General features: G+C 63.6%; 53 protein-coding genes and 2 pseudogenes (1 of these 55 running past the window's edge). 26 read left to right on the top strand and 29 right to left on the bottom strand.

Annotated elements, in window-relative coordinates; all coding sequences use genetic code 11:
- Window positions 1-255 carry the 3' portion of a sensor histidine kinase gene (locus NKJ67_RS17985; RefSeq protein ID WP_127331926.1) on the top strand. It extends 1,140 nt beyond the left edge of the window, so 255 of the gene's 1,395 nt are visible here — the last part of the coding sequence; the start codon falls outside the window, past its left edge; it ends in the stop codon at window positions 253-255.
- On the top strand, window positions 252-911 hold the full coding sequence (locus NKJ67_RS17980; RefSeq protein WP_023813468.1) for a response regulator: 660 nt from the start codon (window positions 252-254) through the stop codon (window positions 909-911). Before NKJ67_RS17985 ends, NKJ67_RS17980 begins: the two co-directional genes overlap by 4 nt.
- A gap of 280 nt (window positions 912-1,191) precedes the next feature.
- Here NKJ67_RS17980 and NKJ67_RS17975 read toward each other — a convergent pair whose 3' ends face one another.
- A complete protein-coding gene (locus NKJ67_RS17975) occupies window positions 1,192-1,662 on the bottom strand; it encodes a hypothetical protein (RefSeq protein WP_352582307.1) in 471 nt (156 codons plus the stop codon).
- 560 nt (window positions 1,663-2,222) lie between these two features.
- On the opposite strand from NKJ67_RS17975, the gene NKJ67_RS17970 reads away from it, so the two are divergent.
- Together NKJ67_RS17970 and NKJ67_RS17965 are read left to right on the top strand one after the other, a co-directional pair.
- Entirely contained in the window at window positions 2,223-4,226 is a 2,004-nt protein-coding gene (locus tag NKJ67_RS17970) for a PhoX family protein (protein WP_256748336.1), read from the top strand.
- Window positions 4,227-4,365: 139 nt separating this feature from the next.
- Window positions 4,366-4,590 carry a hypothetical protein gene (locus NKJ67_RS17965; RefSeq protein WP_013528677.1) on the top strand — a complete coding sequence of 75 codons (225 nt, stop codon included), beginning with the start codon at window positions 4,366-4,368 and terminating at the stop codon, window positions 4,588-4,590.
- Here the strand turns inward: NKJ67_RS17965 and NKJ67_RS17960 are convergent.
- A complete protein-coding gene (locus NKJ67_RS17960; RefSeq protein ID WP_352582118.1) occupies window positions 4,582-5,772 on the bottom strand; it encodes a flavin-containing monooxygenase in 1,191 nt (396 codons plus the stop codon). The genes NKJ67_RS17965 and NKJ67_RS17960 overlap by 9 nt on opposite strands.
- 352 nt (window positions 5,773-6,124) lie before the next feature.
- Between NKJ67_RS17960 and NKJ67_RS17955 the strand changes: the two genes are divergently transcribed.
- Window positions 6,125-7,162 carry a phosphatidylglycerol lysyltransferase domain-containing protein gene (locus NKJ67_RS17955; RefSeq protein ID WP_352582116.1) on the top strand — a complete coding sequence of 346 codons (1,038 nt, stop codon included), beginning with the start codon at window positions 6,125-6,127 and terminating at the stop codon, window positions 7,160-7,162.
- A 192-nt stretch (window positions 7,163-7,354) separates the two neighbouring features.
- On the opposite strand, the gene NKJ67_RS17950 is transcribed toward NKJ67_RS17955, so the two are convergent.
- Window positions 7,355-8,116, bottom strand: a complete 762-nt coding sequence (locus NKJ67_RS17950) for an ABC transporter permease (protein ID WP_127268577.1) — start codon at window positions 8,114-8,116, stop codon at window positions 7,355-7,357.
- A complete protein-coding gene (locus NKJ67_RS17945; RefSeq protein WP_127268578.1) occupies window positions 8,113-9,039 on the bottom strand; it encodes an ABC transporter ATP-binding protein in 927 nt (308 codons plus the stop codon). Before NKJ67_RS17945 ends, NKJ67_RS17950 begins: the two co-directional genes overlap by 4 nt.
- Before the next feature lie 260 nt (window positions 9,040-9,299).
- On the opposite strand from NKJ67_RS17945, the gene NKJ67_RS17940 reads away from it, so the two are divergent.
- Window positions 9,300-10,661: a cytochrome ubiquinol oxidase subunit I gene (locus NKJ67_RS17940; RefSeq protein WP_352582113.1), complete on the top strand. Its 1,362-nt coding sequence runs from the start codon at window positions 9,300-9,302 to the stop codon at window positions 10,659-10,661.
- Between the two features lie 295 nt (window positions 10,662-10,956).
- A complete protein-coding gene (locus NKJ67_RS17935; protein WP_352582111.1) occupies window positions 10,957-11,961 on the top strand; it encodes a cytochrome d ubiquinol oxidase subunit II in 1,005 nt (334 codons plus the stop codon).
- Window positions 11,962-12,145: 184 nt separating this feature from the next.
- Here the strand turns inward: NKJ67_RS17935 and msrA are convergent, their stop codons facing one another.
- From msrA to NKJ67_RS17915, 4 genes are all read right to left on the bottom strand, one after another.
- On the bottom strand, window positions 12,146-12,877 hold the full coding sequence (msrA, locus tag NKJ67_RS17930; protein WP_128362703.1) for a peptide-methionine (S)-S-oxide reductase MsrA: 732 nt from the start codon (window positions 12,875-12,877) through the stop codon (window positions 12,146-12,148).
- A gap of 318 nt (window positions 12,878-13,195) precedes the next feature.
- Window positions 13,196-13,474 carry a hypothetical protein gene (locus NKJ67_RS17925; protein ID WP_127269733.1) on the bottom strand — a complete coding sequence of 93 codons (279 nt, stop codon included), beginning with the start codon at window positions 13,472-13,474 and terminating at the stop codon, window positions 13,196-13,198.
- 101 nt (window positions 13,475-13,575) lie between these two features.
- On the bottom strand, window positions 13,576-14,268 hold the full coding sequence (locus NKJ67_RS17920) for a DUF1223 domain-containing protein (protein WP_352582109.1): 693 nt from the start codon (window positions 14,266-14,268) through the stop codon (window positions 13,576-13,578).
- A 147-nt stretch (window positions 14,269-14,415) separates the two neighbouring features.
- On the bottom strand, window positions 14,416-15,501 hold the full coding sequence (locus NKJ67_RS17915) for a TadE/TadG family type IV pilus assembly protein (protein WP_352582107.1): 1,086 nt from the start codon (window positions 15,499-15,501) through the stop codon (window positions 14,416-14,418).
- A gap of 259 nt (window positions 15,502-15,760) precedes the next feature.
- Between NKJ67_RS17915 and lepA the strand changes: the two genes are divergently transcribed.
- On the top strand, window positions 15,761-17,566 hold the full coding sequence (lepA, locus tag NKJ67_RS17910; RefSeq protein WP_128289831.1) for a translation elongation factor 4: 1,806 nt from the start codon (window positions 15,761-15,763) through the stop codon (window positions 17,564-17,566).
- A 601-nt stretch (window positions 17,567-18,167) separates the two neighbouring features.
- Here lepA and NKJ67_RS17905 read toward each other — a convergent pair.
- The 10 genes from NKJ67_RS17905 to NKJ67_RS17860 all read right to left on the bottom strand — a co-directional run bounded on the left by NKJ67_RS17905 (window position 18,168) and on the right by NKJ67_RS17860 (window position 30,189).
- Window positions 18,168-19,808, bottom strand: a complete 1,641-nt coding sequence (locus NKJ67_RS17905) for an ABC transporter substrate-binding protein (protein ID WP_352582104.1) — start codon at window positions 19,806-19,808, stop codon at window positions 18,168-18,170.
- Between the two features lie 425 nt (window positions 19,809-20,233).
- The gene (locus tag NKJ67_RS17900; RefSeq protein ID WP_352582102.1) at window positions 20,234-21,190 is read right to left on the bottom strand and encodes an alpha/beta hydrolase; all 957 of its coding nucleotides are present in this window, start codon (window positions 21,188-21,190) and stop codon (window positions 20,234-20,236) included.
- The gene (locus NKJ67_RS17895; protein ID WP_352582100.1) at window positions 21,187-21,867 is read right to left on the bottom strand and encodes an isochorismatase family protein; all 681 of its coding nucleotides are present in this window, start codon (window positions 21,865-21,867) and stop codon (window positions 21,187-21,189) included. The genes NKJ67_RS17900 and NKJ67_RS17895 overlap by 4 nt, the downstream gene beginning before the upstream one ends.
- A 253-nt stretch (window positions 21,868-22,120) precedes the next feature.
- Window positions 22,121-23,425, bottom strand: a complete 1,305-nt coding sequence (locus NKJ67_RS17890; RefSeq protein WP_352582098.1) for a M24 family metallopeptidase — start codon at window positions 23,423-23,425, stop codon at window positions 22,121-22,123.
- 320 nt (window positions 23,426-23,745) lie between these two features.
- Entirely contained in the window at window positions 23,746-24,714 is a 969-nt protein-coding gene (locus tag NKJ67_RS17885; protein WP_352582096.1) for a GlxA family transcriptional regulator, read from the bottom strand.
- A 245-nt stretch (window positions 24,715-24,959) separates the two neighbouring features.
- Window positions 24,960-26,141, bottom strand: coding sequence for a trans-sulfuration enzyme family protein (locus tag NKJ67_RS17880; protein ID WP_352582094.1), 1,182 nt, complete (start codon window positions 26,139-26,141; stop codon window positions 24,960-24,962).
- Window positions 26,138-27,559, bottom strand: a complete 1,422-nt coding sequence (locus NKJ67_RS17875) for a pyridoxal-phosphate dependent enzyme (protein ID WP_352582092.1) — start codon at window positions 27,557-27,559, stop codon at window positions 26,138-26,140. The genes NKJ67_RS17880 and NKJ67_RS17875 overlap by 4 nt, the downstream gene beginning before the upstream one ends.
- Before the next feature lie 412 nt (window positions 27,560-27,971).
- Window positions 27,972-29,306, bottom strand: coding sequence for an FAD/NAD(P)-binding protein (locus tag NKJ67_RS17870; protein ID WP_127808551.1), 1,335 nt, complete (start codon window positions 29,304-29,306; stop codon window positions 27,972-27,974).
- A gap of 31 nt (window positions 29,307-29,337) precedes the next feature.
- A complete protein-coding gene (locus NKJ67_RS17865) occupies window positions 29,338-29,814 on the bottom strand; it encodes an RrF2 family transcriptional regulator (protein ID WP_127382947.1) in 477 nt (158 codons plus the stop codon).
- Between the two features lie 147 nt (window positions 29,815-29,961).
- Complete coding sequence (locus tag NKJ67_RS17860; RefSeq protein WP_352582090.1) at window positions 29,962-30,189, bottom strand: hypothetical protein; 228 nt, start codon at window positions 30,187-30,189, stop codon at window positions 29,962-29,964.
- Between the two features lie 495 nt (window positions 30,190-30,684).
- Here NKJ67_RS17860 and tauA point away from each other — a divergent pair, with 495 nt between their 5' ends.
- The 4 genes from tauA (at window position 30,685) to NKJ67_RS17840 (ending at window position 33,729) form a co-directional block, all read left to right on the top strand.
- Window positions 30,685-31,698: a taurine ABC transporter substrate-binding protein gene (gene tauA / locus NKJ67_RS17855; protein WP_127269224.1), complete on the top strand. Its 1,014-nt coding sequence runs from the start codon at window positions 30,685-30,687 to the stop codon at window positions 31,696-31,698.
- 167 nt (window positions 31,699-31,865) lie between these two features.
- Complete coding sequence (locus tag NKJ67_RS17850) at window positions 31,866-32,657, top strand: taurine ABC transporter ATP-binding protein (RefSeq protein ID WP_352582088.1); 792 nt, start codon at window positions 31,866-31,868, stop codon at window positions 32,655-32,657.
- Entirely contained in the window at window positions 32,654-33,514 is an 861-nt protein-coding gene (locus NKJ67_RS17845; RefSeq protein ID WP_352582086.1) for an ABC transporter permease subunit, read from the top strand. The genes NKJ67_RS17850 and NKJ67_RS17845 overlap by 4 nt, the downstream gene beginning before the upstream one ends.
- A gap of 29 nt (window positions 33,515-33,543) precedes the next feature.
- Entirely contained in the window at window positions 33,544-33,729 is a 186-nt protein-coding gene (locus NKJ67_RS17840; protein ID WP_013528709.1) for a hypothetical protein, read from the top strand.
- Window positions 33,730-33,882: 153 nt separating this feature from the next.
- On the opposite strand, the pseudogene NKJ67_RS35150 reads toward NKJ67_RS17840, so the two are convergent.
- A pseudogene (locus NKJ67_RS35150) lies at window positions 33,883-33,993 on the bottom strand (GIY-YIG nuclease family protein); the annotation flags it as partial.
- A gap of 328 nt (window positions 33,994-34,321) precedes the next feature.
- Between NKJ67_RS35150 and NKJ67_RS17835 the strand changes: the two are divergent.
- From NKJ67_RS17835 to NKJ67_RS17820, 4 genes are all read left to right on the top strand, one after another.
- Window positions 34,322-35,275, top strand: coding sequence for a sulfonate ABC transporter substrate-binding protein (locus tag NKJ67_RS17835; RefSeq protein ID WP_352582084.1), 954 nt, complete (start codon window positions 34,322-34,324; stop codon window positions 35,273-35,275).
- A 91-nt stretch (window positions 35,276-35,366) separates the two neighbouring features.
- A complete protein-coding gene (ssuD, locus tag NKJ67_RS17830) occupies window positions 35,367-36,530 on the top strand; it encodes an FMNH2-dependent alkanesulfonate monooxygenase (RefSeq protein ID WP_352582305.1) in 1,164 nt (387 codons plus the stop codon).
- On the top strand, window positions 36,527-37,303 hold the full coding sequence (locus NKJ67_RS17825; protein ID WP_352582082.1) for an ABC transporter permease subunit: 777 nt from the start codon (window positions 36,527-36,529) through the stop codon (window positions 37,301-37,303). The genes ssuD and NKJ67_RS17825 overlap by 4 nt, the downstream gene beginning before the upstream one ends.
- 10 nt (window positions 37,304-37,313) lie before the next feature.
- On the top strand, window positions 37,314-38,105 hold the full coding sequence (locus NKJ67_RS17820; protein ID WP_127268050.1) for an ATP-binding cassette domain-containing protein: 792 nt from the start codon (window positions 37,314-37,316) through the stop codon (window positions 38,103-38,105).
- 63 nt (window positions 38,106-38,168) lie between these two features.
- On the opposite strand, the gene NKJ67_RS17815 is transcribed toward NKJ67_RS17820, so the two are convergent.
- Window positions 38,169-38,345, bottom strand: coding sequence for a hypothetical protein (locus NKJ67_RS17815; RefSeq protein WP_352582081.1), 177 nt, complete (start codon window positions 38,343-38,345; stop codon window positions 38,169-38,171).
- A 309-nt stretch (window positions 38,346-38,654) separates the two neighbouring features.
- On the opposite strand from NKJ67_RS17815, the gene NKJ67_RS17810 reads away from it, so the two are divergent.
- The 4 genes from NKJ67_RS17810 (at window position 38,655) to NKJ67_RS17795 (ending at window position 42,039) form a co-directional block, all read left to right on the top strand.
- On the top strand, window positions 38,655-39,014 hold the full coding sequence (locus NKJ67_RS17810) for a septal ring lytic transglycosylase RlpA family protein (RefSeq protein ID WP_127382889.1): 360 nt from the start codon (window positions 38,655-38,657) through the stop codon (window positions 39,012-39,014).
- Between the two features lie 309 nt (window positions 39,015-39,323).
- On the top strand, window positions 39,324-40,601 hold the full coding sequence (locus NKJ67_RS17805) for a polyhydroxyalkanoate depolymerase (protein WP_292565094.1): 1,278 nt from the start codon (window positions 39,324-39,326) through the stop codon (window positions 40,599-40,601).
- A gap of 231 nt (window positions 40,602-40,832) precedes the next feature.
- Window positions 40,833-41,450, top strand: a complete 618-nt coding sequence (locus NKJ67_RS17800) for a transglutaminase-like cysteine peptidase (RefSeq protein ID WP_027040328.1) — start codon at window positions 40,833-40,835, stop codon at window positions 41,448-41,450.
- 352 nt (window positions 41,451-41,802) lie between these two features.
- Window positions 41,803-42,039, top strand: coding sequence for a hypothetical protein (locus tag NKJ67_RS17795; protein WP_128308821.1), 237 nt, complete (start codon window positions 41,803-41,805; stop codon window positions 42,037-42,039).
- A gap of 84 nt (window positions 42,040-42,123) precedes the next feature.
- On the opposite strand, the gene NKJ67_RS17790 is transcribed toward NKJ67_RS17795, so the two are convergent.
- From NKJ67_RS17790 to NKJ67_RS17775, 4 genes are read right to left on the bottom strand one after another with little or no spacing between them, the layout of a single operon-like run.
- Window positions 42,124-42,492 (bottom strand): helix-turn-helix domain-containing protein, encoded by a 369-nt coding sequence (locus NKJ67_RS17790; RefSeq protein ID WP_127331956.1) that lies wholly within the window; start codon window positions 42,490-42,492, stop codon window positions 42,124-42,126.
- A gap of 25 nt (window positions 42,493-42,517) precedes the next feature.
- Window positions 42,518-43,048: a Smr/MutS family protein gene (locus NKJ67_RS17785; protein ID WP_127321405.1), complete on the bottom strand. Its 531-nt coding sequence runs from the start codon at window positions 43,046-43,048 to the stop codon at window positions 42,518-42,520.
- Window positions 43,045-44,169: a murein transglycosylase A gene (gene mltA / locus NKJ67_RS17780; RefSeq protein ID WP_352582080.1), complete on the bottom strand. Its 1,125-nt coding sequence runs from the start codon at window positions 44,167-44,169 to the stop codon at window positions 43,045-43,047. Before mltA ends, NKJ67_RS17785 begins: the two co-directional genes overlap by 4 nt.
- A 25-nt stretch (window positions 44,170-44,194) precedes the next feature.
- Window positions 44,195-44,902: a Tim44/TimA family putative adaptor protein gene (locus NKJ67_RS17775; protein ID WP_127398597.1), complete on the bottom strand. Its 708-nt coding sequence runs from the start codon at window positions 44,900-44,902 to the stop codon at window positions 44,195-44,197.
- A gap of 216 nt (window positions 44,903-45,118) precedes the next feature.
- On the opposite strand from NKJ67_RS17775, the gene NKJ67_RS17770 reads away from it, so the two are divergent.
- The 3 genes and pseudogenes from NKJ67_RS17770 (at window position 45,119) to NKJ67_RS17760 (ending at window position 46,785) form a co-directional block, all read left to right on the top strand.
- The gene (locus NKJ67_RS17770; protein WP_352582079.1) at window positions 45,119-45,616 is read left to right on the top strand and encodes an FxsA family protein; all 498 of its coding nucleotides are present in this window, start codon (window positions 45,119-45,121) and stop codon (window positions 45,614-45,616) included.
- 130 nt (window positions 45,617-45,746) lie between these two features.
- Window positions 45,747-46,244: a protein-export chaperone SecB gene (gene secB, locus NKJ67_RS17765; protein ID WP_352582078.1), complete on the top strand. Its 498-nt coding sequence runs from the start codon at window positions 45,747-45,749 to the stop codon at window positions 46,242-46,244.
- A 253-nt stretch (window positions 46,245-46,497) separates the two neighbouring features.
- Window positions 46,498-46,785: pseudogene (locus NKJ67_RS17760) on the top strand (GIY-YIG nuclease family protein).
- Between the two features lie 131 nt (window positions 46,786-46,916).
- Here the strand turns inward: NKJ67_RS17760 and dnaQ are convergent.
- The 5 genes from dnaQ to NKJ67_RS17735 all read right to left on the bottom strand — a co-directional run bounded on the left by dnaQ (window position 46,917) and on the right by NKJ67_RS17735 (window position 51,048).
- Window positions 46,917-47,618: a DNA polymerase III subunit epsilon gene (dnaQ, locus tag NKJ67_RS17755; RefSeq protein ID WP_352582077.1), complete on the bottom strand. Its 702-nt coding sequence runs from the start codon at window positions 47,616-47,618 to the stop codon at window positions 46,917-46,919.
- 289 nt (window positions 47,619-47,907) lie between these two features.
- Window positions 47,908-48,507, bottom strand: coding sequence for a dephospho-CoA kinase (gene coaE / locus NKJ67_RS17750; RefSeq protein ID WP_128310038.1), 600 nt, complete (start codon window positions 48,505-48,507; stop codon window positions 47,908-47,910).
- On the bottom strand, window positions 48,504-49,346 hold the full coding sequence (locus NKJ67_RS17745; RefSeq protein WP_352582076.1) for a shikimate dehydrogenase: 843 nt from the start codon (window positions 49,344-49,346) through the stop codon (window positions 48,504-48,506). The genes coaE and NKJ67_RS17745 overlap by 4 nt, the downstream gene beginning before the upstream one ends.
- Window positions 49,339-49,938, bottom strand: a complete 600-nt coding sequence (locus NKJ67_RS17740; RefSeq protein ID WP_352582075.1) for a Maf-like protein — start codon at window positions 49,936-49,938, stop codon at window positions 49,339-49,341. The genes NKJ67_RS17745 and NKJ67_RS17740 overlap by 8 nt, the downstream gene beginning before the upstream one ends.
- A gap of 288 nt (window positions 49,939-50,226) precedes the next feature.
- Window positions 50,227-51,048: a pyruvate, water dikinase regulatory protein gene (locus NKJ67_RS17735; protein ID WP_352582074.1), complete on the bottom strand. Its 822-nt coding sequence runs from the start codon at window positions 51,046-51,048 to the stop codon at window positions 50,227-50,229.
- 405 nt (window positions 51,049-51,453) lie between these two features.
- Here NKJ67_RS17735 and hemE point away from each other — a divergent pair, with 405 nt between their 5' ends.
- The 3 genes from hemE to rho all read left to right on the top strand — a co-directional run bounded on the left by hemE (window position 51,454) and on the right by rho (window position 54,709).
- Window positions 51,454-52,485, top strand: a complete 1,032-nt coding sequence (gene hemE, locus NKJ67_RS17730; RefSeq protein ID WP_127320736.1) for a uroporphyrinogen decarboxylase — start codon at window positions 51,454-51,456, stop codon at window positions 52,483-52,485.
- Window positions 52,485-53,021 (top strand): protoporphyrinogen oxidase HemJ, encoded by a 537-nt coding sequence (hemJ, locus tag NKJ67_RS17725; protein WP_127268018.1) that lies wholly within the window; start codon window positions 52,485-52,487, stop codon window positions 53,019-53,021. Before hemE ends, hemJ begins: the two co-directional genes overlap by 1 nt.
- Window positions 53,022-53,443: 422 nt before the next feature.
- The gene (gene rho, locus NKJ67_RS17720) at window positions 53,444-54,709 is read left to right on the top strand and encodes a transcription termination factor Rho (RefSeq protein ID WP_127268017.1); all 1,266 of its coding nucleotides are present in this window, start codon (window positions 53,444-53,446) and stop codon (window positions 54,707-54,709) included.
- The last annotated feature ends 256 nt before the right edge of the window (window positions 54,710-54,965 follow it).

Here is a 54,965-nt window from a genome sequence, read left to right as displayed (position 1 = left end):
CAGGAAGGGCTGAACAATGCCTATCGCCACGGGTTGGGCAAGGATCAGGCGGTGAGTGCGGGGATGAAAGGTGGCCGGCTTTTTGTCGAAGTGTCGGACGGCGGGCCCGGTTTCGATCCGGCGGCACGGGTCGAGGGTCTCGGCCTCGCCGGCCTCAGGGAGCGGGTCGAAAGCATTGGCGGACAGTTCGAAACCTTGACCGGGCCGCAAGGTACGCGTTTGGTGATCCGTCTATCGGTCGAGGAGCAAGCATGACTGGGACCATTCGCATCGCCATTGTCGACGATCACCCCCTCTTTCGCGAAGGTGTGACGCGCAGCCTGTCGGAGATCGGAGGCTTCGAGATGGTTGGCGAGGGCGCCACGGCGCAGGATGCCGAACGCCTCGCCACGACGGTGCGGCCCGACATCTTGCTGCTCGATATCTCCATGCCGGGCGGCGGGCTGACCGCCGTCGCAAGCATCCTCGCCAGCCATCCGGCCCAGAAGATCGTCATGCTGACCGTTTCGGAGGCCAACGCCGATGTGACAAAGGCGCTGAACGCAGGGGTGAATGGCTATGTCCTCAAAGGCGTCGGGTCGCGCGGGCTCGCCGACATCCTGCGCAATGTTGCAGCCGGCGAAAGCTATCTGTCGCCGACGCTGTCGGCCCGGCTGCTTTCGGATCTCCAGTCCCAGCAGCCGACCGACGGCATTGCGGAACGGCTGCGGCAGCTCACCGATCGGCAGACGGAAATCCTGCGGCTGGTGGCGGAGGGGCTGAGCAACAAGGAAGTCGCCTTGCGGCTTGAGCTGCAGGAGAAGACCGTCAAGCATCACATGACCGGGGTGCTGTCGAAGCTCAATGTGCGAAACCGCACCGAAGCGGCCTTGATGATGCGTGAGTTGCGCGACCGCGACAGGCCTTCCTAGAGCAACGAGAGCATGATGCCGAAAGGTGTGAAGCGGTTTTCGGAAGACATCATGCTCTATCTCTTTGATTTAGAGGCGGATTCAGTTTTCAGGCCGCTTCGACCTGAAATCATCCGGATTGCGAAAAACAATAATTGAACGGTTGCGTGCCTCCGCAAGGTGCGGACCGCGCAAAGCGCGTCGCGCCTCGGGACCGGCGTGGCACCGCCAAAACGATGTCACCTCCGCCGGGGGGCGGCGGAGGTGACGTGCAAAGCTGACCGTTGCCTGTTGGCCAGCTTCACAAGGCCTTGAGACGATCGGCATCGGCCGGCGTGGCCTGGCGGTCGATGATCGTGCGACCGAGCGCGTCCTTCATGCTGAAACGTCCGTTCTCGAGCTTTTCCGTTATGCCGTCGGGATGCCGGACCGTGATCTTGTTACCGGTCACGTCGATCTTGTCACCGGTCTTTGCATTGACATGGCTTCCGCTCTTACCCTGATTGGATCCCGATTTGCCGCTGTTGCCGCTATTGCCGCTGTTGCCATTCCCGCTATTCCCGCCGCTGTTCCCTCCATTGCCGCCGCCGGAATTGCCGCCGTTGCCGCCGCCACCACCGCTGTTACCGCCACCCTTGGCGTATGCGCTGGCGGTGTGAATGCCGGGAACGGAGCCGTCCAGGACAATTTGGTAGGGAGCAATCGTCAACGCCAGCGCCGCTGCCGATTTGAGCGCCAGCCGGCAACAACGGGTCGTGACCGATCTGTGCATTTTGATCTCCGACGACTGAGCCCGGCGCGCTCCACCCCAACGTTGCAGTGCAACAACATTGCCGAAAGACGCGGCGCCCGGAAGCGACCTCCGACCGTTGCGGTTGTCAACTAGGACCATTGCAAGCGCAAGATTGGACTAAAGTCCCAAGCGTATGCTACATTAGCTTCGCATGAACGGCGCCGCGACCGCCATCGCTAAATGGGAGACTCGCTTTCCCTACGCCTGACGACGGCAGACGCCGAACATCAAGTCACCTCCGCCGGGGGCGGCGGAGGTGACTTTGTCGAGCCGGCTTTGTCCGTTGATCCGTTTGCAAGACTGACGTCATGCGCCGTTGCAGGATGCCCGGCGAAACATGCCGCCGAAGGTCTCCTTCCTCTCGAAAAGACGATTCCGGAGCAGTTCACAACCTTCGGGAAGGCTGAGCCAGCGCTGCGCGTACTGCCTGTCGCGTCTGAAAGGTCTCCCGATGTCACGAAAATGTGACCCGGCGATTATAAGGGGGGTCAAACAGGTACCCCACGCTCCAGCCACCCAACAGCCAGAGGCAAGCCACCATGACTGACCTTCGCTCCCCCGACACCCGATTCCGCACCAGCCTGCTCGAGGAAAACGACGGCCCGGCCATCAACGCCTCCGACAACCGCACCATGGGCGAGATCATCGCCGCGCGGTTCTCGCGCCGCGGCTTCCTCAAGGGCTCGCTGGCCGTCTCGGCCATCGCCGCCACCGTCAGCCCGCTGGCGCTGATCAGCGCCGACGAGGCCCGGGCAGCGGAAGGCTCGGTCTTCGCGTTCGACGAACTCGAGGCCGGCATCGACGACAAGCACCATGTCGCGCCGGGGTACGATGCCGATGTCCTGCTGCGCTGGGGCGATCCGCTTTTTGCCGATTCGCCCGACTTCGACCCGACGAAACAGTCGGCCGAGGCCCAGGCGAAACAGTTCGGCTACAACAATGACTATGTCGGCTACATTCCGATCGACGGCTCGGCCGAACATGGCCTGCTGGTGGTCAACCACGAATACACCAATCCGCATCTGATGTTCCCGGGCATCGTGAAGATCGTCGAAAAGGACGGCAAGAAGTCGGCCGAAGTCGCACCCCTCTCGAAGGAGCAGGTCGATGTCGAGATGGCCGCCCATGGCGGCACCATCGTCGAGATCCGCAAGGACGGTGGCAAATGGCAGGTGGTGCGCGACGGCAAGCTCAATCGCCGCATCACCGCCAACACCGAAATGGCGCTGTCCGGCCCCGTCGCCGGCCATGACCGCGTCAAGACCAAAGCCGATCCGTCCGGCACCAAGGTTTTCGGCACCGTCAACAATTGCGCCGGCGGCGTCACGCCCTGGGGCACCTATGTGATGGCCGAGGAGAACATCCATGGCTATTTTTCCGGCGAGCTGCCGGAAGACCACAAGGAAGCCGCGAACTACAAGCGTCTCGGCATTCCCGAAGGCGCCTATGAATGGGCGGCGCATTACGAGCGTTTCGACCTCGCCAAGGAACCCAACGAAGCCAACCGCTTCGGCTGGATCGTCGAGGTCGATGTCAACGACCCGACCTCGACGCCGAGGAAGCGCACCGCCATGGGCCGCTTCAAGCATGAGGGCGCCGAATCGATCGTCGCCAAGGACGGCCGCGTCGTCTTCTATCTCGGTGACGACGAGCGCTTCGACTATGTCTACAAGTTCGTGACCAGGGCCGCGTTCAATCCGAACGACCGTGCCGCCAACAAGGACCTGCTCGACGATGGCACGCTGCATGTCGCCAGGTTCGCCGAAGACGGCACGGTCGAATGGCTGCCGATCGTGTTCGGCCAGGGGCCGCTGACGGCTGAAAACGGTTTCACTGGCCAGGCCGACGTGCTGATCGAGACGCGCCGCGCCGCCGACCTGCTCGGCGCCACCAAGATGGACCGCCCGGAAGACATTCAGCCCAATGGCGTCAACGGCAAGGTCTATGTCATGCTGACCAACAATTCGAAGCGCAAGGCCGACCAGGTCGACGCCGCCAACCCGCGCGCCGAAAACGCCTTCGGCCACATCATCGAGATCGCCGAGGACGGCGGTGATTTCACGGCCGCCAAGGGCAAGTGGGAAGTGCTGCTGAAATGCGGCGATCCCTCGGTTGCCGATGTCGGTGCCACCTTCTCGACGGCAACGACGGCCAATGGCTGGTTCGGCATGCCCGACAATTGCGCGGTCGATTCGGCCGGGCGTCTCTGGGTCGCGACCGACGGCCAGGGTCCGAAAGCCACCGGCCGCACCGATGGCTTATGGGCGGTGGACACGGAGGGGGCCGCGCGGGCGACCTCGAAACTGTTCTTCCGCGTGCCGATCGGCGCCGAAATGTGCGGTCCGCTGTTTGCGCCCGACGACCAGACCGCCTTCGTCGCCGTCCAGCATCCGGGCGACGGCGGAGAGGACTGGGAAGCGTTCGGGCGCCCGTCCTACTATGAGGACCTGTCGACGCGCTGGCCCGACTTCAAGCCCGACATGCCGGTGCGGCCGTCGGTCGTCGCCATCACCAAACAGGGCGGCGGCAAGATCGCGGTCTGATATCAGGTACTCGTTTGCAATCTCAAGGGAGGGACTTCGGCGACCCGAAGTCCCTCCCTTTTTTGCGTGAAATCCGTCAAGCCTCGGGAAAGATTGGCAATTTAAACATGGCGCTCTAGGTCTTTATCAGGAGATCGCCATGTCGAAGTCCGTCTATGACCGTGGCTTGCTCAAGCCAGCCGATATCGCCAAGCTGCAGCGCGTGTTCGACGAGGCCTGCCGGCGGCGCGAGGCACATCCCGATTCCGCCGACGCGCGGGAAATCGCGCTTAACCTGCTCGCCTTGCACAATGCCGGCATGGTGGAAGAAGACATGCTGATGGAAGCCGTCGGTTTCCGGCGGCTGGAACCGAAATCAGCGTGATGCGCTGGATTGGTGCGAGGCCGACCTTGCAATTCGTTTGGCGATCGCCTTGGCCAGGATGCCGGCATTGGCGAAGCAGCCGCGAATGCTTGGCCGCATGCCGGTGAACCACAGACCGGGCAATTTTGGATCGGCTTCGCCACCGTTGAAGAGCGGAACGCCCTTGGCGTCGAGCACGCCGAGCTTGCCGATCATGGGCTCCAGCCCGGTGCGGTAGCCTGTCGCGGCAATGACGATATCGGGATGGATCAGGCTGCCATTGGCCAGGATCACGCCATCGCGGGTGAATTCCCGTATGCCCGGCACGACGGTGATCTTGCCGGCCTTGATGGCGCCGACGGCGCCGTCGTCGGCCGCGATCGCGGTGTAATCCGAGCTCAGGCGGCTGGCGCCGCCCGCAGGCGCGGGCGGCAGGCCGAATTTGGTCAGGTCGCCGAAAACCAGCCGCTGCGTTGCCGCCATCACCGCATCGGCGAGCCGCAACGGCAAGCGCGCCATGATCGGCGAAAGCCGGTGCACGGCGATCTTGCAGATGCGCTTGGGCAGCAGGGCGGGACCGTTGCGGGCCGACAGCCAGATGGCGGCCGTGTCTATGCCGGCCAGATGATTGAGCGCATCGAAGCCCGAATTGCCGGCGCCGACGACCAGCACTTTTTTGCCCGCATAGGCTTGCGCGTCACCAAAATCCGCCGAATGGATGATGCGCCCGACGAAATCCTTCATGCCTTTCCATTCGGGGGTGAACGGCTGCCTGTCGCGGCCGGTGGCGATGACGACATTGCGGGCCAAGCGCGGTCCGGCGCTGGTGCGCAATGCCCAGTGATCGCCCTTGAAGGTGATCTCTTCGACCGCGACGCCAAACTGCACCGGCAGCCGGTTCTCCTTCTGGAAATCGTTCATGTGGCGGATGACGACCATTCTTTGCGGAAAGGCGGGCGTGCCAGGGGGAAAGGCGAGACCAGGCAGCGAAGAAAGATCGCGATGGGTGTTGAGATGCAATTGCTGGTGGCGCCGGTGCCAGGGCTCGGCCAGCCGGCTTTCCTTTTCCAGGATCGCCGTCGGCACGCCGGCGTTCATCAAGGCATGCGCGGCGGCCAGCCCGGCAGCACCGGCGCCGACGACGATTGCCGGCTCGACCGTGGCCGGCAGATCCGCAACCGATCTGATTGTCGTATCAGTCATTCACTCGAATCCCATTGGCCGTCCCGCCGCAAGGCTCGCAGGACGCTGTAACCGTTTGATCGCGCGCAGGATCCCCTGCAGCAAACCGCGGCCGAATTTCGAGCGATGCGATTTAGCGCCACACGCCGGGCCGCGGTTGCGCTCTATATGGCATATGCGCGATATCAACGGTAATCAGGTCGCGGCAATGTGATTGATTCGAGGCCTTGGGTGGCTGGCGGGTCTCGGTTATCCCCCACGCGCATGCCCGAAATCGAGTCCGATTTTCGAGTCATGCGCAGAATCAAAGTGTTACAGCACCTTGGCGCGTCCTGGACGGCCGGCGCTGTAGGCGGCACGCGGAATCTCGACCATGCCCTCCTTGCGGTTCTATTTCGACAAGATCCTTGAGGCCGCCGCGCCCGAGGTCGAGCGGCAGGCGCTGACCCATATCGAACGCCTGGCACTGGTGCGCCGCTATGGCGACTTCTCGCTCGCCTATTCCACCGCCGTGCAAGGCAAGCTTTCCTATTTCGGCGATGCCGACGGCTACATCGCCTTCGGTACCAAGATGAAGCACCATTTCGCGCTCGGCGACCCGGTGGCGGCTCCGGTGCGTCGGGCCGATTACATCAAGCGTTTCGTCGAGACCGCCGGCAGCCCATGGTTCGTGCAGGTCGGCGAGGACACCGCACGCGTGCTGGCCGGCCTTGGCTACAAGGTCAATCGCCTCGGCATCGACACCCGCCTCGCCCTGCCCGAGCATGATTTTTCCGGGAAGCGCAACGAGACCGTGCGCTACTCCGAACGCTGGCTGCTGAAGAAAGGCTTTTCGTTCGAAGAGGACAAGCGCACGATCTACCTCGACGAGATCGCCCGGCTTTCGGAAAACTGGCGCGGCGACCGCATCGTCAAGCGCTGGGAGATGGGTTTTCTCAACCGCCATTTCGCCGACCATCTCGGCACCGACATGCGCCGTTTCGTCCTGCACGGTCCCGATGGCGAACTGGTCGCTTTGCTCGACTTCGACCCGTTGTTTGCCGACGGCAAGGTCATCGGCTACACCACCGCCTTCAAGCGCAAGCATCTCGACGCCTCACCGCATGCCGAGATCGGCCTGACCAAGTTCGCCGTCGACCGTTTTCGCGAAGAGGGCATCTCGGTGGTCACGCTCGGCCTGTCGCCGCTCGTCGATGTGGGCCCGAGCGGATTTGCCGAAAGCGATTTCTGGCGCAATGCCTTCCAGCGCGCCTATTCTTCGCCCTGGGTCAATCGCCGCAGGTTCAACCTGCAGGGCCAGGCGGCGTTCAAGCGCCGCTTCCACGGCGTCGAGGAGCCGGTCTACATCGCCTTCCGCCAGGGAACGTATGTCGAGATGCTGGGGCTGCTGCGGCTGATCAAGGCGATCTAGGTCTGGCGATATTCAGGTGAGGCCGGCCTGCAAATGGCGGCTTCCTGCGCTTCCCTAGTTCTACTGCCACGCAGTAGAACTGAGCTCACGTACAAAAAGTACGCTCCGCTCCGGTTCTCGGAATCCACCATTTTCGACTCGGCCTGACCTGAATCTCAACAGACCTAGCGGCGCTCAGGGCGCTTTCGCCGCTCAGTTCCTGAGCCGGTAGCCGGTCCTGAATATCCAGGCGACGATCGCTATGCAGATCAGCAGAAAGACGATCGTCATGCCGAGGCTGATACCGACCGAGACATCGGATTTGCCGTAGAAGCTCCAGCGGAAGCCGCTGATCAGATAGACGACCGGATTGAACAGCGTCACCGTGCGCCAGATCTCGGGCAGCATGTTGATCGAATAGAAGCTGCCGCCGAGGAAGGTCAGCGGCGTAATGATCAACAGCGGCACCAGCTGCAGCTGCTCGAAACTCTTCGCCCAGATGCCGATGATGAAGCCGAACAGGCTGAAGGTCACCGCCGTCAGCACCAGGAAGGCGAGCATCCAGAACGGATGCAGGATGGTCAGCGGCACGAACAGCGAGGCGGTGGCCAGGATGATCAGACCGAGAAGGATCGACTTGGTCGCGGCGCCGCCGACATAGGCGATGACGATCTCCAGATAGGAGACCGGCGCCGACAGAAGCTCGTAGATCGAGCCGACGAATTTCGGGAAATAGATGGCAAAGGAGGCGTTGGAGATCGACTGCGTCAACAGCGACAGCATGATCAGACCCGGCACGATGAAGGCGCCGTAACTGATGCCGTCGATCTCGGTGATGCGCGAGCCGATGGCCGAGCCGAAGACGACGAAATACAGCGATGTCGAGATGACCGGCGAGACGATGCTCTGCAGCACGGTGCGGAAAGCACGCGCCATTTCCATCCGATAGATCGCCCATACGGCGCGAAGGTTCATGGCTCCCTCCTCACCAGATTGACGAAGATCTCCTCGAGCGAAGAGTTTTGCGTGTCGATATCGCGGAACTGGATGCCGCCGGCCTCGAGATCGCGCATCAACGAGGCGACGCCGGGCCGCTCGGCCTGATTGTCATAGGTGTAGGTCAGCTGCCCGCCATCGGGCGACAACTCCAGCGCATAGCGCGAGAGCGCCTCGGGAATGGCCGTCAGCGGATTGCGCAGTTCCAGCACCAGCCGCTTGCGGCCGAGCTTGCGCATCAGTTCGGCCTTGTTCTCGACCAGGATGATCTCGCCGCGGTTGATGACGCCGACCCGGTCGGCCATCGCCTCGGCTTCCTCGATATAATGCGTGGTGAGGATGATGGTGACGCCGTCCTCGCGCAGCCGGCGCACCATCGCCCACATGTCCTGGCGCAGCTCGACGTCAACGCCGGCGGTCGGCTCGTCGAGGAACAGGATGCGCGGCTCATGCGACAGCGCCTTGGCGATCATCAGCCGGCGCTTCATGCCGCCCGACAGGGTGATCGCCTTGGCGTCCTTCTTGTCCCACAGCGACAGGTCGCGCAGCACCTTCTCGACAAAGCCGGGGTTGGCCGGCTTGCCGAACAGGCCACGGCTGTAATTGACCGTCGCCCAGACGCTCTCGAAGGCGTCGATGGTCAGTTCCTGCGGCACCAGCCCGATCAGACCGCGCGCGGCGCGATAATCCTTGTTGATGTCGTGGCCGTCGACGGTGACGGTGCCCGACGAACGGTTGACGATGCCGCAGACGATCGAGATCAGGGTCGTCTTGCCGGCGCCATTGGGTCCAAGCAGCGCGAAGATCTCGCCGCGCTGAATGTCGAGATTGACTTCCTTGAGCGCGGTGAAACCGGTGGCGTAGGTCTTGGAGACCCCGGAAATGGACAGGATGGAAGGCATGGATGAAAACGGCTGCTTGAAAGAGGTCCCCTGATATAGGCCGAATGTCGGTGCTTGCAACCGCAAGTCAATGCCCTGCTGACAGTTCTCGACAATCGTGCCGGCCGGCCGTTGCAGGTGCGGCGCACAGGCCCGGAGTTGCACGGCACGCAACCGGCAAAATTGTCCTGTGGCGTTCAGCCTCGCGGCAGGACGCCGCTTTGACCTGAACTCGCTTCGGGCCTATCCTTCGCGAGTATTTGCAGCAGCCGGAGCCCATCATGGACCCGCTCATACTTTCGCGTATCCAGTTCGGCGCGAATATTTCATTCCATATTCTATTTCCGACGATCACCATTGCGCTGGGTTGGGTGCTGCTGTTCTTCAAGTTGCGTTACAACGCGACCAAAGATTCAGCCTGGATGCGCGCCTATTTCACCTGGGTGAAGGTGTTCGCGCTGTCCTTTGCCATGGGCGTGGTTTCGGGCGTCACCATGAGCTTCCAGTTCGGCACCAACTGGCCGGGCTACATGGAAAAGGTCGGAAACATCGCCGGGCCGCTGCTGGCCTACGAAATCCTCACCGCCTTCTTCCTCGAAGCGGCCTTTCTCGGCATCATGCTGTTCGGCTTCCGCCGCGTCTCCAACCGCATCCACACGCTGGCGACGGTGCTGGTCGCCGGCGGCACCACCGTCTCGGCATTCTGGATCATCGCGCTCAATTCCTGGATGCAGACGCCGGCCGGATTCGAGATGCGCGACGGCGTGGCGCATGCGGTCGACTGGTGGGCAATCATCTTCAACCCGTCGATGCCCTACAGGCTGACCCATATGCTGCTGGCGTCGGGGCTGACGGTGTCGTTCCTGATATCAGGCCTGTCGGCGCTGCGCTATCTCACCGGCGACCACTCGGAATCGATGTGGAAGGCGCTGCGCACCGGCGTCTTCACCGCGGCGATCCTGATCCCGATCCAGATCTTCGCCGGCGACCAGCATGGGCTGAACACGCTGGAGCATCAGCCGCAGAAGATCGCCGCCATGGAGGCCAACTGGGACACCGGCCCCAACGTGCCGCTGGTGCTCTTCGCGCTGCCCGACGAGGCGGCGAAGGAAAACAAATTCGAGATCGCCATTCCCGATGGGGCCAGCCTGGTGCTGCGGCACTCGGCCAGCGGCGTGGTGCCGGGACTGAACGACTATCCCGGCAATCATCCGCCGGTCTTTCCGGTGTTCTGGGGTTTCCGCATCATGGTCGGCACGGGCATATTGATGCTGCTCGTCTCATGGTCGGCGGCCTTCTTCCTCAAGCGCCGGCACAGCCTGCCGAAGCCGCTGGCCATGCTGATGGTGCCGATGGGGCTGTCGGGCTGGCTGGCGACGCTGGCCGGCTGGTACACCACCGAAATCGGCCGCCAGCCCTGGCTAGTGACCGGCGTGCTGAAAACCGCCGACGCGGTCGGCCCGGTGGCCGGCAGCCATGTCGCGCTGACGCTCGCCATATACCTCGTTCTCTATGTGCTGTTGCTGATCGCCTATCTCGGCGTGCTGGTGCACCTGGCGCTGAAGGCGGCGAAGGACGGCGACAACTCGCCGTTGCCCGGCGTGCTCAACGCGCCGATGTCGCAGCCGGCTGCGGGGGAGTGATTTGATATGGCACTCCAGCCGGGCGCCGGCGCGGCCCCTCACCTGCCTGCCGGCATCCTCTCCCCGTATAGGGACGGGGAGAGGGGCGCTCGCATCGACGGTTTCGCCAATCACCAGCGTTGCAAGAAAAGCGCCGAGATTGCGGCCAGCCCCCTTCTCCCCGTCCCTATACGGGGAGAAGCGCCCGGCAGGGTGATGAGGGGCGGCGCCGACTTCGGCAATCGATCTGAAGCCTCGATAGAGCCCCATCCGATCACATCGCGATTAGCCGGCTCTGGTGAGTGAGGAGAAAAAGATGACCTTCGACTGGCCAACCGCGCTTCCGCTGATCTTCGCCGGCCTGATGGGCCTCGCCATCCTGATCTACGTCATTCTCGACGGATTCGATCTCGGCATCGGCATTCTGTTCGCCGCCGCTGAGGACGCCGAACAGGATACGATGATTGCCGCGATCGGCCCGTTCTGGGACGCCAACGAGACCTGGCTGGTGCTGGCCGTCGGCCTGCTGCTGGTCGCCTTCCCGCTGGCGCATGGCGTCATCCTGACGGCGCTCTACATTCCGGTCTTCGTGCTTTTGCTCGGGCTGATCCTGCGCGGTGTCGCCTTCGATTTCCGCGCCAAGGTGCCGACCGAGCGCAAGCACCGCTGGAACCGTACTTTCTTCCTCGGTTCGCTCATCGCCTCGCTGGCGCAGGGCTATATGCTGGGCGTCTATGTGCTCGGGCTCGATGTCGGCCTCGGCGGCACGGCGTTCGGCGTGCTGGTGGCGTTCTGCCTTGCCGCCGCCTACGCGGCGATGGGCGCCGCCTGGGTGATCTACAAGACCGAAGGCGAATTGCAGAAGAAAGCGGTGCGCTGGCTGCGCACCGCGCTGGTGCTGACCGCGCTCGGCATGGCGGCGGTGTCGCTGGCGACGCCCTTCGCCAGCCCGCGCATCTTCGACAAATGGTTCGTCTGGCCGGAGATGCTTTATCTGTCGCCGCTGCCGATCCTGTCGGCGCTTTTGTTCCTGTGGCTGTGGCGGCAGACCTTCCATCTGCCGAAGCCCGACGACCGCCATTCGCTGATGCCGTTCCTGACGCTGGCCGCCATCTTCGCGCTCGGCTTTGCCGGCCTCGCCTGGTCGTTCTACCCGTTCGTGGTGCCGGATCGCCTGACCATCTGGCAAGCGGCTTCCGCGCCGGAGAGCCTGGCCATCATCCTCGCCGGCACCGTGGTCGTGCTGCCGGTCATTATCTTCTATTCGTTCTATGCCTACCGGGTGTTCGGCGGCAAGGCGACTGATTTGACGTATGATTGAAGGGGATGGCGGGAGCTAATCTCCCCCCTCGAGGGGGAGATGTCGCCGAAGGCGACAGAGGGGGTCGCCACACGGAGAGCGCTAACCTCATTCTGTCGCAAGAGGCCGAGACCGGTCGAGCCGACCCCCTCTGGCCGCTTCGCGGCCATCTCCCCCTCAAGGGGGGAGATTAACAGCGCTCAGCTCAATTGCTCGCCGACAGCACCAGCACCGGCTTGTCGCTGTAGAGCGCCGGGAACAGCGCCTTCAAATTCGCCACCTTGGGCAGGTCGTTGTAGACGATGTAGGGATAGGTCGGGTTCAGCGTCAGGAAATCCTGATGGTAATTCTCGGCCGGATAGAAGGTCTTGCCGGTTTCCAGCGTGGTGACGATCGGCTCCGGGAACACCTTGGCCTGGTCGAGCTGGGCGATGTAGCTTTGCGCGATCTTCTTCTGTGCATCGTTTTCGGCGAAGATCGTCGAGCGGTATTGCGTGCCGGAGTCCGGACCCTGGAAATTCAGCTGGGTCGGGTTGTGGGCGACCGAGAAATAGACCTGCAGCAGCTGGCCATAGGTGATTTTCGACGGATCGTAGGTGATCTCGACGGATTCGGCATGCCCGGTGCGGCCTGAGCCGACCGTCTCGTAGACGGCGGTGTCCTTGTCGCCGCCGGAGTAGCCGGAGACGGCCCTGGTGACGCCCTTGACGTGCTGGAAGACGCCCTGCACGCCCCAGAAGCAGCCGCCGGCGAAGATTGCCTTTTCAGTGCCGGCGGCCGCCTTCTCGTCGATTGCCGGCGGCGGGATCTTCACCGCGTCCTCGGCCGAAACCGCCGGCGTCAGCCAGAAGGCGGCGCCAGCGGCGGCAAGTGCAAGCGCGGCGAGGGCGCCTTTGACAAAGCCGAGCGAACGGTTTGAAATCTTGATGTTGGTCATGGTTGCACTCCTCGTGGCTTCCATAGGGATCAGTCTATTGCATCAAATAGTGCGGCGCGACGCACATTCGCGTGCGCCGAATGCGGAATCTTACCGTCAGCGCTGCCCCTCACTGTCCTGCCGGACATCTCTCCCCGTAGAACGGGGAGAGAGCAGCTGGCCGCGACGCTGGCGTTTCTACCTGCAACACCGATGATTGGCGAAACCGTCGATGAGCGCCCCTCTCCCCGTCACTATACGGGGAGAGGGTGCCGGTAGGCAGGTGAGGGGCAGAGCCAAGGGCCGCCCTTGTGAATGAACGGCTGAGACGCGGCAGAACTAGTTGGCCGGAGCCATCGCATCCGTTGCCGGTTTCATCGCATCCGTCGCCGGCTTCATGGCGTCGGCGGCCGGCTTCATGGAATTGGTTTCCATCGGATCGGCCGGCTTCATTGCATCGTTTGCAGGCTTCATCGCATCCGCGGCCGGTTTCATGGCATTTGCAGCCGGCTTCATCGCGTTGGTCGCGTCGTCGGCGCGGGCGATGCCGCCGGCAAACAGCGCCGTCGAGCACAGAGCGAGAGCGAGCGCCGGCAGCGTCAGGCGGGAAATGGTCATGATGATCTCCTTGGGTTGGTCGTGAAGGCGCGCCCTCTTGGCGGCCGTGCTATGCGGCGCCGCTCCATGCGGCGTTGCGCAATCTCTTGTTGAAGCGTGATCTAGTTTGTCGCGGCGGCCAGGATCGGTCCGCCACCGGGCGACTGCACGAGCACGGCGGTGCTCAGGCCGCCGGATGCGGCGGGCAGCGGATACGTCGCGGCCGCGCCGGTCCAGCCGCCGAGTTTTTCGAGCGCATGCACGACATTGGCGTGCGGCAAGGTGCGGCCGGTGTTTTCGCCGCGCGACACCGGCACCTCGACGACGCCCTTGGCATAGTGCACCAGCCAGACATCGGCGTGGCCGCCAGGTGCGGCGCCTGCGCCGATGCTGATCTTGCCGCCATCGAGCGACAATGCCGGGCCGCTCGTCCGGCCGCTCACCGAGATCAGCTTTTCGATCTCGCCAGGTGCGGCGCCGACGACATCGGCATGGCCGTTGACCACCACTTGCGGCGTGAACGGCCCGTCATGACCGAGCGCCGGCTCGTAACTGACCTGGCGCCGGGTGAATTCCTGTTTTCCGAAAATGTCCTTCCAGCCGAGATAGTCCCAGTAGGTGACGTTGAACGACAGCGCCAGCACGCTGGGCTGGTCCTTGACCCTGATCAGATTGGCGTTGGCCGGCGGGCAGGACGAGCAGCCCTGGCTGGTGAACAGCTCGACTACGCTGAGCGGCTGGGCGGCGGCCGCACCGAGCGACGCCGCCAGCGCAAGCGCCGAGAGGCTGGACACTGTGACGAACTTGCGGGACATCGGCTTGCTCCGTGGGCGGCGGCGCCTGGATGCACCGCTGATATCCCCACTTCGCCGCTGTCGGCGCCTTCGTTACAGCGCTCACAGGTTTGTGATCGCTAGCGTTCTTCCTTCTCCCGCAAGGGGAGAAGGCAAGAAGAGCAGCTTCTACTGCGTCAGCCGCGTGTTGTTGGGCCGCTTGTTGAAGTCGCATTTGCCGCTGACGTTGTAGAAGAAGTCGGCGTTGCTGACAGGCGCCGGGACCTTGTTGCCGCCGTCCTCCCAGGCCTGGTAGGCTGTCCCGCCGCAAGGCACGAGGCGAAAGATATCAACAATCTGGCCGGTCGCCATCTCGTTGTAGTCGATAGCGCCCGTCTGCTCCGATTTGAGCCCGCTGTAGAGCCGGTCGGACGTGGTCGGGTCGTTCGTGGCGAGGTTCCGCGGGTTGCCCGACGGCACATTCATCTTCAGATAGAGGCCGGCCATCTGGCTGACATTGATCTGCGCGCCGGCACCATCGGCGGGATACATCGTATCGACGCAATAATATCTCGTCCTGAACCCGTCGGTCAGGATCACCGCACTTGCCGGCGTGTTGGAATCGACGAGCTTGCAGACCTGCTTCTGGGCCACCGTGGTGACCGTCTTGCCGGCTGAATCGGTGGTGAGAACGCTGACGGTCGTGGTGCCGTAGCCTTTCGGATCGCCGGTGCCGCCATAGGCATAGTCGATCGTCATCAGCGGCTTGGCATCCTTCTCCTTTGCACCGAACGCCGTGCCGTAGAGCGTCATTGTCTTGTTCCAGTAACCCGACACCCCGCTGACCTTGAAGGTCGCCTCCACCAAAGCTGGCGCCTTGTTCACTGCCGACGTGACACCGATCGCCACCGTGGGGATCCTGGCCATCTGCATGAACACGGTCTTCATGGCGAAACTCGCGGTGGCCTGCGCGGTGGCGGTGCCGTTGGCGCTGACGTCGAAGCTGTTCAGCGTCGCAGTGCCCTGTCCGCCGTTTTCTTTGTAGGTATCCTGCAGCACCAACTGACGCTGCGGTTTCGTCGAGGCCGTGTCCATCGTGGTGATCGACAGGATCGCGGCGTCGAGTGCCGCCTGCTCGGTCGACCTGGTCTGGACCGCGGAGGTGTAGTCGACGGAAAAGCCAACCGCGGTGATCAGCGGTATCATGGCGAGAACAAGTATCGGTGCGAACGAGCCGCTCCGCGACTCGATAAAACTGCCTGCAAGCCCCCGCATGCCTTCGTCCTTACATCAGATATTTCCCTCCGCTAACATGCCGATCACAAATTATGCTCTAACGCGTGTGGTTAAAATTTATCGATTTTTCGAGGAATCCGGGGGAAAAGGCGACAAGCGCCCGCACCGCTTGCCTCGGCAGCCGCCTGCTCTGCCTTCCCGGCAGCGGCCGTACGGCTTGCCAGGCAACGGGCCGGGTCACATGTGCGGCGGCAGCCTGCCGCTTGCTCGGGCAAGCCACCCCTGCTAAACGCGCGCCATGAGCACGCCCCTCGACCACATCCGCAATTTCTCCATCGTCGCGCATATCGACCATGGCAAATCCACGCTTGCCGACCGGCTGATCCAGCTGACCGGCGGACTGGAGCTGCGCGACATGAAGGAGCAGGTGCTGGACTCGATGGACATCGAGCGCGAGCGCGGCATCACCATCAAGGCGCAGACGGTGCGGCTGAAGTACCGCGCCAACAATGGCGAGGACTATATCCTCAACCTGATCGACACGCCCGGACACGTCGACTTCGCCTATGAAGTGTCGCGTTCGCTGGCCGCCTGCGAGGGTTCGCTGCTGGTCGTCGACGCCTCCCAGGGCGTCGAGGCGCAGACGCTGGCCAATGTCTACCAGGCGATCGACAACAACCATGAGATCGTCGTGGTGCTGAACAAGGTCGACCTGCCGGCCGCCGAGCCCGAGCGCATCCGCGAGCAGGTCGAGGAGGTGATCGGCATCGACGCTTCCAATGCCGTGCTGATCTCGGCCAAGACCGGGCTGGGCATTCCCGACGTGCTGGAAGCCATCGTCCACCAATTGCCGCCGCCGCGCGAAGGCGACGCGTCGGCCCCGTTGAAGGCGATGCTGGTCGACAGCTGGTACGACGCCTATCTCGGCGTCATCGTGCTGGTGCGCGTCATCGACGGCGTGCTGAAAAAGGGCCAGACCATCCGCATGATGGGCACCGGCGCCAAGCACCTGGTCGAGCGCACCGGCGTTTTCACCCCGGCCCGCATCAATGTCGACGAGCTCGGCCCCGGCGAGTTTGGCTTCTTCACCGGCTCGATCAAGGAAGTCGCCGACACGCGCGTCGGCGACACCATCACCGAGGACAAGCGCACAACCGCCAAGGCGCTGCCCGGCTTCAAGCCGGCGCAGCCGGTGGTGTTCTGCGGCCTGTTCCCGGTCGACGCCGCCGATTTCGAGGATCTGCGCGCCGCGGTCGGCAAATTGCGCCTCAACGACGCCAGCTTCTCCTTTGAAATGGAAACCAGCGCGGCACTCGGCTTCGGCTATCGCTGCGGCTTCCTTGGCCTCTTACATCTGGAAATCATCCAGGAGCGGCTGGAGCGCGAGTTCAACCTCGACCTGATCGCCACGGCACCGAGCGTCGTCTACCGGCTGGCTCTGACCGACGGCTCGATGAAGGAGCTGCATAACCCGGCCGACATGCCCGACGTGGTGAAAATCTCGGCGATCGAGGAGCCGTGGATCCGCGCCACCATTTTGACGCCCGACGACTATCTCGGCGGTATCCTGAAACTTTGCCAGGACCGGCGCGGCATCCAGGCCGACCTCTCCTATGTCGGCAAGCGCGCCATGCTGATCTACGATCTGCCGCTCAACGAAGTCGTGTTTGATTTCTATGACCGGCTGAAGTCGATCTCCAAGGGCTACGCTTCGTTCGACTATCACCTGACCGACTACAAGGAGGGCGACCTCGTCAAGATGTCGATCCTGGTCAATGAAGAGCCGGTCGACGCGCTTTCCATGCTGGTGCACCGCACGGCGGCGGAAAAGCGCGGCCGGCAGATGTGCGAGAAGCTGAAGGAGCTGATCCCGAACCATCTGTTCAAGATCCCGATCCAGGCCGCCATCGGCGGCAAGGTCATTGCCCGCGAAACCATCTCGGCGCTGCGCAAGGACGTGACCGCCAAATGCTACGGCGGCGACGTCTCGCGCAAACGCAAGCTGCTGGACAAGCAGAAAGAAGGCAAGAAGCGGATGCGCCAGTTCGGCAAGGTGGATATTCCGCAGGAGGCGTTTATCCAGGCGCTTAAGATGGGGGATTGAGAAGCCGGTTGGCGCGCGCAGCGCGCCAAGTCATCGATCCGGTGGATCGATGGCCTGCTTCGAAAGCGGGCCCCCCGCCAGCGCGGCGCTGACGCTGCACGGTGGGAGATTAGCCACCAACAGTGCAGAGTCAGGAATTCTTCGTATCCGACCGTCCGGCTCTTCGCGGTGAGCCTTTGTCCGCTTCCGTACCAAACGTCCGGCCTGGTTGATCGGGCATTAGCGGGGCGGTAAAGAATCCGGGCGGCGGACCCTTATCAGGTCGCCAATGGCCGGCGCGGGCTCAGGCAACTGCCTCACCGGCATTCGCGCCGGCCATTTCCAACCCGCACATGATCGCAGCGATCCACCGGCCTGCGCCGCACTTGAAGGGGCGCCGACGCTTCTTGCCTTCCCCCCTTGTGGGGGAAGGTGGATCGGCGCGCAGCGCCGAGACGGATGAGGGGTGTTCCAGCGGAGTGAGGCGTTGAAGGGTCTGCTCTGGTTCAGGGCCGTTACTGTTGGCCGGATCGCCAAGCTGGAACACCCCTCATCCGTCTTGCCGCTTCGCGGCAATCCACCTTCTCCCACAAGGGGAGAAGGTAAAGCGAACGTTGGCGCCTCACCCCTCAATCCAAACCTTCTCAAAATGCTGCTCCAGCGCCTGGTGCTGTTCGCAGCCTTCGACGCCTTTGCGGTACGTCCGGTAGACCGAACGCCAGTAGGGTTGGATGATGATACCGCTGTCGCGCAAATTCTGCTCGATCTTGCCCATGATCTCCTTGCGCGCCTTGGCGTCCGGCGTCGCCAGCGCCTTGTCGAGCAGGGTGTCGAATTCGGGGTTGGCGTAGGCGCTCTCGTTCCAGGCTGCACCCGATTTATACGCCAGCGCCAGCACCTGGACGCCGAGCGGGCGGCCGAGCCATTCGGTGCAGGAGAAGGGGTATTTGCTCCAGTCGTTCCAGAAGGTGGCGGCGGGCAGCACGGTGCGCTTGATCTTCAGTCCGGCGTCGCGCATCTGCGCGCCGATGGCGTCGCCGGTGCTCTTCTGCCATTCGACATCGACGGAGATGAGCTCGAATTCGTGATCGGCCTTGCCGGCCTCGGCCAGCAGCTTCTTCGACTGGTCGACGTCACGCCTGGCCGGGCCGATATCGGCATATTCGGGGTGCATGGGGCCGACATGGTGGTTGTCGGCGGGCTTGCCGCGGCCGCCGAGGCCGAGCGCCAGCACGGCGGAATTGTCGACGGCGAGCTGGGCGGCGCGGCGCACCTTGACGTCGTCATAGGGCGCGTTGGCGACATTGAAGCGGGCGACGATGGTGGAGCCGGTGGCGATCTCGGAATTCATCAGCCCCATCTGCTCGGTCTGCGAGACGGCGTCGGAAGCGGTCTCGTGGTCGGTGTCAATCTCGCCGGATTCGAAGGCCGACAGCATGGCGTTGGGGTCAGAGCCGTAGTCGACCCATTTGATGCCGTCGAGATGGAATTCGCCCTTCCACCAGGGTTTTTCCTTGCGCTTCACCTCGGCGCCCGTCTCGGCATCCCAGCTGACCAGCTCGCAGGGGCCGGTGGTGATGGCAAGCGCCTTCATGGGGTCGCCATCGCCCTCATAGGAGCGGTGCATGATCAGCGCGGGATAGTCGGCCATGCCGGCGATCAGCGAGATGTCGGGTTTCGGCAGATTGAGTTTTATCGTGAAGTCGTCGACCTTGGCGATGCCGCCATCGACGACCTTCTTGGTGTCGGCATTGACCAGCGCGCCCATGCGCGCGGCGACCGAATTGCCGGGCACCGAGGCATCGCACCAGCGGTTGAGGTTGTGGATGACATCGTCGGCGTTGAAGGCATCGCCGTTCGACCAGGAGATGCCCTTGCGCACATGCAGGGTCAGCGTCCTGGCGTCGTCGCTCGCCTCCCAGCTTTCGAGCAGCCAGGGCTCGAAGGAGAAGTCGGTGTTCCAGCGCACCAGATATTCGTTGCAGTGGCGGGCGACATTCGACATCTCCACGCCGTCGAAGGTGCGCGGGTCCTTGAAGCCCTTGACGTTCATGGCGACGCGCAGGACGCCGCCCTTCTTCGGCTCTGCCGCGCGGGCAGGGGTGGGGGCGAGCCCGCCCAGCGCAAACGCGCCGGCGGCACTGACACCGAGGCCGGCCATCAGCGCCAGATATTCGCGGCGGTTGATGCCGCCGGTCCTGAAATCATCGGCGACGGGTTTGGCTTGCGGGTGGAGTTTGCGGTCGGTCAGCATGAATTTCATCGTCGTTCCCCTGTTGTTGATGCATGCCGCCCAAAAGTGCCCAGCGGTTTTGGGACAACGGCATGCACAGAAAAATCGCCCCGGCCGATCGACAGACGCGGGGGCGGACGCGACCGCCGGGGCGCCGTTGCCTGAGAGGGAATGATAAGGCTGGGTGACGCGGGAGAGTGTTCGGGAATCCGCAGTGATTGTGCGGCGCTCCGCAGGGGAGTCGGCAGTGCGCTTATGCTTTGCAGCCGCGCTGCGAGGAGATGCGCCAACGGCGCGGCGCCAATCTCCCTCCTTGAGGGGGAGATGGCCGGCAGGCCAGAGGGGGTCGGCACGACGGGACGCGACCTCCTACTTGCAAAAAGATGATGCTAGCGCTCTACGCGCGACGACCCCCTCTGTCGCCTTCGGCGACATCTCCCCCTCAAGGGGGGAGATTAGCGTTCCACCGTCGGCCACTCACCTCGGCCCAGCGCGCCGACCGCACCAACAATCCGCGCAAACGCCGCCGCCGCCGCTGGCACCGTCGTCCTTGCACGCAGGAAGCTGTGCACCAGCCTTGGCTCCTCGTGCCACCAGGCCTTGCCGCCGGCGGCCACAATGCGGTCGCGGTAGGTCTCGCCATCCGACGACAGCGGGTCGCATTGCGCCGTGACGATCACCGTCGGCGGCAGGCCGGAGAAATCGGTGTCGCGCAGCGGCGAGAAGGTCGGGTCGTCGGGCGATTGCCGCCTGGCCGAGCGGACGTCGCGGTAGAAGGCGATGTCGGCCACCGACAGCAGCGGCGCGTTGGCGTGCTCGATATAGGAGCCGGCGGTGTCGTCGCCGCCGAGTTCGGGATAGATCAGCACTTGCCCGACCGCAGCTCTGATATGGCGGCGCGTCGCCTGCGCCACGGCGGCGGCGAGATTGCCGCCAGCGCTTTCGCCGCACAGCACCAGCGGCAGGCCTGATGTGGCGGCTGCCCATTCAAAAGCGGTGACGGCATCGTCGAAGGCGGCGGGGTGGACGTGCTCCGGGGCCAGCCGGTAGTCGACCGACAGCACGTCGAAACCGGTGCCGGCGCAGAGCTCGGCACAGATGTCGTCATGGCTTTCCAGCCCGCCGAGGATGAAGCCGCCGCCATGATAGTAGATCACCATCGCCTGGGCGGCCTTGCCGGCAAGCCGGTAACGGCGGATCGGGATGTCGCGGCCGGCGGCGGCGATCAGGCCGTCGCTGGCCTTCACGTCGGGTGGGCGGCCCTGGTGGAAGGCGCGGCTCATCCTGTCATAGACGGCGCGCTGCTTGTCGATCGGCAGGCCGAGGATTTCGGGCGGGTACCAGGCGTTGACGGCGTCGATATAGGCCCAAAGGGCCGGATCGAGCCGGGTTTCGTAGGGGCCGCGCGTCATAGATCGGCGTAGAGCGCGGCCGCGTTGTCGAAGGAGAAGCGCAGCGGCACCGAGCCCTCGACCTGCCAGGCGGTGACGGTCTCGCCGGCCAGCAGCCGGCAGGCGCCATCGGTATCGGTGACGGCGCCGCCATAGAGCCGGTTGGCGAGGTTGAGGATGCCGGTCTGGTGCATGGCCGCGCTGCCGCTGCCGCAGGCATCCTTGACCAGAAGCACGCGAAAGCCTTTGGCCACCGCATCCTTGACCGACGCGTCGATACAGGCCTCGGTCCAGACGCCTGCAATGACTAGCCATTCGATGCCTGAAGACTTGATGTCGCGCGCCGCCGGCCCGGTGCGGAAGGCGCTGGCCTCGGCCTTGATCAGCAGCGCCTCGCCGTTGATCGGCGCCACCTCACGGCAGATCTCGGTCAGCGGATCGCTCTTGTCGGAAAAAGCCGACTTGCCGTCTTCACCCAGCGGATGAAACGGCCGGTCCTGGCTGTCGAGATCGACGATGTAAGCCCAGTGATAGAGCGGCACATGGTTGCCCCGCGCCGCCGCTTGCAGGCGCTGGACGTTGGCGAGGATCGTGTCATAGCCGTCGACGAGGTAGCGCTTGTCCTGCCGGTGCTCTTCCTGCAGGTCGATGAAGATCGCGGCCACGGTGCCGGGTTTGATGGCGATGGGGGTTTTCATGCGGCGCCTGCCTGATGCAGGGTCGAGGCAGTCAAAGACTTTTCCGTATGCCGGCGGGACAGCGCCCCCCTCTGCCCTGCCGGGCATCTCCCCCTCAAGGGGGGAGATCGGCCGTCGCGAATGCCTTCGCCAATCACCAGAGCTGCAGGAAAAAGCGCCGCAGGCGACGCTGCCAATCTCCCCCCTTGAGGGGGAGATGTCCGGCAGGACAGAGGGGGGCGCCAGGGAACGAGGCGCTCATTGGTAGCCCGCATCAAACCTGCGTCTCCAGAAACTCATCCTCATAGGGAAAGCGCGAAAGCAGCTCTGTACCCGTCTCGGTGATCAGGATCTCGTCCTCCAGCTTGACGCCCTCGCGGCCGCCTTTCTCGCCGATATAGCTTTCCACGCTCACCACCATGCCTGGCACGATATGGCCGTCACGGCCATAGGTCTCGTAATCCATGGCATGCGCGATGAAAGGCGTTTCGCCATGCATGCCGACGCCGTGCATGACCGAGGTGTAGCGCTGGTCGACGAAACGGTCCGGGATTTTCCACGCCTTCTCGGCAATCTCGCGGAACGCCATGCCGGGTTTGACGATCGAAATGTTGTGCTGAACCTGGTCGTGCGCCATGCGGTAGAGCGACTTCTGGTAAGGCGTCGGCTTGCCCGGCCCGCAGCGGAAGGTGCGCGAGAAATCCGAATAATAGCCGTAGCAGCCGATCGTGTCGGTATCGAGCGCCAAGAGTTCGCCGGGCCGGATCTTGCGGCCGCTGGCCTCGTTGAACCACGGATTGGTACGCTGGCCCGATGTCAGCAGCCGCGTCTCGATGAACTCGCCGCCCTGGCGGATGACCTCGCCATACATGATGGCGAACAGGTCGTTTTCGGAGACGCCGGGCTTGATCGCCTCGCGCACCGCATAGACGGCGGCCTCGGCGCCGGCCATCGACACCTGCAGGCATTTGACTTCCTCGGGCGTCTTCACGGCGCGCACTGCCAGGATCTCGCCCTGGCAGTCGCGGACCTCGCAGCCGCGCTTTTCCAGGGCAAGCGCCTGCAGATGGCTGCAGCGGTCGAGGCCGAGCTTCATCGAGCCGCCGCCATGCTGCTTCAGAAGCTCGGCGATCTCGTCGGCGAACGGCCCGGCGGTCTCGTCGTCGCGGCCCGACACCGACGACCAGACCAGCTTGGAAGGACGCGCCTCGTCGATCGTGTCGAGCACCATCGAGACATGATAGCTCTGCGGATATTCGAACAGCACGATCGGCCCGTCGGTCGGAATGAAGAAATAGCGGGTCGAGTTGCGCAGGAAATAGCCGAACATGTTGCGCGAACCGGTGGCGTAGCGCTGGTTGTAGGGATCGAACAACACGACGCCGCCATAGCCGGCCTCGCGCATCCAGCCGCGCAGCTTGGCCAGCCGGCCCTTGCGCAGGGCATCGGCATCGATGAAGGACGGCTCGGTGTCCGACAGCCACATGCCGCCGGCCGAATCGGCCGCGGCCGGGTGGCGCATGCGGTCCTTGAAGTCCACGTCCTCGGTGCTGTCGGGGTCGAAAACGACGATGCTCATTGGGGTACGGCCTTGGCTGGTTTGCGAGGTCGGAGCATGGCGCAGACGGGGCGGATGGATTGTGCGGAAAACCGCGTGTGTTGTGCGGGATACCGCTGGCTAATCGGTTACGTCGCGATCCTTCGCGCCCCCCTCTGCCCTGCCGGGCATCTCCCCCTCAAGGGGGGAGATTGGCAGTTTCGATGCCGCCGTTCTTTTCTTCAACATCTGAGATTAGCGAAAGCAGAGATGCAGTCCGATCTCCCCCCTTGAGGGGGAGATGTCCGGCAGGACAGAGGGGGGCGCTGTCCCGCCAACGTCTCACCCGTCAGCAAGCGCCCCTAATGCCGTCTCGCCAATCTCGGCGGATGCCCATGCTCCTCGCGAAAGGCCCGGGCAAAACTCGACATGGACGCAAACCCACACGCCAGCGCCACGTCGCGCACGGCGAGCGTCGAATGCGCCAGCAGGTCAGCGGCACGCTTCAGCCTCAGCCGGCGGTAATAGCCATTGGGCGAGATGGCGAGTTCGGAGCGGAAGCTACGCTCGAGCTTGTCGGAGGAGACGCCGAGCTTTGCGGTCAGCTCGGCCATGCCGAGCCGTTCTTCGACCGCGTCCTCCATGATGGCGATGGCCGACAGCACCAGCTCGTTGCGGACGCCGGTGCGCAGCCGCAAGGGCATCATCTTGCGGTCGATGCTGGAGCGCAGCTGGCTGTGCACGAACCATTCGGCGACGCCGGCGGCAAGCTCGGCGCCATAGTCGCGGGTGATGATCTCCAGCATCATGTCGAGGCTGCCGACGCCGCCGGCCGAGGTGAAGCGCTTGCGGTCGATGACATAGAGGTCGCGCCTGAGCTCGATGTTGGGGAAGGCTTCGGTGAAGGCGGCCTGGCTGGTCCAGTGCAAGGTGCAGGCATGACCGTCGAGCAGGCCGGCGCGGGCGAGGAAGAACGCCGCATCCGCCACCGCGCCGATATGGGCGCCGTTGCGCAGGCTCTTGCGGATCCAGTGTGCCGCGTCCTCGGCGACGAGATGATCGGCATCGCCGCCCGAGCAGACGACGATGCGATCGACCTTCGGCGCATCCTCGGCGTAAAAACCCGGCTGGATGACGACGCCGTTCGAGGCCTCGACCGAGCCTTTCGTGCCACCGACGATGATCCAGCGATAGCATTCTCTTTTCGCCAGGACATTGGCGGCACGCAGCGGCTCGATGACCGAGCTGAACGCCATCATCGGAAAGCCGGGGAAGACCAGCACCGCGAAGGTGAGGGGTTCGGCGGGTTTGGGTGGGGCGTGTGTGGCCATGGGGCGCTACACTTCGGGCAGATGGGGTGCGGGGTCAATTGGCCTGATGCTTGAACCTGGAACGTCAGCGCCGCCCCTCACCTGCCTGCCGGCATCCTCTCCCCGTAAACGGGGCGAGGGGCGCTGTTATCGGCGCTTACGCCAATCACCGGCGGCCGCGGTTAGCGTCTTTCTCCCCGTCGCTATACGGGGAGAAATGCCCGGCAGGGCAATGAGGGGGGCGGCGATTTTGGCGATCTGAGGGTCTATCCCCCCAGCGCCTGCTCCAAATCCGCGATCAGATCATCTCCATCCTCGATCCCCGCCGACAATCTTACCAGCGAATCCGATATACCGATCTCGGCCCGTTTCTCCGCCGGAATGGAGCCATGCGTCATCAGTGCCGGATGCTCGATCAGGCTCTCCACGCCGCCGAGGCTTTCGGCCAGCGTGAACAGCTGCGTGCGTTCGAGGAACTTTTTGGTGCCGGCTAGGTCGCGGTCGAGCACGGCTGTGATCATGCCGCCGAAGGCGTGCATCTGCTGGACGGCGACGGCGTGCTGCGGGTGGCTGGCGAGGCCGGGATAGATGACGCGGCGGATGTCGCGGCGCGCTTCCAGCCACTGCGCGATCTTCAGCCCGTTGGCGGAATGACGCTCCATGCGCAGCGCCAGCGTCTTCAGCCCGCGCAGCGCCAGAAAGCTGTCGAACGGACCCGAAATGGCACCGATGGCGTTCTGCAGGAATTTCAGCTGGGCGGAGAGATCCTTGTTGTCGCCGACCACGGCGACGCCGCCGACCATATCGGAATGGCCGTTGAGATATTTGGTGGTCGAATGCACGACGATGTCGATGCCGAGCTCCAGCGGCCGCTGGATATAGGGGCTGCAGAACGTGTTGTCGGCGACCGACAAAATGCCCTTGCGCCTGGCGAGTGCGGCGACGCCTTCGAGGTCGACGATGCGCAGCAGCGGGTTGGTCGGCGTCTCGACCCACAGCATTTTTGTCTCGGGCCGGATCGCCGCCTCGACGGCGGCGAGGTCGGTGAAGTCGACGAACGAGACCTGCAGATTGGCCGAGCGTTTGCGCACCCGCTCCATCAGCCGGAACGAGCCGCCATAGATGTCGTCGGTGGCGACGATATGCGCGCCGGAATCGAGCAGTTCGAGCACGGTGGCGATCGCCGCCAGGCCGGACGCAAAGGCAAAGGCGGCGGAGCCGCTTTCGAGATCGGCCACGGCGCGCTCGAAGGCAAAGCGCGTCGGGTTCTGGCTGCGGGCATATTCAAAGCCCTTGTGCACGCCGGGCGACTGCTGGGCAAAGGTCGAGGTGGCGTAGATCGGCACCATCACCGCGCCGGTCAGCGGGTCGTGGCTCTGGCCGCCATGGATGGTGCGCGTCGAGAAAGCCAGACGGTTCTTGCCCGGTGGTGGTGTTTCAGCGGTCATCGTGCGCGCCTCAGATGGTTGATCAGGTCGATGCGGGTAATCAGGCCGACGAACTCGTCGCCGTCGAAGATGATGGCGACCTCGTTGCGGTCGAAGACCGGCAGCAGCGCATCCAGCGTCTGGCTGGCCTGCAGCGTGTGCAGATTGGAGGTCATGGCCGTGCGGACCGGGCCGTTGAAGCGCTCCCAGCGTCCGTCATAGGGGCCGTCGACCTTGGCCAGGATGTCGCTTTCGTCGACGATGCCGACGAGCTTGCCATTGTCGAGCACCGGCAGCTGCGAGACATCGGAACGGCGCATGCGGCCATAGGCGTTGAGCAGGCTTTCGTCCGGGCCGACATAGACGGTGTCGCCGGTGCGGTGCGAGCGCATCACCAGATCGCGCAGATCGCCATGCTGCTCGTGCTCGGCAAGGCCCTGCTCGGCCAGCCAGAAATCGTCGAACACTTTCGACAGGTATTTGTTGCCGCTGTCGCAGACGAAGGTGACAACGCGTTTGGGCACCGTCTGCTCGCGGCAATAGCGCAGCGCGGCGGACAAAAGCGTGCCCGAGGATGAGCCGGCGAGGATACCTTCCTTCGACAAGAGGTCGCGCACCGCCAGCATGCTCTGCTTGTCGGGGATGGAATAGGCCCTCTTGACCAGCGACAGATCGGCATTGGGCGGCACGAAATCCTCGCCGATGCCTTCGACGGTCCAGCTGCCGGCCTCTTCCATCTTGCCGGTCTTGATCAGCGGCGCCAGCACCGAGCCGACCGGATCGGCCAGCACCATTTCGGTCTTCGGCGACACTTTGGCGAAGTAGCGGCCAAGCCCGGTCAGCGTACCGCCGGAGCCGACGCCGACGACCACCGCATCGACGTCACCGTCGAGCTGCGAAAAGATCTCCGGACCGGTGGTGGTTTCATGCGCCAGCGGATTGGCCGGATTGGCGAACTGGTTGGCATAGAAGGCGCCGGGCGTTTCCGCCGCGATCTTCTCGGCCATGTCCTGGTAATATTCGGCATGGCCCTTGCCGACATCGGAGCGCGTCATGCGCACCTCGGCGCCGAGCGCGCGCAGATGCTGGATCTTTTCGCGCGACATCTTGTCGGGCACGACCAGCACGATGCGGTAGCCCTTGGGGATGCCGACCTGGGCAAGGCCGAGGCCGGTATTGCCAGCGGTCGCCTCGACAATGGTGCCGCCGCGCCGGAGCTTGCCCTGCTTTTCAGCCGCGGCGATCATCGACAGCGCGATACGGTCCTTGATCGAGCCGCCGGGGTTCTGGCTTTCAAGCTTGATGAACAGCCGGCATCTGCCGGTATCGAATTTGGTCAGCTCGACAACCGGCGTCTGGCCGATCAGGTCGAGCACCGATTTGTAGGGCGGACGCAGGCGGGACAATTCGTCGGCTGCGGCGATCTCATGCTCGCTCATATCGATGCTCCATGACCAAGCGACCGCCTCTGGGCAGGGCGGCAGCGTATCCTCTTTTCCAGCCCTTTGCAGTTGGAAAGAAGATAGATCGTGCCAATCAACCGGCCAGATGTGGAATGAAATTCCGGGTTTGCGTTGGCGAGAGTCGCTTCGAAGTCAGGCGAACCCTCCGCGCGTTCGTCATCCTAGGGCGAAGCGACGCGAAGCGGAGTGTAGACCCTAGGATCCATGCCGTGACATTGGTCGAAGAATGCAGCGGTGCAGAATTAATTTGGAAGCATCCGGCTGCATCGACAGGTTTGCACCGCCGCAAGCTCGCAGGTCGCGGCATGGATCCTAGGGTCTCCGCGACGTCGCTTCGCTCCTGCTCCGCCCCAGGATGACGACGGCGTTGGGGTTTGCGCGGAGCCTCTCACCCCAGCAGCTGCTTGCTCAGCCTCGCACATTGCACGCGGATATCGGGAATGGCGTCGATCTCGAAGAAGGTGCCGCGCGTCAGCGGGCCGACGGCGAGGATCTTGGCAGAGATGGTTCCGTCGCCGGCGATGATCTCGCATTTGGCCGATACATCGAGGCCGATGCGCAGCGGATCCGGCCGTGCCAGACCGCGGTCGACCAGCGAGCGCACGACGCTGTTCGACGAGGTCGAGATGTCCCTGACGATACCAGAGCAATCGTAGATGCGGGCAACCTCGAAGGTCTCGAGACGCTGCGTGTGGCGCGACTGGACCTGGACGGTGAATTCGCCGTTGCGCGCGATGTCGACGACGCGGCCGGCGACCAGGCGAATGCGGCCGGATTGCACGGCTTCGGTGACACGGGCGTAGACCTCGGGCGCCATGCGATGGCGGTGGATGTCCCACCAGGCCTTGGTGTGCTCGACGAAGCGGCGCTTGGCGGAAGCCGGCCAGTTCTGCCAGATCTTCTGGTTGAACGGCCGCAGGCCGTCGACGACGTCGCGCCAGTCGATGCCGGCCTTCTGGTTTTCCTTGATCAGGTCGCGGAACCAGCCGACGAAATAGGAGAGCTGGGTGCCGAGCGGAATGTCGGCGACGTCGAGCTTGATCGGATTGCCCTTGCGATGCGGCGAGGGCAACAGGCCGCGCCGCGACACAGCTATGATGTCGCCGCGATGGCCGCGCTGTTCCAGCGCCAGGAAGGCATCGACCATGCTCAGGCCGGTGCCCAGCACCATGACGCCGGCGTCGGTCGGAAGTGCTGTATCGGCTTCCGATCCCATCCTGATGGCATGGCCTTGCGCCGGCTCCTCGTCGTGGCCGGTGGCCAGCACGGCGAGATGCGCAACGACGCTGGTGCCGTTGGCCAGCGCCACTTCGACACCGGATGCGGTGGGCGTGATCGAGAGGCTTTCCTCGCGGATCAACCGAAGCCGCCCGGTCTGCTTTTCGCGCGCCTGCAGCTCGTCGAGCAACTCGCCGAGGTAACGGGCATAGATGCTGCGCGGCGCATAGAAGGGCGCCTGCTCGGCCGTTGCCAGGCCGCGCTCCTGCAGCCAGCGCCAGAAATTGCCGGGATCGTCGGCATAGGCGCTCATGCCGGCGGCACTGACATTCAAGACATGCGCCGACAGCAGCGTCGAATAGGCGATGCCCTGGCCGAAATGCGGGCGCCTTTCAATCAGCGTGACACGCAGGTCGGGATTGGGCGACTTCAGGAGATGCGCGGCCAGCACGACGCCGCTGGCGCCGCCGCCGACAATGATGATGGAGTTGGCGCGCCCGGTCATAGGCGTGCCTTCGCTCTGCGCAACGCCAGTGTCAGGCCTGGACCTTCACCGCGACCGGCAGATCGCCGATGTCCCTCGCAACCGGCGGGTCGTCGAGAGAGATATCGCGCATTTCGGCGAGGCTGCGCTGATCGAGCACCTCGGCGATCGCCTGCCGGACCTCGAGCATCAGATGTCGGACTTGGCATGTCGCCTCGTTGCAATCTTCACAGCGCTGGTACTGGGTGCGGCTGGCGCAGGGGATCGGCGCCAGCGGACCGTCGAGGACGCGCACGACATGGCCGACCTTGATCTCATCGGCGGGGCGTGCCAGGCGATAGCCGCCATCCTTGCCCTTGCGGCTCTGGACGAAGCCGGCATTGCGCAACTCGCCCAGGATGGCGTCGAGAAACTTCTTCGGGATGTTGTTGCCGGTGGCGACGTCGTTGACGAAGGCGAGCTGTCCGGCCGGCAAGCGCGCGAGGTGGACAAGCGCCTTGAGGCCGTACTTACCTTTTTTGGTGAGCATGAGATCAAAATTTCTCTGGCATGCGACGGCATGGAACCATCGGTTGCAAAACGCCTGGCGGGCGTTGCCGCCGCGTCCAAGCCCGCATGACACATAAATTCTAGTGACATGATGTACAAGCCGAGAACTGCTGATTTTGCTTCGTTTTCAAGCCGCGCCGGCCATTTTGGCCAGCCTTTGTGCCCTAGAGAGCACAAAAATACGCTTTGACGGCAGCGAGATGGCAAATGGTCCTCCAACTGGCGTCGACTCACGCAACGGCAAAAGCCGATCCGGGTCGCGAGCGATCATGGTGATGGAGTGGCCGCTCATCGTCGCCTCCAGTTCCCTCATGTCGATAAGATTACTATACTTACCTCCGATCACGCGGAACATGTTTCCAAATCGTTGGCTATTTGAGGCATGAATTTGCCTGGCAGAGGTTAGAAGCGGGAATCTAGTTCGCGGTTGGGGGGGGGTAGGCGCAGCCATCGCGGCAGCTCAGGAGGTTAAAGGCCGGTGGGCCAGCGCCCCCCTCTGGCCTGCCGGCCATCTCCCCCTCAAGTGGGGAGATTGGACGTCACGACCGCTTTCGCCCCATCTCTACCGTCAACGAGAAAAGCGCTGAAGCCGAAACTGCCAATCTCCCCACTTGAGGGGGAGATGTCCGGCAGGACAGAGGGGGGTGCTGGCCCGCCAACATTAAAAGTTCTGCCCTATGGCAACGCACCGACGTTGCCCCCACAACCGCCTCATCCGCCTCGCCACCCAACCACCGACAGCTTTTTTCTAACAAGCCGGCCTTCGTTGGAAGGATTTAACTCTACAAACCTAATAGAATTAGCGGACTATCATGGGGCATTCCTATTTTTCTCTTTTCAGGAGCCCTCCATGTCCACCATTTCGCGACGCATTGTTCTCCTCTCGTCGGCGGCACTTGCCGGCGCGGCCTTCCTCGGCCCGGCCCATGCCGACGACCTCAAAATCACCATCGGCTATCAAACGGTGGTCGAGCCTTCGAAAGTGCCGCAGGCCGACGGCGCCTATGAAAAGGAGACGAAGGCAGTAATCGACTGGCGCAAATTCGATTCCGGCGCCGATGTCATCGCCGCAGTCGCTTCCGGCTCGGTCGATATCGGCTATGTCGGCTCGAGCCCGCTGGCGGCGGCGGCTAGCCGCGAATTGCCGATCCAGACCATCTTTATAGTCGGCCTGATCGGCGAATCCGAGGCGCTGGTGGCGCGCAACGGCGCCGGCATCGAGAAAGTCGCCGACCTCGCCGGCAAGAAGGTCGCCGTGCCGTTCGTCTCGACGACGCATTACAGCCTGCTCGCCGCGTTGAAGCATGAGGGCGTGGATCCGAAGTCGGTCGAGATCCTCAATCTCAGGCCACCGGAAATCGCCGCCGCATTCTCGCGTGGCGACATCGACGCGGCTTATGTCTGGGATCCGGCGCTCGGCCAGATCAAGACGACGGGCAAGGTGGTGGTGGATTCCTCGCAGGTCGCCGCCTGGGGCGCGCCAACCTTCGACGCCTGGATCGTGCGCACCGACTTCGCCGAAAAGAACCCGGAAGCGGTGCGCGACTTCGTCAAGGTGACGGGCGCCGCCTATGCCGAGTTCCTCGCCAAGCCCGACGCGTGGTCGGTGTCGTCGCCGCAGGCGGCGGCGATCGCCAAGCTCACCGGCGCCAAGCTGGAAGAAGTGCCGCAGCTGCTCAAGGGCTATGTCTTCCCGACGCTGGAAGAGCAGGCCTCCGACAAATTCCTCGGCGGCGGCACGGTCAAGGCGGTGGAAGCGACATCCGCCTTCCTCAAGGAGCAAGGCAAGATCGACGCCGTGCTGCCGGACTATTCGAAATACGTGTCGTCGAAATACGTCACAGAGGCGCTTGCCTCGAACTAGTACTCGTTTAACGCAATTCGGGACGGAAAACCGCTTCACACTTTTCCTGGAATTGCTCTGAACCCGGCCCGCGCGCTCCTTCCCTGACGCCGCGTGCTGACTGCCCCGGAACCGCTGACGAGGACCGGTTCCGGGGCAGTCGGATTTCAACGAACCGCGAGGCATCCATGCCGCATCTCGTGCTCGACCCCCATCTCGTGCTGGACAAGGTCTCGATCCACTATGGCGGCCAGGCGGAGCCTGCCGTCGAACTTGTGTCGATCGATGTCGCCAAGGGCGATTTCGTGGTGCTGGTCGGCCGTTCCGGCTGCGGCAAGACCTCGCTGCTCAATGTCGCCGCCGGCCTGGTCGCGCCGGCGCGTGGGCGTGCCTGCATCAACGGCAAACCAATCACCGCGCCGGGCTCGGACCGGGCGGTGGTGTTCCAGAACGATGCGCTGTTTCCGTGGCTGACGGCGCGCGAAAACGTTGCCTTCGCGCTCAGGCTGCGCGGTGTCAGGCCCGCAGAGCGGGCCCAGCGCGCCGATGAGCTGCTGGCGCTGGTGAAGCTCACCGACGCAGGCGACAAGCACATCTGGGAGCTTTCCGGCGGCATGCGCCAGCGCGTCGGCCTGGCCCGGGCGCTCGCCGCCGAGCCTGAATTCCTGCTGCTCGACGAGCCGCTCGGCGCGCTCGATGCGCTGACGCGCGAGCGCATGCAGACGACGCTGCTCGATTTGTGGACGGCAAGCGATGTCGGCGTGCTGATGGTGACGCACGGCATCGAGGAGGCGCTGGTGCTGGCCACCCGCATCGTCGTGCTGGCGCCCGGCCCGGGCCGCGTGATGCGGACTTTTGAACCCGGCTTCTCCAGGCGCTACGCATCGGGCGAAGCCATTCGCAGCATCAAGGCCGATCCGGCCTTCGCCGCGGCGCGGGGCGAGTTGACCGACGCGATCTTCGAAGGAGAAGCGGCATGACCGTCACTTCCTACACGGAGCGACCAGGACAAAAGATCGACGAGGCCGACGGCCTGTCGGTGCCGTGGTCGCGGCCAAGCCCCAAGCGCAAAGGTGTTTCGGCCCGCGCGGTCAGCGCGGTGACCATCCTGGTGGTGCTGGCGCTGTGGGCGCTGTCGGCCCGCCTGCAACTCGTGTCACCGGTGTTCCTGCCCTCGCCGATCGCGGTGTGGAACAAGTTCATCCTCGTCGCCCGTGACGGCTTCGTCGATGCTACGCTGCTGCAGCATGCGGTCGCCAGCCTGTGGCGGGTATTCGCCGCGCTGGTCGCCGCCCTTGCCATTGGCGTGCCGGTTGGTCTCGCCATCGGCATCAGCACGATCGGACGCGGCATCTTCGATCCGTTGCTGGAATTCCTGCGGCCGATCCCGCCGCTCGCCTACCTGCCGCTGGTCATCATTTGGTTCGGCATCGGCGAGCCGTCGAAGATCCTGGTGATCGCCATTGCCATGCTGGCGCCGGTGGCGCTGTCGACCGCGTCCGGCGTTCGCGGCGTCTCGCAGGAGCGCATCAACGCGGCGCGCTCGCTGGGTGCTACCCAGCGCCAAGTGGTCCGCCATGTGATCCTGCCCAGCGCGCTGCCGTCGATCCTGACCGGCCTGCGCATCGCGCTCGGCGCCGGCTGGTCGACGCTGGTCGCCGCCGAACTGGTGGCGGCAACGCGCGGGCTTGGCTTCATGATCCAGTCGGCCGCCCAGTTCCTCGTCACCGACGTGGTGGTGATGGGCATATTGGTGATCGCGGCCATCGCCTTCGTGCTCGAATTCACCCTCCGCAGGATCGAGCGCGTGCTCGTCCCGTGGGCGGGACGCGAATGATCGAAGCCCAGAGGAGCAGGAGAATGACGATGACCCATTCCACCGCAGTGCTGTTCGCCCAAGCCGGTAACTGGCTTCTCGCCTGGACCAGGGAAAGCCAGCCGCTAGAACAACAACCGAAATCGCCAACGCCGGTCCGCTGGGACGCCGAGCGCGACCGCCTGCCGCCACGCGACGAGAGTTTTTACTGGGCCTGGCAGTATTGGTCGCAATGAGGGGGTGGGCGCACGATTCATGTCACGAAGACGGCCTAACCCTGGTTTCGTCATCCTAGGGCGAAGCAAGGAGCGAAGCGACGCGCGCAGACCCTAGGATCCATGCCGCGACGGTGATGTTATGCTCCGGCGGTGAAAGAAACCGAGCGCCTATCAGCCGGTTCCACGAAAGAGCTCGAACCACTCTGGATTGGCTTTTTCGATCAACTCGATCTTCCATTGACGTGGCCAGCGCTTCAGTGACTTCTCGCGCTGGATGGCATCGTGCCGCGCTTCTGGCTCGCGGTCATGTAGACGTAGCCGGTCATGGTTTCAGGGTAGCCCGCGTTATTGGGCGTGCAAGCGCCATTCTGATCCGTTGCATCCTAAAGCCAATGTCACGGCATGGATCCTAGGGTCTGCGCCGCGTCGCTTCGCTCCTTGCTCCGCCCTAGGATGACGAATTCTGGGTTGCCGTAGAAGACAATTCCACATCGATGCCTCAACTCGCAAAATCATTCCTCTACTAAATTTATAGAACTACCTAGCCTGATCCATCTTCCAACCGGCGAGGCCATTTCCGGCGCCGATCCGCAGCGAAGGAGAGGGATCAATGTTCAATCTAACGAGACGTGTTTTCGGCATCGGCCTGCTGGCGGCGACGGTTGCCGTGTCATCCGGCGCCACAGCGCAGGAGCTGAAGCAGCTCAGCATCGGCTATCAGAAGACCGGCCTGCCGGTGATCGCCAGGCAGCAGCAGGTGATCGAAAAGGCACTTGAAGACAAGGGCGTGACGGTCAAATGGGTCGAGTTCACCGCCGGGCCGCCGCTGGTCGAGGCGCTCAATGTCGGCGCCATCGATGTCGGCTGGACCGGCGACGCACCGCCGATCTTCGGCCAGTCGGCGGGGGCCAACATCGTCTATGCCGCCGCGCTGCCGTCGAATGGCGAGGGCGAGGCGATCTTCGTCAAGCCGGCGTCGCCGATCCAGTCCGTCGCCGATCTCAAGGGCAAGCGCGTCGGTGTCGGCAAGGGCACCAGCGCGCATAATCTGCTTGTCGCCGCGCTGGAAAAGGCCGGTATTCCGTTCGACCAGATCACGCCGGTCTATCTCAGCCCCGCAGATGCAGCCGCAGCCTTCGCCAGCGACCAGATCGATGCCTGGAGCGTTTGGGATCCGTTCTTCGCCATCGCCGAAACCCGCTACCAGCCGCGTGTGCTGGCCCGCTCCAGCGAGGTGTTGAAGGTCAACACCTACTTCATCGCCAACAAGGATTTCGCCAAGGCGCACCCCGAAACCATCACAACGACGATATCGGCGCTTGGCGAGGCGGCGGAATGGGCCGACCAGAACCGAGACAAGGTGGCCGCGGCGCTGCATGAGGTGACCGGCGTGCCGCTCGACGCGCAGATCATCGCCGCCAACCGCACCAAATTCGGCATCTTTCCGATCACCGACGAGATCGTCGCCGGCCAGCAGGCCACCGCCGACCGCTTCTTCAAGCTCGGGCTGATCCCGAAAGCGGTCCGCATCTCCGACGCGGTGTGGACGGCACCCGGCAACTAACTTGTCCCCTGACGGCGCCGGGTGAGAACGCCCGGCGCCATTTGCGTTTGCACCAATATCTCCAGGAGATCCGCCCGTGACTGTGCCAGACATGACCGCGCCTTCCAGCACCGCGCCGCTCGATTTCTTCTGGTTCATCCCGACGCATGGCGACGGTTCTTATCTCGGTTCCGAGGAGCAGCAGCGACCGCCCGAATTCGGCTACTTCAAGGAGATCGCGCAAGCGGTCGACCGGCTCGGCTTTCCCGGCGTGCTGCTGCCCACGGGTCAGAACTGCGAGGATTCCTGGATCACCGCGACAGGTCTCGCGACGCTGACTGAAAAGCTGAAGTTTCTCGTTGCGCTGCGGCCGGGCGTCACGCTGCCGACTTTCGCCGCGCGCCAGACCGCCGCCCTCGATCGCTTGAGCAATGGCCGCCTGCTGCTCAATGTCGTGGTCGGCGGCAATCCGACCGAGCTCGCCGGCGACGGCGTCTTCCTGCCGCATGACGAGCGCTATGCCCAGGCGCATGAGTTCCTGACCATCTGGCGCGGCCTGGTGTCGGGCGAGCGGGTCAATTTCGACGGCAAATATTACCGCGTCGAGAGTGGCCGGCTCGACCTTCTGCCGCACCAGGAGCGGCCGCCGCTCTATTTCGGCGGGTCGTCGGACGCGGGCCAGGACCTCGCCGCCGATCTCGTCGACATGTATCTGACCTGGGGCGAGCCGCCGGCGCAGGTTGCCGAGAAGCTGGCCGCGGCGCGCGCAAAAGCGGCACTGCGCGGCAGAAAACTGCGTTTCGGCATCAGGCTGCATTTCATCGTCCGCGAGACCGAGGACGAAGCCTGGCGCGCCGCCGACCGGCTGATCAGCCACGTGACCGACGCCCAGATCGAAAATGCGCAGGCGCGCTTCCTCACCCAGATGGATTCGGTCGGCCAGCGCCGCATGGCGCAATTGCATGGCGGACGCCGTGACAGGCTGGTCGTCTCGCCCAATCTGTGGGCCGGTGTCGGGCTGGTGCGCGGCGGCGCCGGCACGGCGCTGGTCGGCACGCCGGAACAGATCACCGAGCGCATCCGCGAATACCAGGCGATCGGCATCGATACCATCATCGGCTCGGGCTATCCGCATCTCGAAGAAGCGTACCGCGTCGCCGAGCTTCTGTTCCCGAAACTCGGGCTCGGCACCAGGCGGCAGCGGGCGCATGAGAACATCGCCAACGAATTCTCGGTCGGCTTCCATGGCGCCAACCGCCTGCAGGCTTCGTCATGAGCTTTGCCACGCAGCTGCGCAGCAATGGCATCGGCTGGCTGCTGCCTGCGCTGGTTATTGCCGGCTGGGAGATTGCCAGCCGCGCGGGCGTCATGCCGGCCAACGTGCTGCCGGCGCCGAGTGCGGTCGCCGAGGCCTTCTGGCGGCTGACGCTGTCGGGCGAACTGATCCGCAACATCGGCGTTTCGACCGCGCGCGCCCTTGCCGGCTTCGCCATCGGCGGCTCGATCGGCTTTGCGCTTGGCCTTGCCAACGGGCTGTCGACGCTCAGCCGCGGCCTGACCGACACGACGCTGCAGATGATCCGCAACATCCCGCACCTGGCGCTGATCCCGCTGGTCATCCTGTGGTTCGGCATCGACGAGGAAGCCAAACTGTTCCTGGTGGCGCTCGGCGTGTTCTTTCCGATCTATGTCAACACGCTGCTTGGCATCCAGAGCGTCGACCCGCAACTGGTCGAGATGGGCCGCGTCTACGGCATGGACCGGCGCGCCCTGTTCTTCCGCGTCATCCTGCCCGGTGCGCTGCCGGCGATCTTCGTCGGCCTGCGCTATGCCCTGGGCATCATGTGGCTGACGCTGATCGTCGCCGAAACCATCTCGGCCAGTTCGGGCCTCGGCTACATGGCCATGCAGGCGCGCGAATTCCTGCTGATCGATGTCGTCGTGCTGTCGATCCTGATCTACGCGCTGCTCGGCAAGCTCGCCGACAGCCTCGCCCGCCTGCTCGAGCGGCTGTCGCTCGGCTGGCATCCGGCCTTCCAGAACGGATGAGAGATTGCCCATGACCGCCGCCAGCCTGACCGCAGCCCGTTCCTTCGTCGCCACGCCGGTGCGGCCGATCGGCTCCGTCGAAGGGCAGCGGGCCTTTGCCTTCAGGCAAGCCGGCAAGCGCTTCGGCGACAAGACCGTGCTCGACGGCATCGACCTGGACGTGCCGGCCGGGCAGTTCCTTGCCGTCATCGGCAAGAGCGGCTGCGGCAAAAGCACGCTTTTGCGGCTTCTGGCCGGGCTCGACCGGCCGACATCGGGATCGCTGACATTCGGCGTCGAAGAGGAAGGACACAGCCGCACGCGCTTCATGTTCCAGGAACCACGGCTCCTGCCCTGGGCCAGCGTGGTGAAAAACGTCGAGGTCGGGCTGACCGGGATTGCTTCCGGCGCGGAGGCAAGGCAACGCGCGCTCGACATTCTCGGCGAGGTCGGGCTTGCCGACCGGGCCGACGAATGGCCTTCGGTGCTGTCGGGCGGCCAGAAGCAGCGCGTGGCGCTGGCCCGCGCGCTGGTCGGCCACCCGCAGATCCTGGCGCTCGACGAGCCGCTCGGCGCACTCGACGCCCTGACCCGCATCGAGATGCAGCAGCTTCTGGAACGCATCTGGATCGCGCAGAAGTTCACCGCCGTTCTGGTCACGCATGATGTCGCCGAAGCGGTCGCGCTGGCCGACCGGGTCGTGGTGATCAGCGAAGGCCGGATCGCGCTTGATCTGGATGTGCCCGTGGAACGGCCGCGCCGGCGCGGTTCGGTGGAGCTTGCGCGGCTGGAAGGCAAGATTCTGGATCGGCTGTTCGGGTAGGTTTGTCGGGGGCGGCGCCGCAATTGGCGGAGTGGGGGTCGACCTTTCTTCGAAGCTCACCCTCTAGCGATTGGCCCACACCAATCCCACCAGCCCGACCAGCATGGTGACGACACCGATATACAGCCATTGCGACTGGCCGGTCATGAAGCTGCCGCCGACAACGCCGACGCCTTGCAGCGACCACAGCACGCCGACGGCAAGCACAATCAAGGCCAGCAGATTTTTGATCAGCCTCATTGCCGGATCTCGCTTTCGAAGTCGATTGGTTGGAGCATCGGGGCCGCGATAAAAGAGCCGAAGGAAGTGGCCCGACCATGCCGGGCTCTACTTGGATATTAATGTTCGATCTTGTCAAACGGACGTCTGACCTCAACACAAAGATCATCATTGATTGACCATCGCGTGCCGGAAAATCCCTGACAGACTGTTACCCAGCGACTCCAAACGTGTGCCATTGCCACGGAACCGCCAGATCACTGCCGCATTTCGCGCCATATTTGGCACCTAACGGCTGGGGTCTGTCAAAAACGGAGCCATCCCCCAAATATGAAGAACTCAAAACAGACCGCGCTTGTCGCGGTAACGATCGCTGCTGGCCTGATGGTCGGCGCTTCTTCGGCGACCGCCGCCGCCCAGTGCGGCCGCGCCTCGTGGTATGCCCTGCACTCCAAGACCGCCTCGGGCGAGCGCATGAACCCGTCGGCGCTGACCGCCGCGCATCGCACCTTGCCTTTCGGCACCAAGCTCAAGGTGACCAACAAGAACAACGGCCGCAGCGTCGTCGTGCGCATCAACGATCGCGGTCCGTTCATCAAGGGGCGCGTGCTCGACCTGTCGAAGGGTGCCGCCGGCCAGCTCGGCTTCATCGGCTCCGGCCACACTTCCGTGTGCATGGCGCGCGTCTAGAGTGGCCTTTTCTTGGACCATGACCTCTGCCGAACCGGGGGTTCGCAAAGCGAAAACCGGAATCCACTTTTCGGGATCATGGTCGGGTGTCCGGCAAGGGCCGGACACACTGCCTACACATTTCGCAGCCGCACACTGAGCCGGCTGGCACCGTTCGGCCCCGATTTCCATGGCCTTGAACCAAAGAAGCATTGGTCACGCAGCGTGACGTATTGCATCGCAGCAATTAGTTGTTAACTTCCCCGCGAGACATCTAGGGCTCGGCGCTGCTCGTCGTCCCTTCGGTCGCAGGCAGCAGCGGGGTTCTCGATGTTCTACCAGCTCTATGAAATGAACCACGCCGCCTTGCAGCCCGCGCGCCTCTATGCCGACGCGGTGCGGATGTTCTATTCCAATCCGCTCAATCCGTTTTCCCACACGCAATGGGGCCGTTCGATCGCGGCGACGGCCGAACTGTTCGAGCGCACCACGCGCCGCTACGGCAAGCCGGCCTTCGGCCTGAGCAAGACCGTGGTCGACTGGAAGAGCGTCGAGGTCACCGAGAAGACCGTCTGGTCGAAGCCGTTCTGCAATCTCGTCCGCTTCGAGCGTGCCGTGCCCGCCGGGCGCAAGCCCGATCCGAAGCTTCTCATCGTGGCGCCCATGTCGGGCCATTATGCGACGCTGCTGCGCGGCACGGTGGAAGCGATGCTGCCCTATGCCGACGTGCATATCACCGACTGGGTCGATGCCCGCATGGTGCCGCTTGCCGACGGCCAATTCGATCTCGACGACTACATCGATTACGTCATCGACATGCTGCACACGCTGGGGCCGGACACGCATGTTATGGCGGTGTGCCAGCCTTCCGTGCCGGTACTGGCCGCCGTGGCGCTGATGGAAACGAAGGGCGACCCCTTCGTGCCCTCGACCATGACCTTGATGGGCGGCCCGATCGACACCCGCAGCAATCCGACCGCGGTCAATCTGCTGGCGCAGGAAAAGGGCATCGACTGGTTCCGCGACAATGTCGTTATGCATGCGCCCTGGCCGGTGCCGGGCTTCGGCCGCGAGGTCTATCCAGGCTTCCTGCAGCTGTCCGGCTTCATGAGCATGAACCTCGACCGCCACATCATCGCCCACAAGGACTTCTTCATGCATCTGGTGAAGCATGATGGCGACAATGCCGAGAAGCACCGCGATTTCTACGACGAGTATCTGGCTGTCATGGACCTGACGGCGGAGTTTTATCTGCAGACCGTCGACACCGTCTTCGTTCGCCAGGCCTTGCCCAAGGGCGAGATGACGCATCGCGGCACCAGGATCGATCCGTCGGCGATCCGCAACGTCGCGCTGTTCACGGTTGAAGGCGAGAACGACGACATATCGGGCCTTGGCCAGACCAAGGCGGCGCATGATCTGTGCCCCAATATCCCGGCTGATCGGCATGCCCATTACATGCAGCCGGCGGTTGGCCATTACGGCGTGTTCAACGGTTCGCGCTTCCGTTCCGAAATCGTGCCGCGCATCGTCGACTTCATCACCAGCTATGGCCGCCAGGAGCGTGTCGCGGTGAAACCGAAGCTGGTCCGCGCCGCCAAGAGGTAATGGGTCGCCCAAATTGCGGATTTTGGGACAATGGCACGTGTAAAACCAAGCTTAACGGCGACAAACCGTGAGATTGACCGGTAAAAGCCGGCTGGCTGGCCGATTCTGTTGCACAAGTGCCGCTGTCCAGCCCCTCGGGTAACCATGCCGACAATCCGACCGTCGTCGTAATTGACACGGACTGTAAATCCCCCTTAACCTTTCGTTAATAACAAAGGGTGAGCGGGGACAATGATTTCCTCATCGATGGCGCAACGGCTGCGCGTGTATGTGGCGGCCGGGCTGGCAGTGACGGCGGGCTGGGTGGCACCGGCTTTGGCGGGTGGAGCGATGGCGACCGGGGGTCTCACCTCGCAGCCGATCGGCCACTATGATTTCTGCAAGCTGCATCCGGGCGAGTGCTCGATCCGCCCGACCAATCTGGCGCCGGCTCCGATGAGCGACGGGCTGATGCGCAAGCTCCTCAATGTCACCGCCAGGGTCAATGCCGCCGTCAAGCCGATGAGCGACATGGACATCTACGGCAAGGACGAGGTCTGGGCCTATCCCGACAAGGGCGTCGGCGATTGCGAGGACTATGTGCTGGAAAAGCGGCGCCAGCTTTCACGCATGAGCATATCGCTTGCCGATCTGCTGATCACCGTCGTGCGCAAGCCCGACGGCGAGGGCCACGCCGTGCTGACGGTGCGCACCGACGAGGGCGACTATGTGCTCGACAATCTGACCGACAAGGTCAAACCATGGGACGCGACCGGTTACCGCTTCCTCAAGCGGCAGGCGATCGACAACACCGGCCGCTGGGTCTCGATCCGCGGTGGCCAGCAAGTTCTGGTCGGCGCGGTTCAGTAAATACGGCATTTGCCGGAAGTATCCATCGCTTCGTCATCCTAGGGCGTAGCAGGAGCGAAGCTCCGTCGCGGAGACCCTAGGATCCATGCCGGGATGCAGATGAAGAACGCCGAGGCGCAGGAATAGGCGCCAGCGATCGTCATGCCGGCATCACCGTATCTTTATCTTTGCACCGCCGCGACGCTCGCAGTTCGCGGCATGGATCCTCGGGTCTGCTCGTCCGCTTCGCTTCCGCTCCGCCCGTGGATGACGAAATCGAGGAGTCCCCCGACAATTTCAGCATCTCCGTGAACCATTTCGCTTCGGCCAGCGACACACAGCCGTGAACCGAAACCAACCATGGAGACTTCAGATGACTGCTTTTCTGCGAAACACCCTTCTTGCCGCTCTCGCGGTGTCGAGCATGGCCGGATCCGCCATGGCCGATCAGACCACCAGCTGTTCCAAAACCAACCTCAACGACCTCTGGGCCGGCCGCTGTTGCGGTGATGCCGGGGCGTCGGGCTGCCTGGGGGGTGGAAACAATGGCCATGGCGGCAATGGCGATCACGGCCGGGGCGGAAATGGCGGCACGGCCGGCAAGAAATGATCTCACCACTGTGCCCGCTGGCGGTCCGCCGGCGGGCAGTTTCCTGCTGAGGCAGGCGAACCTGCATCACGCTCGGATCGTTGGCTACGGCCGCTGGTTCAACGCCGCGCGGATCGATGCAGTGATGCGGCGAAGCTCGGCCTCGTCGAGTTTCTCGATGTTTTCGGCCAGCAGATTGGCAAGCTCGGTGGCAGCGGGGGAAAGACCCGACGTGTCGATTTTTACACGCGGGTGCGAGGCCTCGGCCAGCCGCGCCAGTTCCTCGGCATCGTCCCAGATGATGTTGAAATAGCCGATGATCTTCTGGATCAGCGTCCAGGTCGGGGCACCGCGCCTGCCATGTTCGAGCGCCGACAGATAAGCGGCGCTGACGCCGATCGCCGCCGCCATGTCCTTCTGGCGGACACCGCGTTCGCCTCGTAGCGTGCGCAGCTTCTCTCCGAACGGGGTCATGTCCCCGCCCTCATGATAGAACTCCTCACAGGCGCGCCCGCCGCAGGCGGATATAGAGCGCACCCGAACCGCCATGGTTGCGGGCGGCATGGTCGTGGCTGGAGACCAGCGGCCGGAAGGCGGGCGTCGACAGCCAGGCCGGCACGGCGCGACGCAACACCCCATCGCCGCCGGAGGACGAGCCCTTGCCGGTGATGACCAGGACATAGCGGACGCCGCCGGCATGCGCCCGGTGCAGGAACGAAAACAGCAGCGAATAAGCCTCGTCCTGGGTCATGCCGTGCAGGTCGACACGGCCCTCGATCGGCAGCCGGCCTTTCGATAATTTGTCCAGCGTCGGCTCGTCGAGGCGGTGCGTGACTTGCTGAGCCTTCGGCTTTGCGGTCCCTGCGGCGTTGGCAGCAGGCTGGGCCGGCTGCGGCTGATTTGGCCTAGCCTCGGCGGCAATGTCGGGGATGTCGACGGCGAATTTGCCCTTCAGCGGCTTGGCCGTGCGTGCCACCAGGTTCCACAGAACCCGGTCATCCTCGCTGAGCTTGTCCGGGCGCCGGGTCATCGGACCGCACCCGCAACGAGCGCGCGCGGCACCAGCGCATAAAAATCCGCGGCATTGCGGACCACGCCGGCGATCTCGCCCGCGGCATCGCCCGAACCGGCGAACAGGTCGCCCCGCGCCGGTCCGGTGATGGCCGAGCCGGTGTCCTGCGCGATCATCAGGCGGCGGAACGGTTTTGCGTCGAAAGCAGTCAGCGTCGGAGCGTCGATGTAAAAGGGCGTGCCGAATGTATGCAGCAGGCGGTCGACGGCGATCGAGCGGCCCGGCGTCAGCGGCACCTTGGCGGCGGCGATCGGGCCAAGGGTTGCGTCCTCGACATCGGCCTCGCGAAAGAAGATGTAGGAGCGGTTCTGACGCAGGATCTCGTCGACGCGGTCCGGATGCGCCTTGAACCAGGCGCGGATCGACTGCATCGTCACCTCCGCCAGCGGGATCTCGCCAATCTCGCTCAGGATCTTGCCGGGTCCGGTGAAGTGCTGGCCGGATTTGGCGGCATAGGTGACGCGGACAAGCCGGCCGTCGGTCATGGCGAGGCGTGCGGCACCTTGCACGTGAATGAAGAAGGCATCGACCTTGTCGGCCAGCCAGGCGATTTCCAGGCCCTTGCCGTCGAGCGCGCCGCGCTCGATCTCGCCACGGTCGGGATACTCGACCGGCCCGTTCGGCGTCTGGCGCGCGAATGCGAGATAGGGGTCCAGGCCGGGCGGCCGGTTTGCGTCATCGATATCGACGAGATCGGCCGGGCGCGACAGCAGCGGCACCGAAAATCGGTCCGTGCGCACCGGTGACGCCTCGACCTGCGGTTCATAGAAACCGGTGACGAGCCTGGCGCCGGCATTTTCGGCAGGGATAAGCGCCGGGGAAAAATGGCGCTCGAAGAAGGCGCGGGCTTCCCCGCGGCTCAAAACCGGCGACCGATTCGCCGGCGAAACGGTCCGCGCCTCCGCGTAGGCATCGGCAAAAGCGTGGAAGTCGACGCCGAGCGCACCGCTGCGATAGGGTTTGGCCAGGACATGGAAGGCCGAGCGACGAAAGGCGGCGAAGGCCGCCAGATGGTCGTCATCGTCCCAGCCGGGCAGGTCGCCAAAGGCTTTCTCGACAAAAAGAGGCGATAGCGACACCGGAGCCTCGCCGCGTGTTTCCGAACTAGTCTTCTTCCTCGGTGGCGACGAGCTTCCAGTTCGGATCGCGCGAGCGCGTGTCGCGGGCGAAGGTCCAGACATCCTTGACCTCGGCGACGGTTTCCGGGTCGCCGTCGATGACCGCGCCTGCCTTGTCGCGGGTCGCCGAAATCAACTCGCTGATGATGCGCAGCGTGACATGCGCCTCGCCGCCCTTCATCTCGGCCGAGACGATGTCGGCCTTGTCGATGCCGACGAAGGAGGACTGGATCTTTTCCGCCTTGGCCTCGCGCTCGCCGATGGCGGCGACAAAACCGTCATAGACCTCGCGCGACAACAGGTTCTTCAGTGTTTTGCGATCGCCGTCGGCATAGGCCATGACGATCATCTCGTAAGCCATCTTGGCGCCGTCGACGAAACCCTTCGGCTCGAAGGACGGATCATTGTCCTTGATGCTGCGCAAGCCCTTGTTGAGGTCGGTATCGGGCTTGGCGAAAGCGTCGATCGCGGCATAGGTGTCGGGAGCCGGCTCGCCTGGCGGGCGCTTGCGCGGCAGCGAGACGACGTTTTCGGATTTCTGGGCGGCATCCTTGTCGCCGGTGCGAGCCGCCGAATAGGGATCGAAGGGCGGCCGTTCGCTGCCGGTGCGGCGGCCCAGCACATTGCGCAGCTGGAAAAAGATGACCACCGCCGCAATCAGGAAGAAAATCGTGCCGAAGTCGAAGAATCCCATATCTTCCGCCAATCAATCCTGCCCTTTGGCCGGACCGTCAGGCCCAATGGCCACGGTCGCATAGCGTTCAACATTCAAAGCATATAGAACGCAAGGCGCAATCATTCAAATCAAAGGCAGGCATACCTATCTAACAGCCTCAGTGCCAGCGGCGATTGCTCGCTGGCGGCCAAAACAATCAAAACGATCATAACAATCGAAAAAGGTTGGCAAGACTTGCGCATTTCGCTGCTTCCCTTCTTTCTCCTCGCGCTTCCGCTGCTGGAAATCGCCGGTTTCGTCATCGTCGGCCGCGAGGTCGGCGCGCTGGCGACGGTCGGCCTCGTGCTGGCCTCGAGCATCGCCGGCGTGCTTTTGCTCCGATACCAGGGCTTTGGTGTGATGGCCCGCATCCGCACCGAGATGGCCGCCGGCCAGAACCCCAGCCGCCACCTTGCGCACGGCGCCATGATCGTGGTTGCGGCGATCCTCCTCATCATCCCCGGCTTCATATCAGACATCATTGGCCTGCTGCTGTTCCTGCCGCCATTGCGCGATTTTGCCTGGAGCCGGTTCAAGGGCCGCATTGTCGTCGCCACCGATTTCTCGACCGGCGGTTTTCGTGGCCGGCGCGACAGGGTCATCGACCTCGAAGACGGCGACTATTCGCGCGAAGACGATCTGAAGCGCGGACCGGATCAGAACTCGCCGTGGCGCCGCCTGAAGGACGATTAGGGCGCCGTCCCATCTCCATCCCGCAGCCCGGAAGCAAGGCGGCAAACCTTGTCTTGTCATCCCCGCCATGGTAGCGAACGCCCGATTTCAATTCGGTCAGCGACGCTGCCCAGGCAAGAGGACAAGGCTTATGGCCAGCAAAGATGACGCGCCGGTCGGCGCAGCCAACGGAAACGGCAATGCGGCGCAGCCGTCGCTCAACGTTCTGGCGCAATATGTGAAGGACCTGTCCTTCGAAAGCCCCGGCGCGCCCAATTCGCTGCGCGGCCGCGACAAGGCGCCGGGCATCGCCATCAACGTCAACGTCAACGCCAACCCGCTCTCCGACAAGCAGTTCGACGTCAATCTGACGCTGAACGCCAAGGCGTCCTTCGACCAGGAAGTGCTGTTCAATGTCGAGTTGGTCTATGGCGGCGTGTTCGCCATCGCAGGTTTTCCGCAGGAGCACATGCTGCCGATCCTGTTCATCGAATGCCCGCGCCTTTTGTTCCCGTTCGCCCGCCAGATCATCGCCGAGGCAACCCGCAATGGCGGCTTCCCGCCGCTGATGCTCGACCCCATCGACTTCGCACAGATGTTCCAGCAGAAGCTGGCCGAGGACGAGGCGTCCAAGATCAAGGTGAGCTGAGCTCGGCTGCCATCGCTGTTGTTTTCTGAGAACCCGGCCTCGCGCCGGGTTTTCTGTTTGAGGTGCTGGAGAGATAGCTGAGGCGCCGGCGCCCTTCGAATGGCCTAGCCCTCCCGTCTTCGTCATCCTAGGGCGAAGCAAGGAGCGAAGCGACGCAGCGCAGACCCTAGGATCCATGCCGTGACGTGTGCCTTAGAATGCAACGGATCAGAATGGCGCTTGCCCCCGCGCCTATGCTCGCTACGCTAAAACGATGACCGGCTATGTCTACATGACTGCGAGCCAGAAGGCCGGCACCATCTATATCGGTGTCACCAACGATCTCGGTCGCCGCATGCCGGAGCACAAATCCGGTGAGGGCTCGCGCTTCACCAGCCGCTACGGTGTTCAGCGGCTGGTCTGGTACGAAGAATTTTTCGATATCACCGATGCCATCCAGCGCGAGAAGTCGCTGAAACGCTAGCCGCGCCAATGGAAGATCGAATTGATCGAAAAGACCAATCCGGAATGGTTCGAGCTGTTTCGCGGGACGGGGTGGTAGGCGTTCGGTTTCTTGCACCGCCGGAGCACTGCACCACTGTCACGGCACGGATCCTAGGGTCTCCGCAACGTCGCTTCGCTCCTGCTCCGCCCTAGGATGACGAAGACGCGAGGGTTTCGGTCAGTAGTTGCTCAGCCAACCGCAACCTTCAGCCACAGCGCCTTTTCGCCAAGCGTCCCGACCATGCCGGCGTGCAGGGCGCGTTCGGCTTCGGTGACACGCGGCGGCAGGGGTGCCGGGCGCTGGCTGATGATGATTTCGATCTGGCGGACATTCTCGCCTTGCGCCGGCGCGGTGGCGCTGTCGAGGATGAGGGCCGCCTGCTTGCCGCCGATCAGCTCGATATAGACCTCGGCCAGCAATTCGGAATCGAGCAGGGCGCCGTGCTTGGTGCGCTTGGTGTTGTCGATGCCGTAGCGCCGGCAGAGCGCATCGAGCGAATTGGGGCCCATCGGGTGCTTGCGGCGCGCCAGCGCCAGCGTGTCGACGACGAGGCCGTTATCGATGACCGGGTGACCCAGCCGGCCGAATTCGACGTTGAGGAAGCCGACATCGAAAGTGGCGTTGTGGGCGACCAGCTTGGCGCCGTCGGTGAAGTCCAGCCACTCCTGCACAATTTCGGCGAAGATCGGCTTGCCCGCGAGATCCGCCGCGCTGATGCCGTGCACGGCCTGTGCCTCGGCGTGGATCGCGCGGCCTTGCGGGTTGATGTAGTGGTGGAAGGTCCTGCCGGTCGGAAAGCGGTTGACCAGCTCGACGCCGCCAAGCTCGATGACGCGGTCGTCGCGCGAATCGAGGCCGGTGGTTTCCGTGTCGAAGATGATCTCACGCATCGAATCAGTCGCTCCGCTCCAAGGGAGCAGATTCATACAACGGAACAAAATGGCAATGAGAAACGGCGTTGCCTAGGACAATCGCCACAGGTTTGCGCTGCCCCTCATCGCCCTGCCGGGCACTTCTCCCCGTATAGTGACGGGGAGAAGGGGCTGGCCGCAACCTCGGCTCCCTTTCCGAAACCTTGGAGATTGGCGAAATCCTTTGCAACAGCGTCCTTCTCCCCGTCACTATACGGGGAGAAGATGCCGGCAGGCAGATGAGGGGCGGCGCCGACATCAGCCAGTGTCAGCGGCCTGGTTTGCCGACTCCTATCAGCTGCCTGATGATCGCATTGACCGCCGCGCGCGCGGCGTCCAGCCCCTGGCCGGTGTCGACGATGAAATCGGCCTGACGCCGCTTTTCCGCATCCGGCACCTGCTTGGCCAGGATCGACGCCAGCTTTTCCTCCGTCATGCCAGGCCGCGCCAGCACGCGGGCGCGCTGGGTCTCGGCCGGCGCAGTGACGACAACGACTTTGTCGACGCGGTTGCGGCCGCCGGTTTCGAACAGCAGGGGGATATCGAGGACGGCGATCGGCGCGCCTGATCCACGATGCCTGGCCAGAAAGGCATCGGCGTCGGCGCGCACCAGCGGATGGATGATCGCCTCGAGCCGCTTCAGCGCGGCGGCGTCACCGAGCACACGCGCGCCAAGCTTTGCCCGGTCGACCACCCCGGCAGATGTGGTGCCGGGAAAGGCGGCCTCGACCAACGGGGCTGCCTTGCCGGCATAGAGGCGATGCACCGTCTCGTCGGAATCATGGACCGGCACGCCGGCGTCAGCGAACATCCTGGCCGTAGTCGACTTGCCCATGCCGATGGAGCCGGTGAGGCCGAGCACGATCATGGCTTCGGCACCAGATCGGCGACGATTAGCGCCCGGAGTTCGGCCGTCACCCGCGGCCTGACGCCGAACCAGCGCTCGAAGCCGGGCACGGCCTGATGCAGCAGCATGCCAAGGCCGTCGACCGCCTTCAGATTTCGCCCACGGGCGGCCGCGAGCAGCGGCGTCTCCAGCGGCACATAGACGATGTCAGTGACGATGGCATGGTCGGGCAGCCGGGCGGGATCGGCCGACAGGCCTTCATTGCCATGCATGCCGAGCGCGGTGGTGTTGACCAGCAGGCCGGCATCGCCGAGCAGTTCATCGGTCGCCGCCATGCCATGCGCCGACACGCCGGCGCCGAAACGATCGCGCAACTCTATAGCCCGGGCCACAGTGCGGTTGACGATGCGGATGTCGGCAACGCCGCGCTCCTTCAGCGCATGGATGACGGCGCGCGACGCGCCGCCGGCGCCGAGCACCACCGCCGGACCCTTGCTTGCCCAGCCCGGTGCATGATCGTCGAGGTTGGCGGCAAAGCCGTGACCGTCGGTGTTGCCGGCCCACAGGACGCCGTCCTCGAACCACAGCGTGTTGACGGCGCCGATTTCTTGCGCCGCCTCGTCGCGGCGTTCGGCCAATGCGAAGGCCGCTTCCTTGTGCGGGATGGTGATGTTGCCGCCGCGGTAATTGTTTGCCTGCAACGTGTTCACGAACTCGGCAAAATCCTGCGGCGCGACATCGATGGCCTGGTAGCTTCCGTCGATGCCATGTTTGGCCAGCCAGTGGCCATGGATCTTCGGCGAGCGCGAATGCTTGACCGGATGGCCCGACACGAAGGCCTTCTTTGACGCCTCAGCCATCGATCGCTCCCAGCGTGCGCAGTTCGGCGAGCAGCGGCAGAAGCGGCAAGCCGACAATGGTGAAATGATCGCCTTCGATTTTCTCGAACAATTGAATGCCTTCGCCTTCGATCTGATAAGCGCCGACGCTCCCCAGCGCCTTGGCGCCGACGCGGGCGAGGTGGCGGCCGATGAAGGCCGGTTCGAGCTTGCGCATGGTCATCGAGGCGATGCCGACATGCCGCCACAAGACCTCGCCGTCGCGGACCAGCACCGCGGCGCTGTTGAGCTGATGGGTCCTGCCCGACAGCGTCAACAGATGACGGCGTGCGCCTTCCCTATCGGCCGGCTTGTGGAACACCTCGTCGCCAAGGGACAGCGTCTGGTCGCAGCCCAGCACCAGGGCGCCCGGCCTGCGCTCGCTGACTTCGCTTGCCTTGGCCTCGGCCAGCACCAGGGCAACATCCTCGGGCGAGACGCCGCTATCCTGCAAAGGCCCCTCGAGCGCGCGCTCGTCGACATCGGCCGGCACCGCCTCGACGTCGACGCCGGCATTGACCAGCATCGCCTTTCGGAACGGACTGCCGGAAGCGAGGATGAGTTTTTCGGTCATTTTGCACTCGGGCGCAGACACAGGCGCGGTTGGAGTTTGATCAGCTCTAGTCCTGTAAGGTTGGCGCTGCCCCTCATTGTCCTGCCGGACATTTCTCCCCGTATAGAGACGGGGAGAAAGGGGCAGCTTCAGCGCTGGCGCTGTTTTCAGCCACAATCGCGATTGGCGAAACCGTCAATGACAGCGCCCTCTCCCCGTCACTATACGGGGAGAGGATGCCGGCAGGCAGGTGAGGGGCGGCGCCGAATTTCCGCCAGGGAAGACTCGGAAAACGCACTCCTCGCTCATCTATCTATTCTTCCCCCGCAGGGCAACGATGGCCGCCGCCGTTTCCTCGATCGAGCGGCGGCTGACGTCGATCATCGGCCAGCCGTGGCGCGTGCAGATCTTGCGGGCGTAGGCGAGCTCTTCGCTGATCGCGGCACGGTCGACATAATCCGATGCCTCATACGAGCCGCTGTTGCCGAGGATGCGGTTTTGCCGGACATGCGAGATGCGCTCGGCGGTGGCGATCAGCCCGACGATGAGCGGCTTGCTGGCGGCAACCAGGCTTTCCGGCACCGGCACGCCGAGCACGATCGGGATGTTGGCGGTCTTGATGCCGCGGTTGGCGAGATAGATGCTGGTCGGCGTCTTCGACGTGCGAGAAATGCCGATCAGCACCACATCGGCATCGTCCATGTTGAGCGGCAATTGGCCGTCATCATGGTCCATGGTGAAATTGAGCGCGTCGATGCGGCGGAAATACTCGGCGTCGAGGACATGCTGGGCGCCGACGCGGCGGCCGGCCGGGGTGCCGAGATAGGACTGGAACACGGTCAGCACCGGCTCCAGCACCGATACACAGGGCAGGCCCATGGCCGCGCAGCGCTCGTCGATGCCGCGCGCCAGCTTCTGGTCGACGACCGTATAGAGGATGATGCCCGGTTCCTCCTCGATGTCCTCGAACACCTTCGCCACCTGCTTTTCGGTGCGGATAAGCGGATAGATATGCTCGATGGCGCGCGCGTCCTTGTACTGCGCCGAAGCCGCCCGGCCGGCGGCGAGCAGCGTTTCGCCGGTCGCGTCGGAAATCAGGTGCAGGTGGAAGAAGCTCTGGGGTTTGTTCACAGGGGGTCACCTGGGGCTGTGGGCTTCTGTGGATAAAGCGGGATGAAAAGACTGGCCTGTCGGAGGCGACTGTATCAGATGGCAGTTTGTCCACAATTCGATGCGCTGTCAGCTTCGTCGGGCGACTGGGGACAAGTTTGGGGACGGCTTTTTCGACTACGGGCCCGTCCACAGGACCTGCTTTTCACCACTGTGCCTAACACTTTGACTCGATTGACCGATTCCGAGCTATCCCCAGAACCTTACATCTGGGAAAAAGAAGCACGCGACAATATGTTGGCTGGCGTTTTCCGGGGCAAAGCGGGACAGGTGACAACCACCAGAACCAACAGACTCTTAGAATCAGAAGAATCTTAGATATAAGAATCTTTGATTATAGAAGAGGCTGGGAGAAGCGAGCGCCCGATGCCCCAGAACCGGATCATGCTGGATGTCCTGAAGGGCAAGGCTCATTTTCCGCCTCCGCTCTGGATGATGCGTCAGGCCGGACGCTACCTGCCGGAGTATCGGGAGACACGCAAACGCGCGGGCTCGTTCCTGGACCTCTGCTATGATCCCGACCTTGCGGTCGAAGTGACCTTGCAGCCGATCGAGCGTTTTGGTTTCGATGCCTCGATCCTGTTTTCCGATATCCTTGTCGTTCCGCATGCGCTTGGCCGTGACGTCCGCTTCGAAGAGGGCAGAGGGCCGCTGCTGACGCCGATCACCGCGCCGGAGATTTTGGCTCTGGAAGGCAAGGTGTTTCACGTGAATCTCGAACCGGTCTACGAGACGGTTCGCCGGTTGCGGGCCAAACTGCCCGAAGAGACAACCCTGATCGGCTTCTGCGGCGCGCCGTGGACGGTGGCGACCTACATGATCGCCGGTCATGGCACGCCCGACCAGGCGCCGGCGCGGCTTTTTGCCTATCGCGAACCGGTGGCCTTTCAACGATTGCTGAAGGTGCTTGCCGAACATTCGGCCGCCTATCTCATCCGCCAGATCGAGGCGGGTGCGGATGTGGTGCAGATATTCGATTCCTGGTCCGGCGTGCTGGACGATGAGAGTTTCGACCTGTTCTGCGTTCAGCCGATGGCCGAGATCGTTGGCCGGGTGCGGGCGGTTCATCCCGATGTTCCGATCATCGGTTTTCCCAAGGGTGCCGGTTCGCGCTACCGGACATATCGACAGAAGACCGGCGTGACGGCGCTAGGGATCGACTGGACGGTACCCCTGATAGCGGCGAAGGAATTGCAGCGCTCGGGTGCGGTTCAGGGCAATCTCGATCCCTTGCGGCTCGTGGCTGGCGGCAAGGCGCTATCCGACGGCGTCGAGGCGATCCTGGGAGCGCTGGGAGACGGGCCGCTGATCTTCAATCTCGGTCACGGCATCACGCCGGAAACGCCGATCGCCCATGTCGAGGCGATGGTGAAACAGGTGCGGAGCGCGACACGCTGATGGCTGAGATGAAAAACACGAACAGCACCGGTCAGGCGATGATGCGGATGATGTCAGGTATCGCGGTGCTGGTCGTTCTCACCGCGCTTTTGTATTTCGCGGCACCCGACAGCTTCTATCTCTGGGCAAAGGCGATCCATATCCTCGCCGTCATCTCATGGATGGCGGGCATGCTCTATCTGCCGCGGCTGCTGGTCTATCATGCCGATGCCGAGAAGGGCTCGGTGCAATCGGAGACCTTCAAGGTGATGGAGCGGCGCCTGCTGCGCGGCATCATCAACCCGGCGATGATCGTCACCTGGGTGTTCGGCCTGTGGCTCGCCTGGAAGGGTTTTGGTTTCCAGGGCGGCTGGCTGCATGCCAAGATCGGTGCGGTGCTTTTGCTGTCCGCCATGCATGGCTATCTCGCGGGCGCGGTGCGCAAATTCGCCGAGGACCGCAATGAAAAACCGGCCAGGCACTGGCGGATGGTCAACGAGATCCCCACATTGTTGATGATCGCAATCGTCATCCTGGTGGTGGTCAAGCCGTTCTGATGGTTCGACTGATGCCTTCAAGCGTTGGCGCTGCCCCTCACCTGCCTGCCGGCATCCTCTCCCCGTATAGAGACGGGGAGAGGGGCGCTGTCATCGATGGTTTCGCCAATCATCAGCGTGGCCGGAAAGGGCGCCCGCGCTGAACCTGCCCCTTTCTCCCCGTCTCTATACGGGGAGAAATGTCCGGCAGGACAATGAGGGGCGGCGCCGACATCTCCGATTGACCGCTTCCCAGTCGACTGTGACTTGTAATTGCCGCTGTTAAAACGCAGCTTGCTCTTTCACCCGACCGACGATAAAAGACGGGTCTTCCTTCCCGTCATGCGCCGCCCCTCATTGTTTTCGGCCGCGCCCGGCATTTGTCGCATCCCGCCGATATTTTCCCAAAGCCTACCCAGACTCCATCTATTCAAGGTCCGTCTATGCAAGAAATGAAACTCGCCGAGTTCAAGAACAAGAAACCGCCAGAGCTGATCGCTTATGCCGAATCGCTCGAGGTCGAAAACGCCAGCGTCATGCGCAAGCAGGAGCTGATGTTTGCGATCCTGAAGAAGCTGGCCGCCCAGGAGATCGAGATCATCGGTGATGGCGTGGTCGAGGTGCTGCAGGACGGTTTCGGCTTCCTGCGCTCCGCCAATGCCAATTATCTGCCAGGTCCCGACGACATCTATATTTCGCCGTCGCAGATCCGGCGCTTTTCGCTGAAGACCGGCGATACGGTCGAAGGGCCGATCCGCAGCCCGAAAGAGGGCGAGCGCTATTTCGCGCTGCTGAAGGTCAACACCATCAATTTCGACGATCCCGAAAAGATCCGCCACAAGATCCACTTCGACAATCTGACGCCGCTCTATCCGACCAAGCGGCTGAAGATGGAGATCGAGAATGCGACCACCAAGGACATCTCGCCGCGTGTGATCGACCTGGTCGCGCCGATCGGCAAGGGGCAGCGCGCTCTGATCAACGCGCAGCCGCGTACCGGCAAGACGGTTCTCATGCAGAACATCGCCCACTCGATCACCGCCAACCATCCGGAATGCTATCTGATCGTGCTGCTGATCGACGAGCGGCCGGAAGAAGTGACCGACATGCAGCGCTCGGTGAAGGGCGAGGTGATCTCCTCGACCTTCGACGAGCCGGCGGTGCGCCACGTGCAGGTCGCCGAAATGGTCATCGAGAAGGCCAAGCGCCTGGTCGAGCATGGCCGCGACGTCGTCATCCTGCTCGATTCGATCACTCGTCTCGGCCGCGCCTACAACACCGTCGTGCCGTCATCCGGCAAGGTGCTGACCGGCGGTGTCGACGCCAACGCGCTGCAGCGGCCGAAGCGCTTCTTCGGCGCTGCCCGCAACATCGAGGAAGGCGGCTCGCTGACCATCATCGCCACCGCGCTGATCGATACCGGCAGCCGCATGGACGAAGTCATCTTCGAAGAGTTCAAGGGCACCGGCAACTGCGAAATCCAGCTCGACCGCAAGGTGGCCGACAAGCGCATCTATCCGGCCATGGACATCTTGAAGTCCGGCACCCGCAAGGAAGACCTGCTGGTTTCCAAGCAGGATCTACAGAAGATCTTCGTGCTGCGCCGCATCCTGGCGCCGATGGGAACCACCGACGCAATCGAGTTCCTGATCGACAAGCTGAAGCAGACCAAGACCAATGCGGATTTCTTCGATTCGATGAACACGTAAGAGGACTGGCGAGGGGCCAACGGGCAACTGCTTGCGCTGCCCCTCATCCGCCTGCCGGCACCTTCTCCCCGTATAGTGACGGGGAGAAGGGAGATGGCCGCATCCTCGGCGCTCGTTCTGCTGCGTTGAAAATTGGCGAAACCGTCCATGACGGCGTCTTTCTCCCCGTCCCTATACGGGGAGAAATGCCCGGCAGGGCAATGAGCGACTATCTGTGGTGTCAAGTTGCATTGGCGAACTCCATGCGCGCATCGCG

This window comes from Mesorhizobium sp. M0088 (assembly GCF_040322895.1).
Lineage (GTDB): Bacteria > Pseudomonadota > Alphaproteobacteria > Rhizobiales > Rhizobiaceae > Mesorhizobium.
Note: the sequence above shows the minus strand (reverse complement) of the source record. Positions and strands in the feature narration are given on the sequence as shown.

What these genes read in the sequence shown, in the direction of transcription:
- NKJ67_RS17915 (WP_352582107.1), bottom strand. Translation starts at nt 15,501, where the DNA reads ATGCGGGGGCTTGCAGGCAGTTTTATCGAGTCGCGGAGCGGCTCGTTC.
- NKJ67_RS17975 (WP_352582307.1), bottom strand. Translation starts at nt 1,662, where the DNA reads ATGCACAGATCGGTCACGACCCGTTGTTGCCGGCTGGCGCTCAAATCG.
- NKJ67_RS17925 (WP_127269733.1), bottom strand. Translation starts at nt 13,474, where the DNA reads ATGACCATTTCCCGCCTGACGCTGCCGGCGCTCGCTCTCGCTCTGTGC.
- hemE (WP_127320736.1), top strand. Translation starts at nt 51,454, where the DNA reads ATGCCCCAGAACCGGATCATGCTGGATGTCCTGAAGGGCAAGGCTCAT.
- NKJ67_RS17940 (WP_352582113.1), top strand. Translation starts at nt 9,300, where the DNA reads ATGGACCCGCTCATACTTTCGCGTATCCAGTTCGGCGCGAATATTTCA.
- NKJ67_RS17950 (WP_127268577.1), bottom strand. Translation starts at nt 8,116, where the DNA reads ATGAACCTTCGCGCCGTATGGGCGATCTATCGGATGGAAATGGCGCGT.
- NKJ67_RS17955 (WP_352582116.1), top strand. Translation starts at nt 6,125, where the DNA reads ATGCCCTCCTTGCGGTTCTATTTCGACAAGATCCTTGAGGCCGCCGCG.
- NKJ67_RS17880 (WP_352582094.1), bottom strand. Translation starts at nt 26,141, where the DNA reads ATGACCGCTGAAACACCACCACCGGGCAAGAACCGTCTGGCTTTCTCG.
- NKJ67_RS17805 (WP_292565094.1), top strand. Translation starts at nt 39,324, where the DNA reads ATGTTCTACCAGCTCTATGAAATGAACCACGCCGCCTTGCAGCCCGCG.
- hemJ (WP_127268018.1), top strand. Translation starts at nt 52,485, where the DNA reads ATGGCTGAGATGAAAAACACGAACAGCACCGGTCAGGCGATGATGCGG.
- NKJ67_RS17785 (WP_127321405.1), bottom strand. Translation starts at nt 43,048, where the DNA reads ATGACCCGGCGCCCGGACAAGCTCAGCGAGGATGACCGGGTTCTGTGG.
- NKJ67_RS17810 (WP_127382889.1), top strand. Translation starts at nt 38,655, where the DNA reads ATGAAGAACTCAAAACAGACCGCGCTTGTCGCGGTAACGATCGCTGCT.
- NKJ67_RS17970 (WP_256748336.1), top strand. Translation starts at nt 2,223, where the DNA reads ATGACTGACCTTCGCTCCCCCGACACCCGATTCCGCACCAGCCTGCTC.
- dnaQ (WP_352582077.1), bottom strand. Translation starts at nt 47,618, where the DNA reads ATGCGTGAGATCATCTTCGACACGGAAACCACCGGCCTCGATTCGCGC.
- NKJ67_RS17980 (WP_023813468.1), top strand. Translation starts at nt 252, where the DNA reads ATGACTGGGACCATTCGCATCGCCATTGTCGACGATCACCCCCTCTTT.
- NKJ67_RS17875 (WP_352582092.1), bottom strand. Translation starts at nt 27,559, where the DNA reads ATGAGCGAGCATGAGATCGCCGCAGCCGACGAATTGTCCCGCCTGCGT.
- NKJ67_RS17840 (WP_013528709.1), top strand. Translation starts at nt 33,544, where the DNA reads ATGACCCATTCCACCGCAGTGCTGTTCGCCCAAGCCGGTAACTGGCTT.
- NKJ67_RS17870 (WP_127808551.1), bottom strand. Translation starts at nt 29,306, where the DNA reads ATGACCGGGCGCGCCAACTCCATCATCATTGTCGGCGGCGGCGCCAGC.
- NKJ67_RS17795 (WP_128308821.1), top strand. Translation starts at nt 41,803, where the DNA reads ATGACTGCTTTTCTGCGAAACACCCTTCTTGCCGCTCTCGCGGTGTCG.
- NKJ67_RS17825 (WP_352582082.1), top strand. Translation starts at nt 36,527, where the DNA reads ATGAGCTTTGCCACGCAGCTGCGCAGCAATGGCATCGGCTGGCTGCTG.
- NKJ67_RS17860 (WP_352582090.1), bottom strand. Translation starts at nt 30,189, where the DNA reads ATGTTCCGCGTGATCGGAGGTAAGTATAGTAATCTTATCGACATGAGG.
- NKJ67_RS17835 (WP_352582084.1), top strand. Translation starts at nt 34,322, where the DNA reads ATGTTCAATCTAACGAGACGTGTTTTCGGCATCGGCCTGCTGGCGGCG.
- NKJ67_RS17740 (WP_352582075.1), bottom strand. Translation starts at nt 49,938, where the DNA reads ATGACCGAAAAACTCATCCTCGCTTCCGGCAGTCCGTTCCGAAAGGCG.
- NKJ67_RS17775 (WP_127398597.1), bottom strand. Translation starts at nt 44,902, where the DNA reads ATGGGATTCTTCGACTTCGGCACGATTTTCTTCCTGATTGCGGCGGTG.
- NKJ67_RS17790 (WP_127331956.1), bottom strand. Translation starts at nt 42,492, where the DNA reads ATGACCCCGTTCGGAGAGAAGCTGCGCACGCTACGAGGCGAACGCGGT.
- NKJ67_RS17820 (WP_127268050.1), top strand. Translation starts at nt 37,314, where the DNA reads ATGACCGCCGCCAGCCTGACCGCAGCCCGTTCCTTCGTCGCCACGCCG.
- lepA (WP_128289831.1), top strand. Translation starts at nt 15,761, where the DNA reads ATGAGCACGCCCCTCGACCACATCCGCAATTTCTCCATCGTCGCGCAT.
- NKJ67_RS17905 (WP_352582104.1), bottom strand. Translation starts at nt 19,808, where the DNA reads ATGAAATTCATGCTGACCGACCGCAAACTCCACCCGCAAGCCAAACCC.
- rho (WP_127268017.1), top strand. Translation starts at nt 53,444, where the DNA reads ATGCAAGAAATGAAACTCGCCGAGTTCAAGAACAAGAAACCGCCAGAG.
- NKJ67_RS17850 (WP_352582088.1), top strand. Translation starts at nt 31,866, where the DNA reads ATGCCGCATCTCGTGCTCGACCCCCATCTCGTGCTGGACAAGGTCTCG.
- NKJ67_RS17920 (WP_352582109.1), bottom strand. Translation starts at nt 14,268, where the DNA reads ATGTCCCGCAAGTTCGTCACAGTGTCCAGCCTCTCGGCGCTTGCGCTG.
- secB (WP_352582078.1), top strand. Translation starts at nt 45,747, where the DNA reads ATGGCCAGCAAAGATGACGCGCCGGTCGGCGCAGCCAACGGAAACGGC.
- NKJ67_RS17945 (WP_127268578.1), bottom strand. Translation starts at nt 9,039, where the DNA reads ATGCCTTCCATCCTGTCCATTTCCGGGGTCTCCAAGACCTACGCCACC.
- NKJ67_RS17965 (WP_013528677.1), top strand. Translation starts at nt 4,366, where the DNA reads ATGTCGAAGTCCGTCTATGACCGTGGCTTGCTCAAGCCAGCCGATATC.
- NKJ67_RS17960 (WP_352582118.1), bottom strand. Translation starts at nt 5,772, where the DNA reads ATGACTGATACGACAATCAGATCGGTTGCGGATCTGCCGGCCACGGTC.
- NKJ67_RS17845 (WP_352582086.1), top strand. Translation starts at nt 32,654, where the DNA reads ATGACCGTCACTTCCTACACGGAGCGACCAGGACAAAAGATCGACGAG.
- tauA (WP_127269224.1), top strand. Translation starts at nt 30,685, where the DNA reads ATGTCCACCATTTCGCGACGCATTGTTCTCCTCTCGTCGGCGGCACTT.
- NKJ67_RS17885 (WP_352582096.1), bottom strand. Translation starts at nt 24,714, where the DNA reads ATGGCCACACACGCCCCACCCAAACCCGCCGAACCCCTCACCTTCGCG.
- NKJ67_RS17815 (WP_352582081.1), bottom strand. Translation starts at nt 38,345, where the DNA reads ATGAGGCTGATCAAAAATCTGCTGGCCTTGATTGTGCTTGCCGTCGGC.
- NKJ67_RS17745 (WP_352582076.1), bottom strand. Translation starts at nt 49,346, where the DNA reads ATGGCTGAGGCGTCAAAGAAGGCCTTCGTGTCGGGCCATCCGGTCAAG.
- msrA (WP_128362703.1), bottom strand. Translation starts at nt 12,877, where the DNA reads ATGACCAACATCAAGATTTCAAACCGTTCGCTCGGCTTTGTCAAAGGC.
- NKJ67_RS17800 (WP_027040328.1), top strand. Translation starts at nt 40,833, where the DNA reads ATGATTTCCTCATCGATGGCGCAACGGCTGCGCGTGTATGTGGCGGCC.
- NKJ67_RS17890 (WP_352582098.1), bottom strand. Translation starts at nt 23,425, where the DNA reads ATGAGCATCGTCGTTTTCGACCCCGACAGCACCGAGGACGTGGACTTC.
- NKJ67_RS17935 (WP_352582111.1), top strand. Translation starts at nt 10,957, where the DNA reads ATGACCTTCGACTGGCCAACCGCGCTTCCGCTGATCTTCGCCGGCCTG.
- ssuD (WP_352582305.1), top strand. Translation starts at nt 35,367, where the DNA reads ATGACCGCGCCTTCCAGCACCGCGCCGCTCGATTTCTTCTGGTTCATC.
- coaE (WP_128310038.1), bottom strand. Translation starts at nt 48,507, where the DNA reads ATGATCGTGCTCGGCCTCACCGGCTCCATCGGCATGGGCAAGTCGACT.
- NKJ67_RS17900 (WP_352582102.1), bottom strand. Translation starts at nt 21,190, where the DNA reads ATGACGCGCGGCCCCTACGAAACCCGGCTCGATCCGGCCCTTTGGGCC.
- NKJ67_RS17895 (WP_352582100.1), bottom strand. Translation starts at nt 21,867, where the DNA reads ATGAAAACCCCCATCGCCATCAAACCCGGCACCGTGGCCGCGATCTTC.
- NKJ67_RS17865 (WP_127382947.1), bottom strand. Translation starts at nt 29,814, where the DNA reads ATGCTCACCAAAAAAGGTAAGTACGGCCTCAAGGCGCTTGTCCACCTC.